Genomic DNA, 55,108 nt, shown 5'->3' on the forward strand with positions numbered 1-55,108 from the left:
GCCGCCTCGGCCCAACCGGTGCGATCATCGCCGACGGAGCCGACCTCGCACCAGGCCCCCTCGCAGCCGAGGTTGCGCAGCACGGTTCCCGGCATCACGGTGAAAACCGTCTGCGCCCCGGCCTCCGGCGCCGCCCGGACGGCGACGGCGCTGGCGCCGAAGGTTCCGAAATAAGGCGGCGTGCCCGAGGGGATCTCGCGCCGCCCGGCGTGCGGCTCGGGGATCTCGGGCATCGTCCCAGCCACCGTCGACGCGGCGCGCGCTCCCGAGTCGGCAGGGATCAGGTCGGTCGGGATCTCCTCCACGGCGTGGAAGGCGACCGAGCCGTGCAGTTCGATCACGTCCGTCTCGCCGGGGACGAGGAACTGCGCCGCTACCCAGCCACGGTGGCCGCGCGCGTCAGCGACATCGCACCAGCGCCGGCCCTCGGCCACCGTGCAGCCGCCGGCATTGCGCACCGTCGCGCCGAAGGGCAGCTGCGCGATGACCGGCGCGGCGGCCGAGGGCGCGCCGTGCATGTTGAGCAGGCCGCCGCGGTTGGCGAGCCGCACGACGAAGGCGGGCGCGGCGCCATCCACCGGGTCCGCCGAGGGCACGGCTGCATGCGCGGGCAGCACGGGGCGATCGGGCGCAGGCGGCGCGGCCTCGATCAGGAACGCGCCCGCGACCCAGCCGCGCAGGCCGCGCGTGTCGCTCACGTCGCACCAGCGGCGTCCCTCGGCCATCCGGCAACCGCCGGCGTTGCGCAGCGTCTTGCCGTGGGCGAGCCGGCCGATCACCGGCGCGCCCGCCGATGGGCCGGAATGCACGTTCAGCCGGCTGGTCCGGTCGGCGAGGCGCACCTGCCAGAAATCCGGCCCGCCCTGCAGCCCGTCGGCATAGTCACGTTCGACCGTCTCCGTCATCGTCTGCGCGGCGGGGATCTCGATGCGCAGGCGGTACTCGGCCGTCTCGTCGCGCCGGGCGGCGGAGCGCATCATGTAGACCGAGATCGTGTAGTCGCCCGAGGTGGGCAGCGTCGCGTCGAAGCGGTTGATGTCGGGCACCATCGGATGCACGCCGCCGAATTGCGAGACCGCCAGCGCCTCTTCTCCCGGCCCCTTGCCGGGTTCGTAGACGTTGAAATAGGTGGCGGTGTGACCGGTCTCGAGCGTCACCATCATGCGTTGCCCGGCCTCGGCGCCGACAAGGTAGTCGACGGCCTCGTAGCCGGTGATACTCCCCTCGATCGTGGTGCCGGTCGTCCCGGCGGGAAAGGCCACCCGCTCGGTGCGGCTCTCTCGTGCCGCGGGCGGTGTGGCGAGCACCGCGACGAGCGCGGCGGCCAGGGCGAGTGTGGCGGGTCGTGTCATGGCTGTGTCTCCATCGGTGCGGCGCGAGGCGCGCGCGAGAGGGTCGTGGATCCGCGCCCCTCGGGTCATGCGAGGGGCGCGGGCCGGGGCAGGCTGTCCGCTGGCCGCGCGTGGCGAGGGACGAAAGCGCGGCGGTTCAGCCGGCCAGCCTGTGCCCGTCCTGGAAGAGATAGACGCGGCCCTGCGCGCTCATCTCGCAGACCGCGTGCCGGTGGCCGGCGGCCACCTCGACGTAGAAGTCGTCGCGCGCCACCTGCGTCGAGTTCACCACGTGGATGTTGCGCGGATTGGTGCCCCAGCGGGCCGAAGCCTCGCCCACGCAGCCGCGCAGCGCGAGGGTCGGCGCATTCGGGCCCTCGCTTTGCTCCCGGGTGCGCGCCAGGCGGTTCTCGCGTTCCTTCATGCCGGCGGAAAAGCCGTCGCCATAGGCGATCGTCGAGCCACGATAGGCGTCGTTGTGCAGCCCGGCCCGGTATCCGCGTTCGAACTCGGCGGTCTCGTCGGCGGTCTGCGGTGCGCGGCCTTCCTGATGGTGCTTCTCGTGATGCGCGAGCGCGGCGATGCCTAGGATGGCGAGCGCGCCGGCGACGGCCTCGCGCTGCTGCTTGTCGAGGGCTGCGGCGGGGCTTGCGGCGAGGGCGAGCGCCACTGCGGCGGCGGTCGCGGCGCGGAACGGTCTGGGCTTGTTCATCGGTCGATCCTGTCGAACTTTCGGGGAGGTGGCAGGCCGGTTCCGAAGACCCGACCTGCCTGGGGAAGAACCGCCCGCCGCCCTGGGGATTTGACGGCCGGCGGCCGTGGCCGGGGAATGCGCGCCCCGGTCACCTCGCGGCCTGCGCTCAGCTCAGTGGTACTCCTGCGGCACGAGCGCGGGGTTGATCCGGGCCAGCTCCTTCGCCACCAGGTCGGCGAAGCCCCAGATGAGGCCGGCGTACATCTGCTCGTCGGTGGGCGAGATCACGGTGTAGCCGTCGGGCGCGACCACGTCCTTGCCGAAGGCGCCGACCATCACCGGATAGCTGTACATCACTTCGCTGTCGCCGGGCGCCGAGATCGCCACGACGCCGGAGATGCCGTCGAACGCGTTGGTGATCGGCCAGAGCGGCACGGCGTCGGCCAGCAGCTCGCGCACCGCGACACGGAGGATCAGCCCCTCGCCCGCGTCGACCATGTGCACGCGCTGACCGATGGCGCGGGTCAGGTCCGCGGCGATCGTCTCCATGTAGGGTTCGGAGCCCTCGTCGAGCGGACGGCCGAAATCTGCCTCCACGTCGATGCGCGAGACCTCGTCCATGGCGAGCGCAGGGGTGGCCAGGAAACCTGCCGCGGCGAGGGCGAGCGCGGCACGCCGCGCAAGGATTAGAAGGGTCATCTGTCTGTCTCCATCAGTGGTGAACACCAGTCGCGGCCGTCGTTCACGCGAAGCCTTCGCTGCCCAGGAACATGACCGAGGGGTTGCGCCCGTCGCCGCCGACGAGGCAGCGCCAGGGCGCGCCGTTCTCGCCCACGCGCATGTAGACGGCGTGGTTGGCCTCCGAGGACTCGGAGCCCACGACGCGCACGCCGCCCGTGGTCTGCGAGGCCAGCAGGTTGCGGCAGGAATCGACCGCCGCCTGGCTCGCGCTGAAGCTGCCCTCGATGAAGGGCGGGCCGCCCGGTGCGGCAGGCATCTGGCTGGCCGTCGGGCTGCCTGTCGTCTCCATGCAGGCCGACAGCCCCGCCAACAGCCCGATACCGACCATGGTCTTCGCTATGTTCTTCATGTCGTCCCTTTCCGGTGTCTGGGTTTTGGAAGCGCAGGCCGTTCAGTCGATCCCGAAGATCACGTTGAAGGATTGCCGGCCGTTGGCGGTGTTGTAGACCTCGACGATGTGATCGCCGGACTGCCAGAGCTGGCCGCGGTACTCGCGGTCGGCGCTCGTCTCGTCCAGGAGGACGGACCCGTCGGGGTTGTAGATGACGTAGGTCATGCCGGGGCCGTTGGCGGCGAGCCGGAAATAGAGGAACTGGCCGCTCCGCGCGCCCAGCAGGTAGCGGTGGGAGGCCTGCGGATCGAGGCTGTCGGTGAACTCGGTCCCGCTCGAGCCTCGCGGGAACTGGACCCGCTCGACGGTGTGGCTGGCGGATCCGCCCTGCGTCACGGGGGTCGCGCGCGGCGAACGCACGGGGCCGCTGGCCTCCGTCAGGAACTCCGCCGCCGCCCAGCCCGAGGCGTCGCCGTCCGAGATGTGGCACCAGCTGCGGCCTTCCGCCTGGCGGCAGCCGAGGTTCTCGACGACGGTGCCCGACGGCAACTTGCCCACGATCGTCGCCCCGGTGGAGGGCGCGGAGCGCACGTTGAGACGGCCCGATACGCTGACCGCGAAGTGATCAGGGCCGTCGGCGCCAGCGGTCGTCTCCGCCTGCGCCGGCGCGCTGCCCTGCGAGACGATCGTGCAGAACCCGCCCGCACTGCCCGGCGGGTTGTAGCCGACGAGCAGGCCGCTGCCGTCTTCCTCGCTGCTGATGGGGAAGGTGATGCCGCCCGCGGTGGCCTCGAAATACTGCGGATTGTACATCCGCACCTCTGCCTGCGCGCCGTTGACACGGACGATGCCGGCCGCGTCCCACGTCACGGTGATCCCCGTCGGGCACTCGGCCGTGAAGGGCGGGATCTCGGCCTGCGTCGCGCCTGCCGCGAACAGAAAGCCAAGGGCCAGCGCCGCGCCTGATCTGAAGGTCATGTCGTCTCGCTCCGTCTTGGGTTAATGAAATCCGTCCGGGCGGCCTAATCGCCTGCCGTCTCGCGGATGCGCGCGAGCACGGCCGCGCAATCGTCCGGGTTCATGGCCATCGCGCCGTCCGCCGCGCCGTCCTCCGGGGCGAGGTCGCTGATCTCCGCGACGGCCGCCTCGAAGAGCCGGGACACCTCGTCGTCGGTCACGAAGCCCTCGGCGCGCGCGGCCTCGACCGTGCCGCAGAGCCCGGCCGACAGGCCCGTCTCGACGCCTATGCCGGCCCCGCCGCCGAGGCCAAGAACACCGCCGCCCAGCCCTCCGATGATCAGCCCGACGACGAGGAAGATGACCGATAACAGAACCTTGCTCATGCCGTGTCTCCTTTGCGCGAAGGTCTAGCTTCCGGCCGTGGCGCCGTAGGGCCAGACGAGGTTGAGGATGCCGATCGCCACGAAGATCGCGCCGAACTTGACCAGCGCGGACCGCCTGCGGCTCACGCCATGCGTCACGCCGGAGCGGTCCACCGCGTAGAGCACGGCGAGGACCACCACGCCCGTCGCGATCATGTGCGGGATGTCGAAGGTCATATCGCGGCGCCCTTCATGGCTCTTCGTACGCAGGCCAAGGCATGGGGATCGGCGGGTCTTGGCGCGCTCATGCCCGCCTCACCGCGCCGAGCGCCAGCAACACCACGACTGCGCCCGTAAGGGCGGCGCCAAGAGCGACGAGCGTGCTGGCGCTGCCGATCCCCAGCGCGTGCAGGACGAGCCGCGCCAGCACGGCGCCGCCGATGCCGGCCAATACGTTGGTCCAGAAGCCCGAGCCGTGGCCCTTGACGATCAGGCTGGCGACCCAGCCCATGACCGCGCCCACCAGAACGGCGATCACGATGCCGGCGAGGAGCCCTGTGCCCGTGCCGATGGCGTCTTCCATGCGACTTCCCCCATTTGCCGCCGGGCGCACCTTCCCCGCGTGTCCGGCGCTGCGATCCCGCCGACGCGGCGGGCGTCCATGCGCCCTTGCCCCGACTCTGCAATCCGAGGTTCGCCGTATGGCGGCGCGCGCGCTATCCGCTCCGCGAAGGTGCTGTCCGAAACGCGCAGGCGAAGGGAAAAAAGTCTGCCCCCGCATGACTACAGGCCGCGCCGCCGCCGCGGCGCGACGCGGGCGACAGCGCACGCCGCGGCGCAGGCCCGTCAGCGGTTCTTCAGTGTTTCGGAGGGGTATTCGCCGAACTGGCGCTTGTAGGCGGCGGAGAAGCGGCTGTGGTGATTAACGCCGCAGTCGCCGTAGGCCTCGGTCACCGTGTCGGGGCCCGCGCGATCCGCCAGCGACCGGCGCACCGCATGAAGGCGCATGAGATTCAGGGCCGCTTGCGGGCTGTGTCCGCGCTCGGCCGCGAATGCCGCCTGCAGCGTTCGCAGCGACACGCCGCAGCGCAACGCCAGATCCGTCGGTGACGCGATCTCGGCGAGGTCTGCCTGTATCGCGTCTTCCGCCTGCTGCACGAGTTGCGCGGCGCGACGCACCGGCTCGCCGCGTCCGCCGAGCACCGCGGTCTCGGCAGCCTGCGCCACGGCCTCGACCAAAAGATTGATCCAGCCTTCCGATACGGAAGGACGTGAAAGCAAGCGACTGCCGCCTTCGATCTCGGCGTAGAGCAGCCTGACCAGTCCCAGAAGCGTGGCGTGCGCTGCGGTGTCTCCCCGCAGGTGGACGGGGCCGATGCCTCGCCACGCCTGTGCAACTGTCTCCTTGGGAAGGGGGATGCAGAGGCCGCGGAAGGCCTGCTTGTTCGCGGCCTCGGCCCGTGATCGCCGCGAACCCGGCGGCATGATCAGCCCATCGCCTGCGCGCGCCCTGATGATGATGCGGCCGTGCCGGACTCTGGACCGCCCGCCCATCTGCAGCATGAGCGACGGCCACTCCTGTGCGGGAACAGCGACATCGTGTCCCGAGGACACGGTCTCGGTAACGGTCGTCGGACCCAGACGCGCCACGCGACAGGCTGCTCTTATCTGCTGCGCGGGGTGGAAGTCCACGCGCGCGCCGTCAGAAACGATCGGCTTAAGGCTGCCGGCCCCGACGATTTCAGCGACCTGGCCAAAGGCTGTCGCCACGGGTCGGATAACCGGACCGCCGAGGTCGCCCGGGCACGCGCGGCGTGGTGGTTCGCGGCCTTCGGACGCGCGCCCGGCGACTGCGCGCATGTCTTGCATTCGGATGGTCCCCTTTGTCCCGGGCGTCGCGCTTCCCTACGCGGTCGCTCCGGGGTCGTCTCGATTGTCCCGGACATCGCAGGCGGGTCCGGATGTATGGATAGACCATGCCAGCACCCCGACGGCGGCTCTATCCGCCAGACGAAACGACTATCCAGAATGAGAAATCCGCGTACAAATTCCCGTGAGCGAGCCGGGTTTCCGCGGCTCAGCCGCGGCGCGCCGCCAGTGTGCGGGACGGGCTCTCGCCGAAGGATGCCCTGTAGGCTTGCGCGAACCGGCTTGGGTGGCCGAGGCCCGCGCGGAAGCAGGCCTCCGTCACCGTCGCCGGACCCTCCGGCGCGAGCAGCAGACGCCGCGCTTCCTGCAGGCGCAAGGCCGTCAGGATCGACTTCGGAGTGGCGTCACGCACCTGTCGAAACGCCATGTCGAGCGTGCGGACCGTGACACCGCAGGCCCGGGCTACATCGGCGACGGTGGCCTCGTCCAGGTGGGCGCGCATATACTCCTCGGCCTGCCGGACCCGCATCTCGGCGCGCGACGCTTCTTCGCGGCGTGGACGCTCGTCCTCGGCGAGCAGCGCCGCGAAGCTGTCGTAAAGCGACTCGATCCAGGCATCGCGCGACTTCTCCCGGTCGAGCAAAGGGCTTTCGGCCTCCACCTCGTCGTAGAGCCAGCGGTAGAGCGAGATCGTGTGCTGCTCCAGCGTCGATCCGGTCGGCGTTGCCCCGCGCGGCCTGAAGGCCGGCGGGAGGCCCCGGTCAGCGCAGATGGGCAGGATGACAGGCGACCCGAGGTAGATGCCCGACCGGTCCGGTTCGACCCGCGTCATCCGCCGTCCGGCGGGCAGCAGCAGCGCGCCGCCCGGCCCGGCCTCCAGTCGCCGTTCGCCCGTGTCCACCTGCGCCCTGCCGCGCAGCGGCATCAGCAGGGTGACGCCACCGGGTTCGAACAGTTCGACGTCGTGGCCGGTGGTCGTGACGCGGCCCACCTTCACGGCTCCGAGAAACCCCTCCTCGATACGGAGCGACGCATCGGCACGGTCATGAAGGGTGATCCGGCTGCCGCCGGAAAAAAGGCTTCGATGCCGTCTTGGGCCCTTTCGGGTGATGGCGCGCTCGTGCGCGAACCGAACCATCAACGAAATCCACACTGACACTCTGGCACAATCCATAGGACGCATCCTGTAGCGTGAATGCAACGAAAAATCGTCGTAGAGGGGCGGACCCCGCACGGCAGATGATCAAGGATCGCGCGCCGGGAATCATCGGGTGCCCTCCGTCACCGCGATCCTGACTGGCATCGCATCTCCGGACTGCGCGGGCTTCTCCGGGAAGCCGGCGACTTCCAGCGCTGCGCCGTGGGCCTGCGCCAGAGCGCCGGCGCCTACGGCCAGATCGGCGCCCGGCGAGCACAGGCTTCTGCGCCATCCCCATGCCGGCCACGGTGCAGCGCAGAATCGAGGACCGGCGGGGCAGGGCGCCCGAGAGCGACCTCGGCCGCGTCTTCTCCAATTCGAACGGCAAGCCGCAGAACTGTGCCGGCATCTGCAACCGGGTCTTCCGGCCGATGGCGGTCGATCTCTGCATCCCCGACGACGACGGCGACCAGAGCTTCGGCATCGACGCCCTGCGCCAAGCCGCCGCCTCGCTCTTCATCGAGCAGGGCTGGACCCCCAAGCGGATCGAGCTCCTCCTCGGCCACGCCTCGATCAAGTTGAACATGGACATCTACGGCCACTTCTTCGACAACGCGGAAGAAGCCGTCGCGATCTTCGGGAAGCTGCAGACGACCCTCTGGGGATCGTCAGGGGGAATGCTCAGCGCGGGTCGAAGGCGAACACGCCGAGCTCCGTGGTCAGGGTATAGGATCCCGGCAGAGCTGTGCCGCCGTCGAGCTGAAAGACCAGCGCGCAAGACGTCAGGTCGGTGCTTTCCGCGCGCCAGCCATCGCAGAGCGCATCGCCCACCACGGCGGAGCGTCCCTCCCGCGCGAGGATCGTGGGCCCGAAACGCGAGGGCTGGAACAGGTCGCCCTCCGGGGTTCGCGTCTGGCGCCATGCGGCGAAAGGCTCGACGGCGCCGCGCCCGGCGATCTCGCGCCCGAAGACGAGCGCCTGCACCTCGTCGCCGTCGAGGCGCCGGGGGGCGTCCAGATGATAGTATCCGAGGTCGGCCCGCGCGATGCCCGCGGCGACGAGCCCCTGTGCCAGGCGATCGACCACCCGAGCCTCCCGGAAGGGAAAGGCCGCCACGGTCTCCGCCAGCCCCGGGCGCGTCCAGGTCATGGCGCGCGGGTCCGCGATCAGCGCGCCGGCGATCTGCCAAAGGCGGCGCGGACGGTCCTCGAGCGCGGCGACGTAGCGGAGGAGGGTCGCCCGCGCCTCCTCGTCCGCGCCTGCAAGTCCTTGCACCGCGGCCAGAAGCGCCAGGTCTCGTGCCGGCGGCACCTCGGCGGCGGCCACCGCCGCCGCGAGTGCCTCGCGCGCCGCAAGCAGGTCTCCGCCGGCGAAATGCGCGAGCCCGCGCGCGGCCAGCGCCGCGGAGGGTCGGCCCGGGTTGAGCGCCAGCGCAGTGCGCGCCGCCTCGAGCGCCGCCTCGGCCTCTCCGGCGAAAGCGAGCGCCTCGGCAAGAACGCGGTGCGTCTCGGCTTCACCTGGCGCGGCACGCACCGCCGCGCGCGCGAGATCCACGGCAGCTTCGACATCGAACCGTCGCAACGCGAGGCGCGCCTCCAGGGCCGCCACTGCGGGCAGATCGCCGGGCAAGGCCGCGAGCCGCAGCTTCATCGCCTCGTAGGCTTGCAGCCAATTGAGTTGCAGTGCCTCGGCGTAGGCCTGCGACACGAACGCCGCGGCGAAGTAGAGTTCCGCCTGTCCTGCGCGCGCTGCGGCGAAGTGCGGGTCGGCGCGCAGGGCGGCCTCGAACCTTGCGAGCGCCCGCGCCGCGCCCGCCGCGCCGCCGCTCTTCTGGGCGGCCAGCCCGAGGAGCCAGGCGTCGTAGGCCGCCGCCACCAGCGTCGGAGGATCATGGGCGTGCTTCGGCGCGTCGAACTGTGCGCCCAGGTTTCGGGCAACCTCTTCGATCAAGCGGTCGCGGAAACCGGTCAGCGCCCGCGGCGAGACGCGCTGACGCAGCGCCATCACCTCGGTGTCGTCGCGGAGTTCCAGAAGCCGCATGTCGAGCACGACAGCCTCCGCTGCCGTCTCCACGCGCGTCAGCAGCAGATGCGAGGCTCCGGCCGCGCGGGCCGACGGCACGTCCCATCGCGGTCTGCTGCGCGCCGTTTCGCTCGACAGTATCCGCACCCCGGGAACCCGCGTGAGCGCCGCTGACAGATCCTCGACGAAACCGCCCGCGCGCAAGAGATCCGACGCCTCGCCCGCTTCGGCGACGGGCGGAGCGAGCAGCAGAATCGGCTCCTCGGCCGCTGGTCCGATGCCCGGGCCGCGCCATAGAAAGACCGCAGCCGGGATCAGCACGAGAGCCAGGGCGACGGCGCCTCTGCGAACGAGCCGGGGCCCTGGGAAGCGGTTTTCCTTGTCCCGCTGGGCCGCTGCGACACCGCGAGGCGACACGCGCTCGGCCTTCACTGACCTTTGTGTGGCCTCCGGCCACCCCTCCGGCCGGCGCGATCGGATGCCTTGCGCCAAGGCCCGGGTTTCCGGCGCGGGCTCGGCGGCGAGCTCGTCGCGCAGACGGATTCGCAGGGCTTCGTAGAGTTCCAGCGCGCGCGCCGGTCGGCCCGCGCGCAGGTGGTGCTGCATCAGCGCGCGCAGCGCGATTTCATCGTAGGGGTCGATCCCGAGGAGCCGGGCTGCCAACGCGCCCGCGGCGTCGGGATCGCGCCCAAGCAGCGCGTGCCCCGCCCGCACCGCGAGATCGGCGAGGCGCATCCGCTCGCTCCTCGCCCAGTCCTCGAACGCGTCCGACGGCACGACGAGGCCGTCGAGGAAGGGTCCGCCGTGGAGATCGAACGCCGCCGTCAGCGAAGCGGCGTCGCTTCGCACCGCCAGTCGCTCGAGATCCAATGCGTCCACCCAGACCGCGGCAGGGTCCAGGCGCACCCTTTCCGACTCGGAGGCCAGGGCGGCGCAGCCGCCCGCATCGAGCGCGCGCCGCAGGGTGTAGAGCGCCTGATTGAGCGAGTTCGCCGCCTGCCGCTGGGCGCTTCGCGGCCAGAGCAGGGCGGCCAGCGCCTCGCGCTCGATGGGAGCGCCGTCCGCCATGGCCAGCCGGACGGCGAGGGCGCGCACCTTGCGGGGGCCGAGGTCGGCAGCCTCGCCCCCGATCCGCGCCTCGAAGCCCCCGAGGCATCGCAGGTCGAGCCGGCTCATGCCCCAATGGTTCACGTTCCGCACCGCTGGCGCAAGGAGTTTCGGATCGGTGCGCCCCGACAAAAGTTCGTATTATCAATTCATTGTAAGATTTGAGAGGTGCTTGAGACACGGCTGAGCGCGGCTTGAGCGCGCCAGGGGAGCCTTTCGGAGGAGATCCACCGAATCCCCCGCCGGAGGCTGCCATGACCCTGTTCCGCGTTCTGTTTTGCGCCACGTTCGTCGCCGTGTGTCCGCCCGCGGGTGCCGACGGCCCGACGACGCCGGTCGAGGGGGCGCGCTCGCCACATGAGCCGCGGGCGATCGCTGCCCTCCTGCCGACGCTCGATGCCTGGATCACGGCTTACAGCGACTATCCCGAGGCGCAAAGGCCGCTTGCCGCCATCCGCCTCGTCGAGCCGGGCTACGCGCTCGACCACCACGGGCAGACCACCCTGCTGGGCGGGACGATCCGGGGCGTATACGACGCGGAGACGGCGACGATCTACCTGCTGCGCCCCTGGTTCGCCGACAGGCCCGAGGACCAGAGCGTGCTGCTGCACGAGCTCATCCACCACCGCCAGGTGGAGGCGAAGCACTGGTATTGCGGGCAGGCGATGGAATGGGATGCCTACAAGCTGCAGGAAGCGTTCCTGGAAGCCCACGGGATCGATCCGGGCTTTCACTGGGCGTCCATTCTCCTGGAGTCGAGCTGTGCCGTGCGCGACCATCACCCGGACTGAGGCGTCACGACCCCATCTCGCGCCGCCAGGCCGCGAAGCGGGCGCGCATCTCCTCGCCGTTCTCCGCCCACCAGTCGGCGTCGAGCACGATGCTCCGCCCGAGCCGCGCCCGGGTCGAGGGCAGGTGCGGCAGCACCTCGCGCCCGTTGTGAAACCACGGTTCGTTCCGCGCGATCAGGTCGAGGGCCGAACGCCGCATCGGGCCGTAGGTGATCCAGCGCGCCTGCGCGGCCTGCTGGCGGGTTTCGGCGACATGCGCGACGAAGGCGAGCGCCGCCTCGCGGTTCGGCGCGCCCTGCGGGACGACGAACCATTCCTCTTCCAGCACCTGTCCGTCCCAGATCGTGCGAAAGCCTTCTGCGCCGTTCAACCGCGCCGCGCCGATCCGGCCATTGTAGACCGTGGTCATCGCGACCGCGCCCTCGCGCATCAGGTCCAGCGGCTCCTCGCCGGCCGACCAGAAGGCGAGGTCGGGGCCCAGCTCGGAGAGCTGCGCAAAGGCACGCTCGACGCCCGCGTCGGTGGACAGCACGTCATAGACCTCGCCGGGCGCGACGCCGTCGGCCACCAGCGCCATCTCGAGATTGGCCTGGGGGAAGGCCCCTATGGCACGTCGCCCGGGAAAGGCGTCGCGGTCGAAGAAGTCGGCGATCGTCTCCGGGCGTGCCTGCGGAAAGGCCGCGACGCGCCAGGCCGTCACCCAGGACCAGACGATGTTGGGCGCGACGCAATCGTTCGGGCGCGCGACGACGAGATCATCGAGCGCGCCGCTCTCGGCGAAGATCGACGCGGGCAGGCGTTCGAACAGGCCTGCGCGGCATCCCGCGCGCGCATCGGCGGCCAGCACGTCGAGCACGTCCCATTGCACAGTCTCCGCCTCGACCTGCGCCCGCACGGCGTCGAGCCCGCCGCCATACTCCTCCCAGCGTATCTTCAGGCCGGTCTCTGCCTCGAAAGACTGACCGTAGGCGTTGCGCTGGCTTTCGGCATAACTGCCGCCCCAGCTCGTGACGGTGAGATCCTGCGCGATGACCGGGGGCGCAGTCAGGGCGCCCACCGCCACGAAGAACATCGTCCGCACTGTCCGAGATCCGCTTCGCATCCGCTTACTCCGGCCTTGACGGCCAGACTACACGGGAACGACTGGCACACAAAACACGGCGTATCGCGGCCGCCGCGCGTGTCGAGGGGCGCAGTGCCGAATGGCCACGCCATCACCGACGGAGACGGCGATCCCGCGTTTGGCTTCCACGCGCCGCACCACGGGCTCGGATCACCTCGTCGGCATCGAGCGTGTCGCCGTTCGACCACTGCACGCCGGGACGGATGTTGTGCAGATGGGTGCTCGCCTCGTCGCTCACGTCCCAGCTTTCCAGCAGCCAGGGCTCGAAGGTGAAATCGCGGTTCCAGCGCACGAGGTGCTCGTTGCGCTGGCACCGCAATGGTGGGGATGTGCACCCAGTCGATCTGCCGTGGCTCCTCGAAGGCCTTCACCGCCATCGAGAGGCGCAGCAGGCCGCCGGGTTGGGGCGTGCTCTCTGGGCCGCGGCCGGCGCGGGCAGCCCGCGCAGCGCGAGCGCGCGCGCCGCGCTCACGCCGAGGCCCGCCATGGTCGCTGGGTATTCGCGCCGCGTGACGCGGCCGGCGCGGAACCTATCTGCGGTCGGCGCGGCCATCGGGTGCAAGCCCCGCCCGGTCAGCATGTAACGGGTCTTTGCATTCTCCTCCCTGCGATTGCGTTTCATGCGGCGTCCGAGCCGTCGCGCCGCGGCAGCGCGGCCGGACCGGCGCGGACGTCTGCGGGGGCGAAGAGGTCGAAATCGTGGCGCAGGCGCCTCTCGGCACCGGGGTCGGCGTCCGGCCCGGTGAGGCGACACGTCTCGCCAGTCACCGGGCTCCGGTCAAGGACGGCCCGCCGGGCGAGCGTCCCGGGCGGGGCAACGCCGGCCAGACGCGCGAAGCGGAGCGCCATGACATGCGCCTGGTGCCCGCCGCCCGGCGCGCCGGTTGCCGAGAGCGGCTTGACCGCGGCGCGGAGCGCCGCGTCGGAAGGCATCGGCGCGGCGCCGCCCCAGGCGTAGGCCACGAAGCGCGCCTGTTGCTCCAGCGCGACCATGTAGGGCCCGAACTGCGGCCAGAAGCCGAGAAAGGCGAGGCCGGGCAGGTCCGGATGCAGCGTGAACTCGGCGAGTTCCATGTCGGCGGGCGAGAGCCGGACAGTCCGCGCGATCTCGTCCGACAGGAACGGCAGCGACAGACGGAAGCCCGTGGCCATCAGGATGCCGTCGGCCTCGATCGCCGTGCCGTCGGCGAAGGTGACGCGCCGCCCCTCGACCCGCGCGATCCAGGAATGCACGGTGATGCGATCCTCGGCCACGAGATCGAGGTAGTAGGGGCAGCCCGTCACGCCCGCCTTCTCCACGTCCGGGTCGGCGGGCGGGCAGCCGTAGGCCGCCGGGTTCCCGCCGATCTCCTTGATGAAGCGGTCGCGCTCGGCGGCCAGCCGGTCGGGCGGCGCCGTCTCCGCCGCGCGGGCCGCGCCGAGCGTGAGGCCCAGATACTCGATCGGCACGCCGGCCACGACCTTGGGGATCACATAGCGCTGCCGGCGCTGGGCGACGTGGACGCGCGCCGCGCCCGCCATCGCGAGGTCCGAGGCGATCTCGACCGCCGAGGTCGCGCCGCCGGCGATCACCACGCGCTTGCCGCGCCAGGCCTCCGGGCCGTCGTAGTCGAAGCTGTGGCGCACCCCGAGCGCGCCGGAGAAATCTCCGAGCCCCGGCACCTCCGGCGCCCAGGGCCGGTTGAAGCGCCCCGTGGCGACGACCGCGCGCGGGAAGCTCTCGGCGTGCTCGCCCGCCCCGTCGTTCCAGGTCACCCGCCAGCCCGCGCCATCGCGGCAAAGGCCGGTCACCTCGGCGCCGAAGCGCGCGTCGTCCAGCAGCCCGAAGCGCTCGGCCAAGGCGCGCAGCATCGCCAGCACCTCGCCGTTGCGCGGAAAGAGGGCCGTGCCCTCGGGATAGGTGCCGTCCGACAGCTTCGTGACCATGCGCGCCGTGTTGGTCCGCATCTCCGGCCAGATGCCGCTGCGGGGGTTCTGCCGGTTCCACTGACCGCCCGGCGCGTCATGCGCCTCGAACAGCACGGGCGCGAAGCCCTGACCCTTCAGATACCGCGCCGCCGCGATGCCCGCGGGACCGGCGCCGATGACTGCAACCGTTTCGCTCATGCCTCTTCTCCCACCGCCGCGCCGCGCCCGGAGGCGGCGCGCCTGGGCCGGGCCTCGGCCCCGAAGCTCATGAGCGGCGGGCCGAGCGCGGCCTCGTCGATGCGCAGGCCGAGTCCGGGGCGATCGTCCACGACGATCCGCCCGCCCTCCACGCGCGCGCTGCCCTCGCCGAGCGAGGCGTCGAAGTAGTCGCCGTAGTGGCTCGCGTTCAGAAGATGCCGCGGCGCGGTCGAAATGGCCAGATGCGCGACGGCCGAACTCGTGATCTCGCTGCCGAGGACGCATTCGATGTGCATCACCATGCCAAGCCGCTCGCAGAGTCCGGCACCAGCCGCGCGCCCGTGAGCCCGCCGAAATTCGGCAGCTTGATGCCGACGATGTCGGCGGTCTGATCCTCCTGCGCCTTGAGCAGCGAACGCAGGTCGTCGATCGACTCGTCGAGCTTCATCGGCAGGTTGGTGTGCAGCCGCACCGAGGGGTTGGTCTCGTAGCGCGCACAGGGCTCCTCGAGGATGAAGTCGCGCTCGCCGCTGCCGCGCAGGATCGGCATCGCCTCGTGGAAGGTCCATGCGCCGTGCGCGTCCACGCAGAGCAGCCGAGGAGAGTGCGGGGCGTTGCATCCGCTGTCGGGCGCGCCCGAGTGTTCCGTGGATGTCTTCGTCGCCACGGCGCAGAGCGAGTCCGGCGCGAGGCTCGAGCCGCTCCTCGATGCGATCAGGGGCGCGGCCGCGGCCATCGAGGCAGGCGCGGCGGAACGGCCCCCAGGCGTCGCTTCGCAGCGATGGAGCCTGCTCGATCACCGCGACGGAAATGCGCGGGCGGCCCCAGCCCACGTGACGCCATGAGGTACGAAGATGTCGCGGGGAACGACGCATGATCCGAGGTTTCATGCGGCGCAGGTCCGCGCCGCCCAAGTGGTTAGAAAAAGCCCGCGTCGGGTTGGATCCACAGTCCCGTAAGGGCGGACGGGTGCGCCGGAGGCGGCGCCGGGAGGTGCCAGGCCTCTCTAGATGGCGCCCCGATGGAGCCGCACCTTGAGGCCGCCGTGCGGCACCGGCGGGCCAGCGTCCAGCGAAAGTCCCGTCGCCTGCGCCAGGGCGGGAACGGAGGTCACTATGCCCACGCGCCAGCCGGCGAAACGGTCGCGCAGTACTGCGCCGAAGGCGCCGTAGAGCGCGTAGAGGGCCTTCCTGTCTCCCACGCGTCCGCCATAGGGCGGATTGGCGATCACGAGGCCAGGCGACCCCTCGGGCGGCGTCAGGTCGCTGACGGCGGCCCGGGCGAAGGCGCAGCTGTCCGCCACGCCGGCGCGCTCGGCGTTCTCGGCTGCCGTTCGCACCGCGCCCGCGTCCCTGTCGAAGCCCTTGAAGCGCAGCCTCGTCGTTCCGCGGCCGTGCGCCGCCTTCATCGCGTCCCAGGCGCGCGCGTCGAAGCTGGCGAGCTGCTCGAAGGCGAAGGACCGCGACCGACCGGGCGCGAGGCCCAGGGCCATCTCCGCCGCCTCGATCACGAAGGTGCCCGAGCCGCACATCGGGTCCACCACGGGCTCGGTGCCCCTGTAGCCGCAGGCGCGCAGAAAGAGCGCGGCCAGGGTCTCGCGCAGGGGGGCCTTGCCCACGGCCTGCTTGTGCCCGCGCTGGTGCAGCGGCGCGCCGGAGGTGTCCACGCTGAGGGTGCAGTAGTTGGCCTCGATCCGCGCCGTGAGCCGTACGCCGCCGTCTCCGACGGGTATGCCTGCCGCCTCGAGCGCGCCGGCGACGCGGGCCGCCGCGGCGCGGTCGTGGTAGATCTTCGAGCGGCGGCAGACCGCCTCCACCTTCACGGGTACGTCCGGCCGGAATAGCGCGCGCCAGTCCAGCTTGCGTGCCCGCTTGTCGAGCTGCGCGAGGTGGAAGACGGGAAAGCCCCCGATCCGCGCCAGCACCCGGCTCGCGCCGCGCAGCTCCAGATTCGCGCGCCAGACCTCGGCCCAGCCGCCGCGGAGGGCCACGCCGCCCGGCTGCACCTGGGGCAGGGGAAAGCCCGCCTCGCGCGCCTCGTCCGCCAGCAGCGGCTCGAGGCCGGGCAGGGTGGCGAGGAAGATCTCGAAGTCGCCTTGCATCGCCTGTCTCTAGTCGGAACCGGGCGCCGGCGCGAGAGCGACGGCGGCCCCTGCTTTGCGTTCCGACGCTGCGACCGGGGACGCTCATCGCGCCCTTTCGGGCGCTCTTCGCGAGGAGGTCCGTCAGGACCGACGAGCGCCCGCCTCTCTTCGCGCCTCACTCTCCAAGCGCGATGCCCTCGCGCCGCGGATCGGCGCCGCCGCGCAGGCCCTCCGCCCCGGCCGAGATCGCGTGCAGGCCGGAGTTCAGGTCGCGCAGGTTGACCTCGTAGCCCAGCGCCTCGAGCTCTCCGGCCAGGTCGTCCAGCCCCGCGCCTGCCTCCACGTCATAGGGGCCGAAGCGGTTCACCAGGTGGGGCAGGGCCACCGCCTGCTGCACGTCCATGCCCCAGTCGAGATGCGCGATCACGGTCTTCGCCACATAGCCGATGATCCGGCTGCCGCCGGGGCTGCCCACCACCAGCACCGGCGCGCCGTCGCGCAGCACGATGGTGGGCGCCATCGAGGACCGCGGCCGCTTGCCCGGCGCCACCGCATTGGCGATGGGCCGCCCCTCGGCATGGGTGCGGAAGGAGAAGTCGGTGAGCTCGTTGTTGAGCAGGAAGCCGCGCACCATCAGCCGCGCGCCGAAGGCGTTCTCGATGGTCGTGGTCATCGACAGCGCGTTGCCGTAGCGGTCGAGGATCGAGATGTGCGAGGTCGAGGGCCGCTCGGGCGACCAGCCCTCGCCCCAGTCGAGCGCGTGGTCGTAGTCCGGGTCGCCCGGCGCCACGCGGTCGTCGGGCAGGGCCGGCGGCGTGGCGAAGAGCTGCGCCCGCGCGCGCAGATAGTCGGGGTCCAGGAGTCCCTCGGCGGGGACGGGGACGAAATCGCTGTCGGCCATGTAGCGGCCGCGGTCCGCGAAGGCGAGGCGCGAGGCGTCGCCGATCAGCCGCCAGGCCTCGGCGCGCTCCGGCCCCATCGCGGCCAGGTCGAAGCTTTCCAGCATCCCCAGGATCTGGCCCACCGTCAGCCCGCCGGACGAGGGCGGCCCCATCCCGCAGACCTCGTGCCCGCGATAGGGGGCGCAGACGGCCGGGCGCTCGCGTACCTCGTAGAGCGCCAGATCCATCTCGGTCAGAAGGCCGGGATTGCCCGGTGCGGTCTGCACCGTCTCGACGATGTCGGCCGCGATGGGGCCGGTATAGATCGCCTCCGCGCCCCCGGCCTGCATCCGCCGCAGCGTGTCGGCGTAAGGTTGATTGCGCAGCACGTCACCTTCGGCGAGCGGCGTGCCGCCGGGCAGGAAATAGTCGCGCGTGGACTGAAAGCGCCCCAGCCGCTCGGCGTCGGCCGCAACCAGCGCCGCCATACGCGCCGAGACGGCGAAGCCGTCCTCGGCCAGCCGGATCGCGGGGTCGAGGAGCGGCGCCCAGGCCAGCCGCCCCCAGCGCCGGTGCGCGGCCTCCATCAGCGCGGGCGTGCCCGGCGTGCCGACCGACCGGCCGCCGACGACGGCCTCGAAAAAGCCCAGCGGATCGCCCGCCTCGTCGAGGAACAGGGTTGGCGCGGCGTTGAGCGGCGCGGTCTCGCGCCCGTCGAGCGTGGTGACCTCGCCGGTCGCGCCGTCGTGCCAGACGAGGAAGGCGCCGCCGCCAAGGCCCGAACTCTGTGGCTCGACGAGGCCCAGCACCGCCTGCACCGCCACCATCGCGTCCGCCGCGGTGCCGCCCATGCGCAGCACTTCGGCGCCCGCCGAGACGGCGAGCGGATTGGCCGCCGCCACCATCCAGTCGCTCGCCGCGACCGGGCGCCCCGCCTCCTTCGCCGCGAGCGCCGCGGAGATCTCTGGCGAGACGGCGGCGAAGCCCGTCTCCGTGGCGGCCTCCGGGGCGACGGCATCGGCCGCGTCCTGCGCGGGCGCGGCGGTGGCCCAGAGTGCGAGCAGCAGCGCCGAAAGCGTTCGTGTCATGACATCCTCCGCGATTTTCAACAGCAATCCTGGCAACCCCTCTCTCCGCTGTCGCCTGCTGCCCCGCCAGTCGGGGCGCGAGCGTCCGGGGCTCTCCCGCCCGGTGCGCCTCTGTGGCGGGTGCGTGCAGAGCACGCACCCTACGGCCCGGACGACAGGTGACGGGTCGGGTCGCCGGGTCAGAGCATCGCCGGCACCACCTGATCGGGCGGGCGGTGGCCGTCTGCGAAGGTCTTGACGTTGAGGATCACCTTCTCGCCCATCTCGATGCGTCCCTCGCGGGTGGCCGAGCCCATATGCGGCAGAAGGACCACGTTCTTCAGTTCGCGCAGGCGCGGGTTCACGCCGGTGCCGTGCTCGTAGACGTCGAGGCCCGCGCCCGCGATCTCGCCCGCGCGCAGCATCCGGGTGAGCGCGTTCTCGTCGATCACCTCGCCGCGCGAGGTGTTCACGATCACGGCCTCGGGCTTCATCAGCTTGAGCCGCCGCGCGTTCATCAAATGGAAGGTCGAGGGCGTGTGCGGGCAGTTGATCGACAGGATATCGACCCGCGCGACCATCTGGTCGAGGCTCTCCCAGTAGCGCGCGCCGAGCTCCTCCTCGATCTCGCGGCGCAGCTGGCGGCGGTTGTGGTAATGCACCTGGCAGCCGAAGGCGCGGGCGCGGCGCGCCACCGCCTGACCGATCCGGCCCATCCCGAGGATGCCCAGCCGTCGCCCCGCGAGCCGCCCGCCGAGAAAGGCGGTGGGCGCCCAGCCCTGCCATTCGCCCGACTGCATCGCCGCCAGCCCTTCGGGGATGCGGCGTGTGACGGCGAGGATCAGCGCCATCGCCATGTCGGCGGTGTCATCGGTCATCACGCCCGGCGTGTTCGACACGAGAATGCCGCGCTGGCGCGCCGTCTCGACGTCGATGTGATCGACGCCCGCGCCGTAGTTGGCGATCAGCCGCAGCCGCGGGCCGGCCTGGGCGATGAGCCCTGCGTCGATCCGGTCGGTGATCGTGGGCACCAGCACGTCGGCATCGCGCATCGCCTGCGCCAGTGCCTCGCGCGACATGGGCGTGTCGTCCTCGCGCAGCCGCACGTCGAAGAGTTCGCCCATCCGCGCCTCCACCGGCTCGGGCAGGCGTCGCGTCACGACCACAGTCGGGCGCTCCGATGCCATCTGATCCCTCCTCCTGCTTCCCTCTCCGGGGCGGTGGTGGCACAGTGCCCGGCAAGAGGCCGGGGCACAAGAACCCCGCCGCGCGAAAGGCGACCCGAGGCTGTCGAGACAGTGAACCCCATGCGCCGCATCCTTTGCCGGGCCGGTCTGGCGCTCGGTCTTCTGATCGCCCTTCCCGCCGCCGCGGAGGAGCGGGGGCCTGTTACCAACCTGCCGCTGCCGCGCTACGTCTCGCTCAAGGCGTCCGAGGCCAACGTGCGGCGCGGCCCCTCGCTCACCCATCGCATAGACTGGGTTTTCGTGCGCCGCGACATGCCGCTGCGCATCACCGCAGAGCATGGCCATTGGCGACGGGTGCAGGACCGCGAGGGCGCGGGCGGCTGGGTGCATTATTCGCTGCTCTCCGGCGTGCGCACGGTGCTTGTGGAGGAAGATCGCCTGCCGTTGCGCGCCCGCCCGGACGCCCGCGCGCCGGCCACCGCGCTGCTCGAGGCGGGGGTGATCGCGCGGCTGGGGGATTGTCGGGCGGACTGGTGCCGCCTGACGGCGGGTGGCTACCGCGGCTGGGCCCGCAAGGCCGGGCTCTGGGGCGTCGCCGCGGATGAGATCCGCGACTGACCCTGGTCCGGCCTGCGCGATTGACGCGCGGTCGTGTTCGCCGGCTTTCGCTTGCCTGTCACACAACGTTCACCCAACTGTCATGGAACGCCACTACCCCCGCCGCCGGGAGCGCGGATGCCGCGCGCCGTCCCGGAACCGGACACGCCCGCACGGCGACGCGCCGCGGGCACAGGGGAGACCAGACATGCAGACCAAGACGATTCTCGCGGCGGCCCTTCTGGGCAGCACCGCCATCACCCCCGCGCTCGCGCAGGAGCGGGCCGAGGTGAACTTCTGGCACGCGATGGGCGGCCAGCTGGGCGAGCGCACGGATGCCTTCGCCACCGAGTTCAACGCGACGCAGGACGCCTGCCAGGTCAACTCGATCTACAAGGGCAACTACACCGAGACGATGACGCAGGCGATCGCCGCCTTCCGCGCGGGCGAGCAGCCGCATATCGTGCAGGTCTTCGAGGTGGGCACCGCCACCATGATGTCGGCCGCCGACCGCGGCGCCGTCTACCCGGTCCACCAGCTGATGGAGGATCAGGGCATCGAATTCGACGAGGCCGACTACCTGCCTGGCGTGATCTCCTACTACTCGGACACCGAGGGCAACCTGCTCTCGCTGCCCTTCAACTCCTCGACCCCGGTGATGTGGGTCAACCTCGACCTCTTCGAGGAGAACGGCCTCGAGGTGCCGACCACCTGGGACGGCGTGGTCGAGGCGTCGCGCGCGCTGAAAGAGGCCGGCGTGCCCGCGCCCTTCGGCATGGGCTGGCAGAGCTGGACGATGATCGAGAACTTCTCGGCCTGGCACGACCTGCCGATCGGCACCATGCAGAACGGCTTCGCCGGCCTCGGCACCGAGCTCACGATCAACAACGAGCATGTCGTCGGGCATATCGAGCGGCTCGCCGAGATGGCCGAAGAGGGCCTCTTCTCCTACGGCGGCCGCCGCGGCGACTCGCGCCCGCAGTTCGTCAACGGCGAGGCGGCGATGTGGATCAACTCGTCGGCCTACTACGGCGGCTTCGTGGCCGACATCCAGGACTTCGAGTTCACGCAGGTGCAGATGCCGCTCGACACCTCCGTCGCTGACGAGCCGCAGAACTCGATCATCGGCGGCGCGACGCTCTGGGTTCTGCGGGGCCACGAGGACGACGCCGAATACGCCTGCACCGCGCAGTTCCTCGACTTCCTGTCGGGCACCGAGCAGCAGGCCGACTGGGCGCAGGCCACCGGCTACGTGCCGATCACCCTGGCCGCGGCCGAGCTGATGGAAGAGCGCGGCTTCTTCGAGGAGAACCCGGGCACCGACGTGGCGATCACCCAGCTCACGCTGAACGAACCCACCGAGAACAGCCGCGGGCTGCGCTTCGGCAGCTTCGTGCAGATCCGCGACGTGATCAACGAGGAGCTGGAAGCGGTCTGGTCGGGCGACAAGACCGCGCAGGAGGCACTCGACGCCGCCGTCGAGCGCGGCAACGACCTGCTGCGCCGCTTCGAGCAGTCGAACAGCTGAGCCGCTGACCTGTCACGGCCCGGCCCCCGCCGCGGGGGCCGGGCGCCCCTTTGCCCGGAGACTGCATGAAGCGCGTCGTCTTCCGCTCGAAATGGCTGCCCTATGTCCTGCTCGCGCCGCAGATCGCGATCACGCTGATCTTCTTCTTCTGGCCCGCGCTGCGCGCGATCGAGAGCTCCTTCTTCATCGAGGACGCCTTCGGCTTCGCGCGTGAATTCGTGGCCTTCGAGAACTACGCGCGGCTCTTCAACGACGCGGGCTATCTCAAGAGCTTCCGCACCACGCTGGTCTTCGGGCTGGGCGTCACCGCGCTTGCCATGTCCATCGCGCTGGTGCTGGCTGTCGCCGCCAACCGGGTGCTGCAGGCCGCGCTGACCTACCGCACCTTCATCATCTGGCCCTATGCCGTGGCGCCCGCGCTGGCCGGCGTGATCTGGTTCTTCCTGATGAATCCCACGCTGGGGATCGTCGCCTACTGGCTCGACCTCGCGGGCTACGAGTGGAACCACTACCAGAACGGCGATCAGGCGCTGCTGATGGTGACCATCGCCGCCGCCTGGAAGCAGATCAGCTACAACTTCCTGTTCTTCCTCGCAGGCCTCCAGTCGATCCCCAAGTCGATGCTGGAGGCCGCGGCGATCGACCGCGCAGGCCCCTGGCGCAGGTTCTGGACGATCACCTTTCCGCTGCTCTCGCCCACCACCTTCTTCCTGCTGGTGATCAATCTTGTCTACGCCTTCTTCGACACCTTCAGCCTGATCCACGCCACCACCCAGGGCGGACCGGCCGACGCAACCTCGATCCTCGTGCTGCGGGTCTATCAGACCGGCTTCGTGGGGCAGGACTATGGTTCCTCGGCCGCGCAGTCGGTGATCCTGATGGGCCTCGTGATCGCGCTGACGGTGGTGCAGTTCCGCTATGTCGAACGCCGGGTGAACTACTGATGGTCGAGAACCGCCCCGTATCCACCTTTCTCACCCATGCCGTGCTGATCGCGGGCGTGGTCTTCCTGTGCTTCCCGGTCTGGATGGCGCTGGTGGCCTCCACCCACGGGCCCGAAGCGCTGTCGAAGGCGCCCATTCCGCTGTGGTTCGGCGACCAGGGCTTTCAGAACTACCGCGACCTGCTGACCGGCGGGCTGCCCGAGGCGGGCGGCGTGCCCGTGGGGCTGATGATGCTCAACAGCCTGATCATGGCGCTGGGCATCACCATAGGGAAAATCGCGATCTCGCTGATCGCGGCCTACGCGATCGTCTATTTCCGCTTCCCGTTCCGCATGGGCTTTTTCTGGATGATCTTCATCACGCTCATGCTGCCGGTGGAGGTGCGCATCCTGCCCACCTTCGACGTGATCACGCGGCTCGACATGCTCAACAGCTATCACGGGCTGATCGTGCCGCTCATCGCCTCGGCGACGGCGACCTTCCTCTTCCGGCAGTTCTTCCTGACGATCCCGGACGAGCTGGTGGAGGCCGCGCGCATCGACGGGGCGGGGCCGATGAAGTTCTTCCGCGACATCCTGCTGCCCTTGTCGCGCACCAACATCGCGGCGCTCTTCATCATCCTCTTCATCTACGGCTGGAACCAGTATCTCTGGCCGCTGATCGTGACCACCGAAGAACGGCTCTACACGGTGGTCATGGGCATCCAGCGCATGGCCAACTCGGGCGAGCAGCTGCCCGTGTGGCACTACATCATGGGCACCGCGATCCTTGCGCTGATCCCGCCCGTGCTCGTCGTGCTGGCGATGCAGAAGCTCTTCGTGAAGGGCCTTGTCGAAAGCGAGAAGTGAGAAATGGCGACAGTTGACCTCAAGGGCCTCGGCAAGACCTATCAGGGCGGTGTGCGCGCCGTCGAAGGGGTGGACCTGACCATCGCGGACGGCGAATTCATCGTGCTGGTGGGGCCCTCTGGCTGCGGCAAGTCCACCATCCTGCGCATGATCGCGGGGCTGGAGGCGGTCAGCGAGGGCGAGGTGCGGATCGGCGGCACGGCGGTCAACCGGCTGGAGCCCGGCGAGCGCGATATCGCCATGGTCTTCCAGAACTACGCGCTCTACCCGCACATGTCGGTGCGCGCCAACATGTCCTACGGGCTGAAGAACCAGAAGACGCCGAAGGACGAGATCGCGCGCCGCATCGCAGAGGCCGCGCGCATCCTGCAACTGGGCGACTACCTCGACCGCAAGCCCCGGCAACTCTCGGGGGGGCAGCGGCAACGCGTGGCCATGGGCCGCGCCATCGTGCGCGATCCCAAGGCCTTTCTCTTCGACGAGCCGCTCTCGAACCTCGACGCCAAGCTGCGCGCCGAGCTTCGGGCCGAGATCAAGGCGCTGCACCGGCGCCTGCGCTCGACCTTCATCTACGTCACCCACGACCAGGTGGAGGCAATGTCGCTCGCCGACCGGATCGTGCTGATGAACCGCGGCCGGATCGAGCAGATCGGCACGCCCATGGAGCTTTACGACCGGCCCGCCAGCCGCTTCGTCGCCGAATTCATCGGCACGCCGCCGATGAACCTGCTGCCCGCCGAGAGCCCCGCCGCCCGCGCGCTTGCGCAGGGCGCGCGCCTGCCGCAGGGCGCCGCCTGGCTCGGCGTGCGGCCCGAGGCGCTGACGCTGGCGCGCGCGGGGCTGCGCGGACAGGTGGGGCTGATCGAGGCGCTGGGCGCCGACATGCTGGTGCATCTGGTGGCCGAGGGCCACGATGCGCCGCTGATCCTGCGCCTGCACGGCACCGCGCGCCTGGCAGAGGGGCAGGAGATCACCGTCGCGCCGGAAGAGGGCACGCTGCGCGCCTTCGACGGCGCGGGGCAGGCCCTGCATCCCACCGCCGAACCGGTGGCCGCAGGCGGCTGAGGCTGGACGGGCAGGGGGCGCGCGCGGCACACTGTCGCGCGGAGGAGGATCGCCCATGCCCGACACCGCCACCGCCGACGCCGCCGAGGCGCCCGTCGTCGACATCGACACCCAGGCCTTCTGGCGCGATCCCTACCCGGACCTCGCGCGGATGCGCGCCACCGCGCCGGTGGTGCGCGTGCCGCAACTGGGCGCGCTGCTGATCACCCGGCGCGACGACATCTTCGAACAGGAGAAGCGGGTCGAGACCTTCTCGTCCTTCCAGCCCGAGGGGCTGATGACGAAGCTCATGGGCGAGAACATGATGCGCAAGGACGGCGCGGCGCACCGGGCCGAGCGCAAGGCCACGTTCCCCGCGCTGAGCCCCCGCACCGTGCGCGACACCTGGCGCGCGCAGTTCGAGGCGGCGGCCGCCTGCATCCTCGACGACCTCGCGCCCAGGGGCGCGGCGGACCTGGTGGCCGACTACGCGCGCCCGGTCTCGGGCGAGGCGCTCAAGGCGATCACCGGCCTCACCAACATGACATGGACCGAGATGGATCGCGTGAGCCAGGGCATGATCGACGGCTGCGCCAATTACGCGGGCGACCCGCAGGTGGAGGCCAACTGCCACGACTGCACCGCCTCAATCGACCGGCACATCGACGCGATGATCCCGGTGCTGGAAGCGGCCCCAGACACGTCGCTGCTCTCGGTTCAATTGCAGGCGGGGCTCTCGGACGCGCAGACCCGTGCCAACGTCAAGCTCGCGATCTCCGGCGGCCAGAACGAGCCGCGCGATGCCATCGCCGGCGCCGCCTGGGCTCTGATGACCCACCCCGGGCAGCTCGAGATGATCCGGCGCGGCGCCGCGACCTGGGAACAGGGTTTCGAGGAATACGCGCGCTGGATCTCGCCCATCGGCATGTCGCCGCGCCGCGTGGCGCGCGAGGACGCCGTGGGCGGCATCCGCGTGGAGGCGGAGGCGCGCGCCTTCCTGATGTTCGGCTCCGGCAACCGGGACGAGCGGGTCTGGACCGACCCCGACCGCTACGACATCACCCGATACACCACGCGCTCGCTCGCCTTCGGCGCGGGGCCGCATTTCTGCGCGGGTGCTGCGGCCGCCCGCACGCTGATCGCCGAGGTGGCGCTGCCCATGCTCTTCGAGCGGCTGCCGGGCCTTCGGCTCGCCGGCGAGGTGCCCTTCGGCGGCTGGGCCTTCCGCGGGCCGCTGAAGATGCCGGTCGCCTGGTGAGCGGGCGCGGCGGGCGATTTTTCGAACGATGAATCGCCTGGGGCGTCGCGGAACCGAAGAAGAGTTTTCGTTCGAAAATTCTTAGGTCCGGCGCGCCGCTCACGTGACCACAGTGCCGTCGACATAGGTCGCCGCGACGGCATCCCGCCCGCCCATGATCTGCAGGACGAAGAGCTCCTCGGCCAGCGTCTCGGCGCGGTCCATCCGCAGGCGCATGGCGGGTGTCGCAAAGGGGTCCAGAACCACGAGGTCGGCCTCGGTGCCCTCGTCGAGCGTCCCGATCCTATCCGTCAGACCCAGCGCCTCGGCGTTGCCGCGCGTGGCCCAGTGGAAGGCCTCGAAGGGGTGCAGACGTTCGCCGCGCAGCGCCAGCGCCTTGTAGCCCTCGGCCAGCGTGTCGAGCATCGACCAGCTGGTGCCGCCGCCGATGTCGGTGGCGACCGCGGTGACGACGCCCGCGCGCTCCAGCCCCGCGCGGTCGAAAAGCCCCGAGCCGAGGAACAGGTTGGACGTGGGGCAGAAGACCGCGCGGCTGCCCGTCTCGGCGATCCGCGCGATCTCGCGGGTCTCCAGGTGCAGGCAGTGGCCCAGCAGCATTTCCGGCCCCAGCAACCCAGCGCGCTCGTAGGTGTCCAGATAGTCGCGCGCGTCGGGAAAGAGCCGTTTCACGGCGGCGATCTCGGCGTGGTTTTCCGAGATATGCGTCTGCCGGTGACAGTCCGGGTGCTCGGAAGCGAGCGCGCCGGCCGCCGCCAGCTGCGCGGCCGTAGAGGTCACCGAGAAGCGCGGCGAAATGGCGTAGCCCAGCCGCCCCCGCCCGTGCCAGCGACCGATCAGCGCCTCGGAGTCGTCGTAGGACGCCTGCGCCGTGTCGCGCACGCCTTCGGGGCAGTTGCGATCCATCATCACCTTGCCCGCGATCAGGCGCATCCGCCGCCGCTCCGCCGCAGAGAAGAGCGCCTCGGCCGAGCAGGCGTGCGACGAGCAATAGACCGCGGCCGTGGTCGTGCCATGCTCGAGCAGCCGGTCAAGGAAGGGATCGGCCATTGCCCGCGCATGCGCGGGGTCGGCGTAGGCGGCTTCGGCCGGGAAGGTGTAGTTTTCCAGCCAGTCCAGCAGTTCCGCGCCCCAGGAGGCCACCACCTGTAGCTGGGGAAAGTGGATGTGCGGGTCGATGAAGCCCGGCAGGATCAGATGCGGCCGGTGGTCCGTCACGGGGGCCTCGGGCGCCTTGGCCTGCACCTCGGCGAAGTCCCCGCGCGCCGCGATCCGCCCGTCCTGCAGCAGCAGCGCACCATCCTCGGTGTAGTCGAAGGCGCCCGTGTCTTCCGGCCCCGCAGGCTTGCGCCGGAAGCTGAGCAGCCGCCCGCGCAGCAGCCGCTCAGCCATCGCGGTAGCGGAAGACGCCGCTGCCGGTGGCCAGCAGCACGCCGTCCTCGTCCCGCACCTCGCCTTCGGCGAAAAAGGTGCGCCGCCCGCCGCCCGTCAGCCGCGCCTCGGCGATCAGGCGCCGCCCCTCGGAGCGGCCCTGGAAGTTCACCGTCAGCGAAAGGGTCAGCGCCATCTGCCGACGGTCCGGGTCGCCCGTCCAGCAGCCGGCATAGCCCATCGCGGTGTCGAGCAGCGTGGCATGCACGCCGCCGTGCAGATTGCCGTGCCGATTGCCCAGATGCGCCACGACCGGCTGCTCGAATCGCGCGAATCCCGCGCGCCACTCGGTCAACTCGAAGCCGAGGTGGGACTGGAACGGATAGGGATCCTCGACGAAACGCGCGTCCATCGCTCAGGCCCTCAGAAACCGGTTGAGCCAGACCGCCACCGCCGCGGGGCGCGCGCTCCCCTCGATCTCCACCGTCACCTCCCAGTCCATCCCAAGCCGTTCCTCCGTCTCGCGCTCGGCCCGGAGCAGCGTGAACCGCCCGCGCAGCCGCGCGCCTGTCAGCACAGGTGCGACGAAACGCACCCGGTCGAAGCCGTAGTTCACGCCCATCCAGGGCCCCATGTCCGGGACAAGCTCGTAGAGCATCGCGGGCAGGAGCGACAGGGTCAGCAGACCATGCGCCACGGTGCCGCCGAAGGGACCGGAGGCAGCACGGCCGGGGTCCACATGCGCCCAGGCGTGATCGCCCGTGGCCGCGGCGAAGGCGTCGATGCGGCTCTGGTCCACGACCTGCCACGAGGATACCCCGATCTCCTCGCCCGTCCGCGCGAGCAGCGCCTCCAGCGGATCAGCCGGCATCGGGCAGCACGTAGTCGCGGAAGCGGTCGCGCAGCGTGAGCTTCGAGACCTTGCCCGTGGCCGTCAGCGGCAACGCCTCCATGTACTCCACCGCGTCCGGCAACTGCCAGCGCGCGAAATGCTCCATGAGCAGCGCGTCCAGCTCTTCCTTCGGCGGGCGCTCGCCCTCTTCCGGCACGACGATCAGCAACGGCCGCTCGTCCCACTTCGGGTGCGGTATCGCGATCACGGCGCAGGCGGCCACGCCCGGATGGCTCATCACCACGTTCTCGAGGTCGAGCGAGCTGATCCACTCGCCGCCCGACTTGATCAGATCCTTCGCCCGGTCCTGGATCGTCAGGAAACCCTCGGCGTCGATGGTGGCGATGTCGCCGGTGCCGAACCAGCCCTCGGCGTCCATCGCCGCCTCGGTCGCCTCCCGGTTCGCGTAATAGCCCGAGATGATCGAGTTGCCGCGCACGTAGAGCTCGCCGCGCGAGGCACCGTCGTGCGGCTGGCGCCGGCCCTCCTCGTCGACGATCTTGAGCTCGACGCCGAAGATGCGGCGGCCCTGCTTCTGCTTGACGTCCATCTGCCGCTCGAAGGGCAGGGACGTCATCGCCGCGGGCAAATGCCCCTGCGTGCCCACAGGGCTCATCTCTGTCATGCCCCAGGCGTGGCAGACGGTGACGCCGCTCTTCTCGAAGCTCTCGATCATCGCGCGCGGCGCGGCCGAGCCGCCGACCACGACATGTCCGAAGCCGTCGGGGTTGCGCCCCCTCTTGCGGATCTCGCCCTGCAGTCCCAGCCAGACGGTGGGCACTCCCCAGGCGGAATAGACACCCTCCGCCTCCATCAGGTCGAAGAGCGCCGCACCGTCGAGCGCGGGGCCGGGAAAGATCAGGCTCGCGCCGGTCAGCGGCGCGGCATAGGGCAGCCCCCAGGCGTTGACGTGGAAAAGCGGCACCACCGGCAGGATGCGCCGCCCCTCCTGCAGCGCCTCGCCCAGCGCCACGGCGACCGAGAAGGCGTGCAGCACCGTGGAACGGTGGGAATAGAGCGCGCCCTTCGGATTGCCCGTGGTGCCCGAGGTGTAGCAGAGCGCGGCGGCCGCATTCTCGTCGAGCTCGGGCCAGTCGTAGTCCTCGGGCTGCCCCTCCAGCAGGTCCTCGTAGCAGATCAGGTCGAGCGCGCTTTCCGGCATGTGCGCGCGGTCGGTCATCACGACATAGCGCAGGCCTTCCGGCAATTCGCCCGCGATCTTCTCGATCAGCGGCACGAAGGTCAGGTCGAGAAACAGCAGCCGGTCCTCGGCATGATGCGCGATATAGGCCAGCTGCTCGGCCGGCAGGCGCGGGTTGATCGTGTGACAGACCGCGCCCATGCCGGAGACGGCGTAATAGAGCTCGAAATGCCGGTAGCCGTTCCAGGCAAGCGTCGCCACCCGGTCCGCGTCGCCCACGCCCAGCGCCTTCAGCCCGTGCGCCAACTGCGCGGCGCGGGCGTAGGCCTGCGGGTAGGTGTAACGGTGCAGGTCGCCCTCCACCCGTCGCGAGACGATCTCGCCCGTGCGATGGCTTTCGGCGGCGAACTTCAGGATGTCGATGATGGCCAGCGGCCGGTGCATCATCATGCCGTGCATGGCGGCGCTCCTCCCTCGGCCCCGCTCCCTCGGGGACTGTTGTCGTTTCGGGGGGACTGTGCCTAGGCTCGCGCAGGTTTGCCAAGAGCCGAATTGCAAGGGGAACGCCCGATGACATCCATGCGCCGCATCGTGCTGGCCAGCCGCCCGGAGGCGGAGCCGGGGCCGGAGAATTTCCGGCTGGAAGAGGCCCCGCTGCCCGAACCGGCCGAGGGAGAGGCGCTGGTGCGGGTGCGCTGGCTCTCGCTCGACCCCTACATGCGCGGGCGGATGAGCGCGGGGCCCTCCTATGCCGCCCCCGTGGGGATCGGCGAGACGATGACCGGGCAGGGCGTGGGCGAGGTGATCGCCTCGCGCGCCGAGGGGCTTGCCGCGGGCGACACGGTGCTGGGCAGCTTCGGCTGGGCAGACCACGGCTGCGCACCCGCGCGGGAGCTGCGCAAGCTCGACGCCCGCCTGCCGCCCGCCACCGCGCTGGGCGTCCTCGGCATGCCCGGCTTCACCGGCTGGGTGGGCCTGACGGAGCACGGCCGCCCGCAGCCCGGCGAGACGCTGGTCGTGGCCGCCGCCACGGGCCCAGTGGGCAGCATGGTGGGCCAGCTCGCGAAGGCGCTGGGCCTGCGCGCCGTGGGCATCGCCGGCGGCGAAGAAAAATGCCGCCTCGCCACCGAGACCTTCGGCTTCGACGCCTGCCTCGACCACCGCGCGCACGCGGAGGCCCGCAGCCTGCGCCGCGCGCTGGCCGAGGCCGCGCCCGATGGCATCGACATCTATTTCGAGAACGTGGGCGGCAAGGTGCTGGAGGCCGTCATCCCGCTGATGAACGACTTCGGCCGCATCCCGCTCTGCGGCACGATCGCCTGGTACTCCGGCGACGAAGGCGGCCCCGACCGCCTGCCGACGCTCTGGCGGTCCGTCCTCGTCAAGCGCCTCTCCGTGCGCGGCTTCATCGTCACCGACCACTGGGACCGGATCGGCGATTTTCTGGCCGAGGTGGCCCCGAAGGTCGCATCGGGCGAGATCCGCTACCTCGAAGATGTCACCGAGGGGCTGGAAAACGCGCCCGACGCCTTCCTGAAGATGCTCGGGGGCGGAAACACCGGCAAGACGCTGGTCAAACTGCCTTGACTTTCTCCAGCCTCTTCTTCTTGGGGATAAATATCCTCGGGGGGTGAGGCGGCGAAAGCCGCCGAGGGGGGCAGACAGCCCCCCTTGCCGCCCTCTCAGCCCCGCCCCACCAGCGGCATCTTCGTCGCCATCACCGTCATCTGCAGCACGTTCGCCTCCGGCGGCAGGGAGGCCATGTGCAGTACCGCGCGCGCGGCGTCCTCCACGTCCATCGTCTCGAGCGGCGGCGCCTCGGGGTCCGCCTCGGCCTGCCTGCGGGCGAGGTCGTCCAGGAGCTCCGTGCGCGCGTTGCCGATGTCGATCTGGCCGCAGGCGATGCCGAAGGGGCGTCCGTCCAGCGCGATCTGCTTCGTCAGCCCCGTGACCGCGTGCTTGGTCGCGGTATAGGCGGCCGCGCCCGGCCGCGGCGCCTGCGCCGAGACAGAGCCGTTCATCACGATGCGCCCGCCCTGCGGCTCCTGCCGGCGCATCCGGCCGAAGGCCGCCCGCGCGCAGAGGAACATGCCCGTCAGGTTCACCTCGACGACCTCGCGCCACATCTCGACCGAGAGTTCGTCGGGCGGCCCCGCGGTGCCGAAGATCCCGGCGTTGTTGAACAGAAGGTCGAGCCGCCCCGCGGTCTCGCCGAATCTCTCGAAGACTGCGTCCACCTCGCGCTCCGACGTCACGTCCGCCGGCAGCACCAGCGCTGCCGGATGGCCCGCCGCGACCTCCGACAGTCGCGCCTCGCGCCGCGCGACGAGGCCCACGCGCCAGCCCTCTGCCAACAGCCCGCGCGCAACGGCTGCGCCGATGCCCGAACTCGCGCCCGTCACGATCGCCGTCCGCATCTCTCAGCCTCCCTGTCTCTCGCGACCGGCGCCCGTGCGCCGGCGCTCATGCCTCGCCTTCGAGTCGCAGCCTCGCGGGCCGCGCGGCGAGATCCGCGACGCCCAGCGGCTCCGACGGCCGCGCGAGCCGGTTGCGCACCACCCAGATCAGCCGCCCCTCGGCCCGCGTGATCGCGACGTAGGCGAGGCGTTTCCACAGCGGCTGGCCGGCCTCGGTGCGCCCGGCGCGCGCCGCGGCGAAAAGGTCGGGTGCGAAGACCTGCACCGTCTCCCACTGCGACCCTTGCGCCTTGTGGATCGTCACCGCCGCCCCGTGCAGGAAGGTCGCGCCCATGCCCGCGGCGTAAGGGATGAAGGGTTCTTCCTCGCCCGGCTTCTCGATCCGAACGATCGAGGCGGCCGAGACCTGCGGATCCTCGGCGCCCACCACGTGCATGCGCGAGAAGCCGGGCTTCTTGCCGGGCCCCAGCCAGATCACCTGCGCGCCCTTGATGAGCCCCCGCGCCTCGAGGTCCAGCCGCTTCTGCCGGTGCTTGAGCGGCAGCTCGATGCCGTCGCAGATCAGCGGCTCGCCCGGCAGCAGCGCGTCCCCGGGGGCCTCGTGCACGCGGCGGAAGGCGTCGATCAGCCGGATGCGCGTTGCGTTGCGCCAGACCAGCACCGGGCTGCGCGCCATCAGGTCCACCTCCACCCGCTCGCCCCAGACGACGCGCTCGTCGCGTGCCGCGGCCTGCCGCACCAGTGCCTCGAAGCCCTCGAAGTCGAGCGCGGGATCGGCCAGCGCGTGGGCGAGATCGAGGATCGGGTTGTCTGCCGCCTGTCGGTGGACGCGGCGCAGGTGCAGCTTGCGCTCGTCCGGCAGCGAGTCGAAGACCATGCCGCCCGGCGCGTTCACCGGCGCGAGCTGCGCGGGGTCGCCGAAGAGGATCAGCGCCGGGAAGATCTCCTGAAGATCCTCGAGCTGCTTCGCGTCGAGCATCGAGGCCTCGTCCACCAGCCCGATGTCGAGCGGCTCCTCGCGCCGCTTCCATCCGGTGATGAAGTCCGAGCCGCGGAGCCCCGCCGCCATCAGCGCGCCGGGGATCGAGGCATGGCGCGCGTAGAAGGCCGCGGCCCGGTCCAGCGCGGCTTCGCTCAGCCCCCCCACCTCGGGCCGTTCCCCGTTGCCCGCGAGCCAGTCGGCGATCTTTTCGTAGTGCGGGTCGTAGACGGGCGTGTAAAGGATCCGGTGGATGGTGGTCGCCGGCACGCCGCGGTTGCGCAGGACGCTCGCCGCCTTGTTGGTGGGCGCAAGGACGGCCAGCGTGCGGCGATCGCGCCGCCGCCGTCCCTCCCAGTCGCCCGAAACGGTCTCGACGCCGGCGTTGCCCAGCGCGCGGCAGATCTCGGCCAGCAGTAGCGTCTTGCCCGAACCGGCCTTGCCCGTCACGGCCAGCAGGCGGGACGTCCCCTCGCGGGGCGGCGCGAGGGTTTCGGTCTCGAGATCGACGCCCGCCTCCGCCAGAAAGGCCGCGATGCGGTCGTGCGCGGCGGCCTGATCCTCGGAAAGGGCGAGCGCGGGGTGGGACATGGGCGGGGCTATAGCGGCGCGCGGCGCGCGAGGCCAGCGGCTCAGCGCGGCACGGCGACCGCCGGGCGGGTGCCGCCCACCAGCCGCTCGTGCTGCTGCAGCGCGAAGCGGTCGGTCATGCCGGCGATGTAGTCGGCGACGATCCGGGCGAGCGCGGTGTCGCCCTCCGCGGCCGCCACGTCGGACTGCCAGCGCTCGGGCAGGAGGCGCGGGTCGTCCATGTAGAGCGGGAAGAGGTCGTTGACGACACCCGTGACCGCCGCGCGCATCTCGACCACGCGAGGGGCGCGGTACATCCGCTCGAACAGGAACCGCCGGATCGTCTGGATGTCGCGCCAGACGGAATCGGAGAAGCGCACCATCATGTGCCCGGCGTGACGGATGTCCTCCACCCGGCGCGGTTCGAGTTCGGCGAGCCGCGCGCGGGTCTCGGCCACCACGTCCTCCACCAGGATCCCGAAGAAACGGCGGAGCGCCTCGTGTCTGCGACGGTGGCTGTCGAGGCCGGGCCAGAGCCTGTCGACCTCGGCCACGCAACCGTCGATCAGCGGCAATTCGGCGATGCCGTCGAGGGTAAAGAGCTCCGCCCGCAGCCCGTCGTGGAGGTCGTGGTGGTTGTAGGCGATATCGTCGGACAGAGCGGCGACCTGCGCCTCGAGCCCCGAATGCGTGCCGAGTTCCAGGTCGTGCTCGGCGTCGTAATCCGCGAGCGCGTAGGGCAGCGGTGGCCGCCCCGGTCCGACCACCGGGCCGTTGTGCTTGGCGATCCCTTCCAGCGCCTCCCAGGTCAGGTTCAGACCGTCGAAGCTGGCGTAGTGCCGCTCGAGCCGGGTGACGATGCGGACGGCCTGCGCGTTGTGGTCGAAGCCGCCGTAGGGCGCCATCAGCGCGTCGAGCGCGTCTTCGCCCGTGTGGCCGAAGGGCGTGTGGCCGAGATCGTGCGCCAGCGCCACCGCCTCGGCGAGGTCGAAGTCGAGCCCCAGCGCGCGTGCGATGGTGCGCGCGACCTGCGCGACCTCGAGCGTGTGCGTCAGCCTTGTGCGGAAATAGTCGCCCTCGTGCTCCACGAAGACCTGCGTCTTGTGCTTGAGCCGGCGGAAAGCGGAGGAATGGATGATCCGGTCGCGGTCGCGCTGGAAGGCCGAGCGCAACGCGCTCTCGGCCTCGGGCGTGCGCCGCCCGCGGCTCTTCTCCGGATCCGATGCGTAAGGCGCGCGCATGTGACCTCGTCTCCTGCTTGCGCGAAAGCGTCGTCAGCGCCGCTATACAGGGATTTCGCGCGCGGTGCAGGGGGTGCGCCGGCTTGTGCCGCGGGACTGTGGCGCCTATTTTCTGCACGCAGGGATCACAGACGGACAAGGACGGACCAGAATGCAGCTTCCTCCGAAGGTGACCGAGCGCGCCTTCGCGCGCCTCGCGGAAATCGGTGCCGCCGATCAGGGCCAGGCGCTGCGCGTCGCGGTCGAGGGCGGCGGCTGTTCCGGGTTTCAGTACGACATCCGCCTCGATGCGCCGGCCGACGACGACATCGTTCTGGAAGGCCAGGGCCAGAAGGTCATCATCGACTCGGTCTCGCTGCCCTTTCTCGAAAACGCCGTGATCGACTTCACCGAAGAGCTCATCGGCGCGCGCTTCACCATCGAGAACCCGAACGCTTCCAGCTCCTGCGGCTGCGGCACGTCCTTCTCCATCTGAGCGCGCGGCCCGCATCGCCTGGCGTCAGCGACGCTCCTTCGCAGGTTTTTCGAGATCGGCCGCGCGCGGCCGTCCCCGCTTCGTGCGTGCCGCAGGGTCGGCTTGCAGGTTGCGCCAGAGCGCGATCGCGGCTGCGATCAGCAGGATCGACATCGGCAGGCCGAGGCTGATCGCCGCATTGCGGATCGCCGTCAGCCCGCCCAGCAGCAGAAGCGTCGCCGCGACGGCGCCCTCCGAGACGGCCCAGAACACGCGCTGGGCCTTGGGCGGGTGCGGGTCGCCGCCCGATGTGACCATGTCGTCCACCAGCGACCCCGAGTCCGACGAGGTGACGAAGAAGAGCAGGATCACCACCGTCGCCACGATGGTCGAGATCTGCGCGAAGGGCAGCGTCGCCAGCATCGCCTGAAGCGAGGCCGCCTCGTTCTCGCGCACCGCCGAGAGCAGGTTCGCTCCCTCCTCGGCGCGCTGGGCCGAGAGGCCCGTGCCCCCGAAGATCGCGAACCACAGGAAGGTCAGCAGCGTGGGCACCAGCAGAACGCCCAGGATGAACTCCTTGATCGTGCGCCCGTAGGAGATCCGCGCGACGAAGATGCCAACGAAGGGCGACCAGCTGATCCACCAGCCCCAGTAGAAGAGCGTCCAGGTCGTCTGCCACTGGCTGTCCGCGCCGGGATCGAGATAGAGGCTCATCTGCGGCAGGTTCTGCAGATAGCGGCCAAGGGCGCTGACGAAAAGCTCGACGACGTAGAGCGTCGGGCCCACCGCCAGCACGAAGACCATGAGGCCCAGCACCAGCCAGAGATTGACGCGGCTGAGCATCTGCACGCCGCTCTTCACGCCGCTCACGACCGAGATGGTGGCGATCAGCGTGATCGCCGCGATGAGCGCGATCTGGACGAGCGTCGTTTCGGGCCAGCCGAAGAAACTCGCGAGCGAGGCGTTGATCTGCATCGCGCCCAGCCCCAGCGAGGTCGCGACGCCCAGAAGCGTGCCGACGGTGCAGACGATGTCCGTCAGGTCGCCGATCGGCCCGTGAATGCGCTCGCCGATCAGCGGCTCGAGCACCGAGCGGGGCGCGAGCGGCAGGCCGCGGTTGAAATGCGCGTAGGCGACGGCCAGCGCCAGCACGATGTAGATGCCCCAGGCATGCAGGCCCCAGTGAAAGAAGGAGATCCGCATCGCCTCCGTGACGGCGGGCAGGCCTTCGGGCTCGGCGTCGAGCGGGCTGGCATAGTGGTAGAGCGGCTCGGCCACGCCGAAATACACCAGTCCGATCCCCATGCCGGCGGCGAAGAGCATCCCGAACCAGCCGAAGCGCGAGAACTCGGGTGTCGCCTCCGGTCCGCCGAGGCGCACGTTGCGCGCCGGCGAGGCGAGGATCGCGAAGGTCAGCACGAGAATCCCTGTCACGACCAGCACGTAGTACCAGCCGAAGAAGCGGGTGATGTTCTCCTGCAGCGTCTGGAAGAAGTCGGCTGTCGCATCGGTGAAGCCGCCCCCCGCGATCACGAAGGCGATCACCAGCGCCGCCGAGCCGATGAAGACGGCCGGGTTCATTTGTGAGGTGAGGCGCGCGGAGACGCCGCCGCGCTGGGCCATGGGATGTCCTTTCCAGAGCTCGTGCCACGCTCTCGGCGCTGCAGACGCGCAAACGCCGGGCCGCCGGGGCCGGTTCCGCGCCCCGGTGCCCGTCGCGGGCTGTTGCAGATGGGTTTCGGCGCGCATCCGCTGTGCCGCCGTGCCGGCCAGGCGCGTTGCGGCGGGCGCTTTTGCGCGCATATCGTCCGCCCATGCTGCCGTTTGCCGTTCCGCGCGCCGAGATCGCACCGCGGCGACTGGAGGTTGCTGAATGACCGGGGGGATGGGTCGCCTGTCGGTTCTCTTCGTCGTGCCGAGGTTCCACCCGAACCTTTTCGTGGCGACCCGCGCGCTCGTCGAGGCGGGACATCGGGTCACGGTGATGGCCGACGCGACGGGGCCGAGCGAGGACCACAGCGTGGTTCAGCCGGTGGTCCTCGGCCGTGCACCGGGCGCGGCGGCGGTCGCGCGGTCGGTGGAGACGGCCCGGCCCGACCTGGTCTTTCTGCGCAACACCTCGAAGCTGAAGGAAGAGGCGGCGCGCGCGGCACGCAGGTCGGGGGCGGCGCTGTGGTATTACGACCTCCGCCCGCTCACCGAGCAGGCGCGATGGACCAAGCGCCTGCGCCGCCGCCTGGCCGGCCTGCCGCTGCGGCGCGTCACCCCGGTGCCGGGGCTCGACGCGGAGGCGCCGGCCGACCCGCTCGCCCGCTACCTGCCCTGGCCCGTTGCGCGCGATCCGGCCGTTCCGCTCGCCCGCGGCGACGGGCCGGTGACCGTGATCTGCGTCGGCAAGCTCTCGCAGCCACGCAAGAACCTTCATCTCGCGATCGAGGCGCTGCGCGACCCCGGGCGCGCGGGCCGCGCGCGCCTGCAACTCGTGGGGACCACCGACCGGCGCGCGAGCGGGCACGATGCGCGCTATCTCGCGCACCTCGAGGCAGCCGCGCAGGCCGAGAGCTGGATCGAGTTGCATCGCGACGTGCCCCTGGCCGCGATGCCCGCGCTCTACGCCGCCGCCGACATCTGCGTCATGCCGTCGATCGACGAGCCCCTGGGCTACGCCCCGGTCGAGGCGATGGCCTATGGCGCAGTGCCGGTGATCTCCACGGCTGCCGGATCGGCGGGTTACCTAACGGAAGGGCGTGACGGCGTGCGGGTGGACATCGACGCGCCCGGCGCGCTCGACACAGCCCTGCACCAGCTCGTCAACGACGCGCCCTATCGGGCGCGCCTCGCCGCCGGCGCGCGGGCCACGGCCGAAAGCGAGCTGTCGCCTGCACGGTTTCTCGAGCGGATCGAAGCGCTCGCGGCGGAGGGCTGAGGGCTCCGGCGCCCCCCGCCCGCGCCGGACGGCCTCGTCCCGGCCGCGTGCGGGTCCGGGTTGCGCCGCCGCGTGCCTGCGGGGCTCACTCCCACCAGCGATCGATCGCGGCGATGTCGGCGTCCGACCATCCGAAATGATGGGCGAGCTCGTGCACGAGCACGTGGCGCACCAGGTCTTCCAGGGTGACGTTCCCCCGGTCCGCCCATTCGTCGAGGATCGGCCGCCGGAAGAGCCAGATGGTGTCCGGCCCCTGCGGCTGATCCAGCACGGATTTCTCCGTCATCGGGATGCCGTCGTAGAGCCCGGTGAGCTCGAAGGGGTTCTCGATCCCCATCTCGTCCAGCATCCAGTCGGGCGCGAAATCCTCGACCCGCAGCGCCACTTCGCGCGCGGCCGGCCGGAAGGCCTCGGGCAGCTCGTCCAGCGCGCGCCGCGCGAGGCGTTCGATCTCGGACTGTGACGGGGCACGGGCCATGGCCGGAGCCTTGCCCGATGCGCCGGCATTGGCAAGCCGCGGGTGCACCGCCGCACAGGATCCTTGCGCCCCTGCGCGTGGTTCATCTCCGGAAACACGACTAGCTCGCGATCGGATAGCAACCCGCAAAAGGAGCCCGAGATGGCGACCCCGAAAATCTCCGTGATCTTCTATTCGACCTACGGAACCAACCAACAGGTGGCCGAGGCGGCCGCCGAGGCCGCCCGCGCGGCCGGCGCGGAGGTGCGCCTGCGCCGCGCAGCCGAGACCGCCCCGAGCGAGGTGGTCGAGGGTCAGGACGCCTGGAAGGCGCAACTGGAGAAGATGGCCGATATCCCCGAGGCGCGCGCGGAGGACATGGACTGGGCCGACGGCTACTTCTTCGCGGCGCCCACGCGCTACGGTGTGGTGGCGAGCCAGCTGCGCGCCTTCATCGACACTCTGGGTCCGCTCTGGATGGAGGGCAAGCTGGCGAACAAGACCTTCACCGCCACGACCAGCGCGCAGAACCCCCATGGCGGGCAGGAGACGACGCTGATGTCGCTCTATACCACCGCGATGCACTGGGGGGCGGTGATCGTGGCGCCAGGCTATACCGACCAGAGCATCTTCGCCGCGGGCGGCAACCCCTACGGCACGTCCGTGAAGGCGGGCGAATTCGACGAACACGCCCGCGCCGCCGTGCAGCACCAGGCGACGCGGCTGGTCGAAATGACGGCGAAGCTGACCGGCTGAAGGCGACCTCGCCCCACTGACGCGAGATTTTTCGTACGAAGAATCTCGCGTCCTCCGCCCGGATTTGCATGTCCGGCCGCACCGCGTGACGAAGATTCTTCGTACGAAAAATCTTCGTCCGACGTGCGAAGGGGGTCAGCCTTCCATCGCCTCGAGCTCCTCGATGAAGCCCTCGATCATCGACAGGCCCTTGTCCCAGAACGCGGGGTCGGAGGCATCGAGGCCGAAGGGCGCCAGAAGCTCGGTGTGGTGCTTCGAGCCTCCCGCGCGCAGCATGTCGAAATACCTGTCCTGGAAGCCCTCGGGCGCCTCCTCGTAGGCGGCGTAGAGCGCATTCACCAGCCCGTCGCCGAAGGCGTATGCGTAGACGTAGAAGGGCGCGTGGACGAAATGCGGGATATAGGCCCAGAAAGTCTCGTAGCCTTCCATGAACTCGAAGGCGGGCCCCAGGCTTTCGGCCTGCACGCTCATCCACAGCGCGTTGATGTCGTCGGGGGTGAGCTCGCCGCCGCGCCGCGCCTCGTGCAGCTTGCACTCGAAGTCGTAGAAGGCGATCTGCCGGACGACCGTGTTGATCATGTCCTCGACCTTACCGGCCAGCAACACGCGGCGCTCGTTGTCGTCCGTGGCATTCGCCAGCATCCTGCGGAAGGTCAGCATCTCGCCGAAGACGCTCGCCGTCTCCGCCAGCGTCAGCGGCGTGCGCGACAGCATCTCGCCCTGACCCGCCGCGAGGCGCTGGTGCACGCCGTGGCCCAGTTCATGGGCCAGCGTCATCACGTCGCGCGGCTTGCCGAGGTAGTTTAGCAGCACGTAGGGGTGCGCGTCGGTCACCGTGGGATGCGCGAAGGCGCCCGGCGCCTTGCCGGGCTTCACGCCCGCGTCGATCCAGCCCTTGTCGAAGAAGGGCTCCGCAAGTTCGGCCAGCTTCGGCGAGAAGCCCTCATAGGCGCGCAGCACCGTCTCGCGCGCCTCGTCCCAGGCCACGGTGCGCGTCTCTTCCATCGGCAGCGGCGCGTTGCGGTCCCAGACCTGCAGCTTGTCGAGACCCAGCCAGCGGCGCTTGAGCTCGTAGTAGCGGTGGCTGAGCCGCGGGTAGGCGCGCACCACCGCGTCGCGCAGCGCCTCGACCACCTCGGGCTCGACGTCGTTGGCCAGATGGCGGGAGGTCTGCGGCGTGGGCATCTTGCGCCAGCGGTCGACGACCTCCTTCTCCTTGGCCTGCGTGTTGTGCACGCGGGCGAAGAGGCGAAGGTTCTCGCCGAAGACGCGGGCCAGCGCGCGCGCCGCGGCCTCCCGCTTGTCCCGGTCCTGTTCGGTGAGCAGCGTGAGCGTGGATTCCAGGCCCAGCTCCTCGCCGTTTACCTCGAAGGTGAGCCCCGCAATAGTCTCGTCGAAGAGCCGCTCCCATGCGTCGCCGACGGCGCCCATGTCGTGCAGGAACTTCTCCAGCTCGTCCGAGAGCTGATAGGGCTTCATCTTGCGGATGCGGTCGAAGACCGGCTTGTAGCGTGCAAGATCGGCGTTCTGCCCGAAGAGGCCGTCCAGGTGATCGTCGGGCAGGCGGTTGATCTCGAGCGTGAAGAAGACCAGCGGTGTGGTGTATTCGGTAATCTTTTCCTGGCAGTCGGAGAGGAACTTGGCGCGGCCCGCGTCGGTGGTGTTCTGGTAGTAGCGCAGGCCCGCATAGGACATCAGCCGCCCCGCCACGGTCTCGATCCTCTCGTCGCGCCGGACGCAGCGCAGCAGCCCCTCGGCGTCGAGATCCGCCAGCTTGCCCTCGTAGTCCGCGGCGAAGGCGGCGCATTCCGCCTGCAGCCAGTCGAGGTCGCGCTGGATCTCCGGCGCCTCGGGGCTCGCGTAGAGATCGGTCAGATCCCATTCGGGCAGATCGCCCAGCGGCGCGGCGCCCTGCTCGGTGGCGGCGTCGAGGGCGGGGCGGGGGGTGTCCGTCATGGGGGCTCTCCTGTCGTCTCGGGTCGCATTCACATAAGGGCCGGGACGCCGCAGGCGCAAGGCGCTCAGCCGTAGGCCGCCAGCATCGCCTTCAGCTCGTCCAGCGTGCCCGCCTCCTCGGGTGGCTTGTCCTCACGCCAGCGGGCCATCCGCGGGAAGCGCAGCGCAACGCCCGACTTGTGGCGCGGGCTTTCGTGGATGCCTTCGAAGGCGATCTCGAAAACGAGCCTTGGCGCCACCTGCCGGACCGGGCCGAAGCGTTGCAGGGTGTTCTTGCGCACCCAGGCGGTGATGCGGCGGAATTCGGCGTCGGTGAGACCGCTGTAGGCCTTGGTGAAGGGGACAAGCTCTGCGCCATTCCAGACCGCGAAGGTGAAGTCGGTGAAGAGGTTCGCGCGGCGGCCGTGGCCGGCCTGCGCGTAGATCATCACCGCGTCGATCAACAGCGGGTCGAGTTTCCATTTCCACCAGTCGCCGCGCTTGCGGCCCGTGTGATAGGGGCTGGCGGCGTGCTTGAGCATCACGCCCTCGGCGGCGTGATCGCGGGCGCTGGCGCGCGTGGCCGCGAGCGACTCCCAGTCGTCGAAGGCGATGAGCGGCGGCAGGACCACGGGCGCGTCCTTCGGCAGCTCTGCGGTCAACCGCTCCAGCCGCGCGCGGCGCTCGGCGAAAGGATGGGCGCGGATGTCCCGGCCTTCGTCCTCCAGCAGGTCGTAGGCGGCGAGCGCCACGGGTGCGTCCCGGAGCAGCTTCGCAGGCACCGTCTTGCGCCCGATCCGCTTCTGCAGATCGTTGAAGGGCAGGGGCCCGTCGCGCCAGGCCAGGATCTCGCCGTCGATCACCGTGCCCGGCGGAAGGAAGTCGCACGCGCGGGCCAGCTCGGGGAAGCGGTCGGTCATCAGCTCCTCGCCGCGCGACCAGACGAAATGCTGACCCTCGCGCAGGATGAGCTGGCCGCGGATGCCGTCCCATTTCCATTCCGCGCGCCAGTTTGCCGGGTCGCCAAGGCTCTCCGGCCCCTCGTCGAGCTGGTAGGCGAGGCAGAACGGGTAGGGGCGCGAGAGATCGGCCGCCGCGTCCTCGGCCTCGATCAGCGCGTGCCAGGTCGTCGTCGCCGGATCCCACGCGCCCATCAGGCGATGCGCCATCTCGGCTTCGTCGCGCCCCGTGGCACGGGCGAGCGCACGGGTCATCAGCTTCTGGCTCACGCCGATGCGCCAGCCGCCGGTGAGCAGCTTGTTGAAGATGAAGCGTTCTTGCGCGTCGAGCGCCTCCCAGGCCGCGACGACCTCTGCCTTGCGGCGCTCCGGGGCCATCTCGGCGAGCGAGCGCAGGAGCGCGATCCACTCCGCGAGGCTGCGGTTCGAGCCGCGCGAGGGCGGCGGCAGGATGAGCGCGATCGTCTCCGCAAGATCGCCCACGTTCGGATAGCTTTCTTCCACCAGCCAGAGCGGCAGGCCCGCGCGCTCTGCCGCCCATTCGCGCAGCTGGGTGGTGGTGATCGCCCGGCGCGGCCGGCGCCCGGAGAAGAGCGCGACGGTCCACAGACGGTCGTCGTCCGAGGCCCGCGCGAAATAGTCGGCGAGAGCGTCGGTCTTGGCCGAGGTGCGCGTGGTCTGATCGACCCGCGCGACAAGGGCGGCGAAGTCTTTCATGCCGATGGGCTGCCTTGATCTTCAGGTGCTTTCCCGCTTGTCCACAGGTTTGTCCCGCAGCTCGGAAGGAGCCTCAAGGTAACGGTGCAAATCATTGATTTGCTTTTCACATCAGCCCGCATCTCCGTCATCCTCCGTTTCCCCGCCGAACTCGGTGGGCACGATGGCGGCATCCCAGCCCTCGGAGACCAGCCAGCGGCTGAAGATTTCCGTGTAGCCATGCGTGACGTAAATCTTTTCCGCGCCGGTTGCCCGGATCGCCTCGATCAGGCCGGGCCAGTCGGCATGATCCGAGATCACGAAACCCCGGTCCGCCGCGCGCCGCCGCCGCACGCCCCTGAGCCGCATCCAGCCGCTGGCGAGTCCGGTCGAGGTGGCGCCGAAGCGCCGCGCCCAGGTGCTGCCCAGGGCTGAGGGCGGCGCCAGAACGAGCGCGCGCGGATGCGCCTTCGGCTCCGTCTCCGGCGTCACCCGGATCGTCTCGGGAAGCGCGAGCCCCTGTGCGCGCAGGACGGCGGTCGTCTCCTCCACGGCGCCGTGGGTCAGAACCGGGCCGATCGAGGTGTCGAGCAGCGCGAGCAGGCGCTGCGCCTTGCCCAGCGCATAGGCCCCCAGCATCGGCGTGCGTCCCTCGGCCACGCTCGCCGCCCACCAGTCGTTGATCTCGGCCGCGACCTCTTCCTGCGGCGCCCATTCGAATACCGGCAGGCCAAAGGTGCATTCGCTCACGAAGGCGTGGCAGCGCACCGGCGCGAAGGGCTCGCTGAGCCCGTCGGCGGCGAGCTTGTAGTCGCCCGAGACCACCCAGACCTCGCCCGCGACCTCGACCCTGATCTGGGCGGAGCCCGGGACGTGGCCGGCGGGATGGAAGCTGACCGTCGCCGCGCCGATCCGCCGCGCCTCGCCGAAACGCGCGGTCTCGAGCCGGATATCGCCGAGACGATGCTTGAGGACCGGCGCGGCCGCCTCGGTGGCCAGATAGGCCGCGTGGCCCGGCCGGGCGTGATCCGCGTGGCCGTGCGTGATCAGCGCCCGCGGCACCGGGCGCCAGGGGTCGATGTGGAAATCGCCCGCCGGGCAGTAGATGCCGCGCTCGGTGAAGGTGAGGACCGGATCGCGTGCCATGCCGCGCACTATAGGCGCGGGAAGGGCGCGGGCCAGAAATCAGGCGGCCGCCGCGCCGTGAGACCGGAAATGCGCCAGCGTCCCGGCCGTCACGCGCTCGCGGATCTCGCGCCGCTCCATCAGGAGTTCGTGCTCGGCATCCTCCACGACCTCGAGCCGGCCGCCCGGCCAGCGCGCCATGCGGTCCTCGATCCGGCCCGGATGCACGATGCGCTCGCGCGTTCCCAGCCAGGTCAGGCAGGGCACCCGGGGCGCCGGCGCGCGGGCGAGCGCCCGGCACTCGACGAGCGCTTCGTTCAGCCAGGCGAGGCTCGGCCCGCCGAGCTGCAGCTCCGGCCGGCGGGCGAGCTGGTCCTGCATGAAGGCGTAGTTTTCGGGACAGGTGGTCAGCGTGTTGTCCTCGAAAGGCGCGGTCGCGGCATAGCATTCGATCGTGGTGCCGGGCGCGATGCGATGCCCCAGCCCCGCGCGCCGTCCGCTCCAGCTCACGACCCAGGCGGCCGGGCGAAGGTGTGCCGCGATCAGGATGCCCCACATCGGTGCGGTGAAGGCCGCGGAGGCCACGTCGAGCCCCTCGATCAGCGCGCGCAGCCCGATCGCGCCGCCCATCGAATGGCCGAGCAGGTGGTAGGGACGCGGAAAGCCCTGCGCCTCGGCCACGTCGAGCATGGCCGCGACATCCCTCTGGTAGTCCGCGAAGGCATGCACATGGCCGATCAGCGGCCCGGGCGCGAGCCGTTCGGTGAGGCCCTGCCCCCGCCAGTCGATCGAGAGCACCGCGAGCCCCTGGGCCAATACGTCGCGCGCGACGCGGCCGTATTTCTCGATGAACTCGGTGCGCCCGGGAAAGAGCAGCACCGTGCCCCGCGCGCCCGGCGCGGTCCAGCCTCCGACGCGCACGCGCACGCCGTCGGAGGCGCGAACCCACCAGGCGCCGCCGGCGGGGCCGTCGGCGATGTCGTCGAGATAGGGTGCCGGCTCGACTGCCATCGCGGCCTGAGTCAGGAAAGCGCTCCGGCGAGCTGCATGGCCTTGCCCATGTCGCCGTCCACCGCAAGCTTGCCGCTCATGAAGGCGGAGGTGGGGTTGAGATCGCCGTCCAGGATCTGCCGGAAGGTGTCTGCGTCGGCGGTGAGCGTCACCTCGGCCGGCTCGTCGCCGGCGCGGGCGCCCTCGGAGTCGAGCATCACGGAACCCTCGCCCTCGATGACGAACTTCACCGAGCCGTCGAAACCGCCCCCGACTTTCGCGTTGATGGCCGTCACGGCCTCGTCGATCACGCTCATGTGCTGTCCCCTTTCGATCGCGCGGCCGCAGCCCCTATGGAAATACGGCCGTCATCCACTACACTCCAGTCTGATATGAAACGCTCTCGCTCCAGAATCAAAGCTCACGTCGCGACATTGCCTGCGGCGCTCTGTCTTGCGCTGCCGGTGGCAGCGGAAGAGGCAGAGGTCACGGATCTGCTCGACTCGCTGCAATCCGCCGAAGGGGCGGAGGCCGAGCGCATCGCGGGACAGATTCGCACCCAATGGGCAAGGTCCGGCTCCGCCGCGATGGACCTTCTGCTGCGGCGCGGGCGCGAGGCGCTCGAGGCGGAGGACTACGATCTCGCCGTCGAGCATCTGACGGCGCTCACCGATCACGCGCCGGAGTTCGCCGAGGGCTGGGCGTCGCGCGCGCTGGTCTTCTACCGGCAGCGCGAATACCTCCTCGCGCTCGCCGATCTCGAGCGGGCGCTCGCGCTCAACCCGCAGCATTTCGGCGCGCTTCAGGGCGTCGGCGCCGTCATGCAGAAGCTGGAGCGGCCGAAGCTCGCCTGGCGCGCCTATGAGCAGGTGCTTGCGCTTTACCCCGAAAACACCCAAGTCCGCGAGGCGATGGAATCGCTCGAGACCGAGGTGCTCGGGCGCGATCTCTGACCGGCCGCCGCGCGCGGGCCGCGGCACACAGACCCGGGCGAGGGGGGCACATGGCGAGTGAGGGCAGGATCGTCGCGGTCCTGGGGCCCACCAACACCGGAAAGACCCATTACGCCATCGAAAGGATGCTGGGCTACCGGACGGGGGTCATCGGCCTGCCGCTGCGGTTGCTGGCGCGCGAGGTCTACGACCGGATCGTCGCGGCGCGGGGGCCGTCTGTCGTCGCGCTCGTCACGGGCGAAGAGCGGATCGTGCCGCCGCGCACGCAGTACTGGGTCTGCACCGTCGAGGCGATGCCCGAGGGCATGGGCGCCGATTTCGTCGCCGTGGACGAGATCCAGCTCTGCGCCGATCCCGAGCGCGGCCACGTCTTCACCGACCGGCTTCTGCGGATGCGCGGACAGCACGAGACGCTGTTCATGGGCGCGGACACGATGCGCGGGCCGATCCGGGCGCTGGTGCCGCGGGTCGAGTTCCTGAGCCGCGACCGGATGTCCGAGCTCGCCCACACCGGCCAGCGCAAGATCAGCCGGATGCGCCCGCGCTCCGCGATCGTCGCGTTTTCGGTCGAGAGCGTCTATGCCATCGCCGAGCTCATCCGCCGGCAGAAGGGCGGCGCGGCGGTGGTGATGGGGGCGCTGAGCCCCCGCACGCGCAACGCCCAGGTCGCGCTCTATCAGAACGGCGACGTGGATTATCTGGTCGCCACCGACGCGATCGGGATGGGGCTGAACCTGGACATCGACCACGTTGCCTTCGCCGGCTTGCGCAAGTTCGACGGGCGGCGCATGCGCCAGCTCGCGCCCAACGAGCTGGGACAGATCGCGGGCCGCGCCGGCCGCGGCATGTCCAACGGCAGCTTCGGCACGACCGGCGAGGCCCCGCCCATCGCCGACGAGGTGGCCGAGGCGATCACCAATCACCGTTTCACGCCGGTGAGCCGCGTGCAATGGCGCAATCCGCGGCTGGCCTTCGGCTCGCCCGAGGCGCTGATCGCCTCGCTGGAGGAATCGCCACCCGCGCCGCTGCTTTCCCGCGCCCGCGAGGCGGACGACCTGCGCGCGCTGCGGATGCTCGCGGCCGAGCCGGACGTCTGCGCGCGCGCCTCCGACGCGCGGGCGGTCCGGCTGCTGTGGGATGTCTGCCGCATTCCGGATTTTCGCGGAATCAGTCACGGCGAGCACGCGGAACTTCTCGAGTCGATCTTCATTCACCTGCATGACGGCGGTCGCGTCCCCGAGGACTGGATCGCGCGGCAGGTCTCCCGGATCGACCGCGTGGAGGGCGACATCGACACGCTCTCGCGCCGGCTCGCGTTCATCCGGACCTGGACCTACGTCGCGCAGCGTCCGGGCTGGGTCGAAGCTGAAAGCCATTGGCGCGAGGCCACGCGCGCGGTAGAAGACCGGCTGTCGGATGCGCTGCACGCGAAGCTCACGCAGCGGTTCGTGGATCGGCGCACATCCGTCCTCATGCGGCGGCTGAAGCAGAAGGAGGCCCTCTTGGCCGAAGTGAGCGACAACGGAGAGGTCCGCGTCGAGGGCGAGTTCGTGGGCCGGCTGGAGGGCTTTCGCTTCCGCCGCGACACGGCGGCGGCGGGACAGGAAGCGCGCACCATCGCCTCCGCCGCGCTGCAGGCGCTGGCGCCCCATTTCCACCTGCGGGCCGACCGCTTCTACAATGCTCCCGACACCGAGATCGACTTCACCGAGCAGGGCGGGCTCATGTGGGGCGAACAGGCGGTGGGCAAGCTCGTCGCCTCGGACGACCCGCTGCGCCCGCGGATCGAGGTCTTCGTGGACGAGGACGCCGGGCCGGAGGTCGCCGACAAGGTGCAGCGGCGGCTCATGCACTTCATGGACCGCAAGGTCGCCGCGCTCTTCGAGCCGCTTCTCGCGATGAAGCGGGACGAGAGCCTCTCGGGCCGGGCCAAGGGCTTCGCCTTCCGCCTCGTCGAGGGCTTCGGCATCCTGCCGCGCGGCGGCGAGGTGGCCGAGGAGGTGCGCGCGCTCGATCAGGACGCGCGCGGCGCGCTGCGCAAGCACGGCGTCCGCTTCGGCCAGTTCACCATCTTCCTGCCGGCGTTGCTCAAGCCCGCGCCCACGCGGCTGCGGCTGGTTCTGTGGAGTCTCGAAAACGGGCTCGACACCTTTCCCGAGGCGCCGCCGCCGGGGCTGGTGACGATCCCGGCGGACGGCTCGGCGCCCAGGGGCTACGCGGCGATGGCGGGCTATCGCGCGGCAGGCGCCCGTGCGGTCCGCATCGACATGCTCGAGCGGCTCGCGGACATGCTGCGCGCCGAGGACACGAAAGGCGGCTTCGAGGCCAAGGCCGACATGCTCTCCATCACGGGGCTGACGCTCGAGCAGTTCGCCGATCTGATGCAGGGGCTGGGCTATCGCGCGGTGCGCGGCGAGCGGCCCAAGGCGCGTCCGGCGCCGGCCGCGCCGGAAGAGGTCCAGCCCGTGACCGAGGCGGCGCCGGCCGCCGACGAGGTGCCGCCGGATGCCGCGCCGACGGCGGCGGATGCGGCGCCCGAGGTGGCGCCCTCCGCGCCGCAGCAGCCGGGCCAGCCTGTCGCGGAGGAGCCGCAGGCCGGCACGCCTGCCGAGGTCGTGTCCGATGCCTCCGCGCCGGCACAGGCGGAGCCTGCGCCCGACGCGGGGCAAGGCGAGATGAACGACCAGCCGCAAGAGCGCGCGCCCGGCGAGGCGGGTCCGGAGGCGCAGGTCGCGCCGACCCCGGATCCGGAGGAGACGGAGGTTTTCTACACCTTCACCTGGGCCGGGCGGGGCCGCGGGCAGGCGCGGGGCAGGCCGCGGCGGGAGCAGGGCGAGACTCGGCCGCGCGGCGACGCGCCGAAGGCCCGTGGCAAGGGCAAGCCCAAGGGCGGCAAGCCGCAGCGCGATGCGAAGCCCAAGACCTTCACCGCCGGACCCGACAGGAAGGCGAAGGACAGGATCGACCCCGACAATCCCTTCGCCGCGGCGCTGATGGGGCTGAAGGACAAGGAGTGACACCCGTCAATCTTGGAGAACTCGATATGGAAGAGGCCAGGGAAGGACTCACGGCAGATCAAGCGATAGATCTCGCTTTCGATTACTTCGAAAGGTTCGTCGATCGAGGGCAGAACCTCCAAAATGTTCTATTGGAAGAGTTGCAGCCACAAGCGGATGGGTGGATCGTATCGATTGGCTTCGACGGGTCGCGTCAGGAGATTTCCGAACCTGCCTACTCTGGCGCTGTTGCGGCATTATCCGGTTTCGGACAGAAGACGACGAAATATACTAGAGAAATCAGGCATTTCCACATCGACGGGTCCGGCGGGTTTCAGAAGATGACGTGACTGTGCGGCGGGTAATGCTCGATGCTGGCCCGTTGGTTTTACTCCTCGGCGGTACCCTGCGGCCTGACAAGGTGGGAACAGGACGGCGTTTTGGTAAGTATAACAAGCCGATGTACGACCGCTTGCTCGCTGAAGTTAATGGCGCTCTAGGGCATATCTCCCTTCCGAATATTCTGACTGAAGCATCCAATCATTTGGGCTCAGGCAAGCAAGAGTATGTCGACGGTGGCGCAGAGGCGTTGGCGGCCTACGCCAAGTCTCTTGAGGAGCTTTACCTCCCAAGCGAGCGCGTTGTGGAAGAGGCTGTATACTGTAAAGTCGGACTCACCGACGCTGCAATCTTTTCATGCCGTGCGCGACTCGTTCAAGATCGCGTGCGCGTGTATACCGAGGATTTCGAACTGTACCAAAGGCTTTGCAGTGCGAACGTTGACTGCGTCAACATCATGCATTGGAGGACTCCATCTCGGTAGCACGAGGTCCCACCCAGCGGCTCGACAAATGGCTGTGGCAGGCGCGCTTCTTCAAGACGCGCAGCCTCGCCGCACGCGAGGTGTCGGCCGGCAACTGCCGCGTCAACGGAACCCGCGTCACCAAGCCCGCCGCCGCTGTCGGCGAGGGCGACGTGCTCACCTTCGCGCAGGCCCGCCGGGTGCGGGTGATCCGGGTGACGGGACTGCCCGCGCGGCGCGGCCCGGCGGCCGAGGCGCAGGCGCATTACGTCGATCTCGCGCCGCCGGAGCCGCCTTCCGCCAAGGAAGGCGGCGCCCCTGTCGCGGAGCCGGGCGGCAGGCCCACGAAACGCGCCCGCCGGACGCTGGAACAGATGCGCGGGCGGGCGCTTGAATGATCCCGGTCGCTGGACTAGCTACGGGTCCGTCGAAGCAATCGCGGACCGCGCCATGACCTACGTCGTCACCGACAACTGCATCGCCTGCAAGTATACCGACTGCGTCGAAGTCTGCCCCGTGGATTGCTTCTACGAAGGCGAGACCATGCTGGTGATCCACCCCGACGAGTGCATCGACTGCGGCGTGTGCGAGCCGGAATGCCCCGCCGACGCGATCCGCCCCGACACCGAGCCCGACATGGAGAAGTGGGTGGAGTTCAACCGGAAGTACTCCGAGATGTGGCCGGTCATCATCACCAAGAAGGATCCCCTGCCCGAGGCGGACGACCGGGACGGCGAGAGCGGCAAGCTCGAGAAATACTTCACCGAGGCCCCCGGCGAGGGCGGCTGACCCCCGATTCGGTCGCCCGTGCCGCGCGTGGCGCGGAAGCGGGATCAGCTTCGCTGCGCAGGGCCATGAAAACGCGACGTTTCCACCGTTCGCACCTTGTGGCGGCTGGAAATTTCGGCTGCGATCTGTTATATATCCCTCACATGAATGTTGCGCGTCACGCCCGGGGCTCTGCTGCCGCCTGGGCGCTTTTGCCGGCATCTAGAGGGTTCGGGACCGGGTGTATGCGAGTATTCCCGCCCGATCTTTTTGTCGCCCGGGTTCCGGGCGGCGAGTGAGGAAGGACCGCATGAGCAAGACCAAGAAAACCGAATTCCGTCCGAACGAATACGTGGTGTACCCCGCGCATGGCGTGGGCCGGATCGTCTCGATCGAAGAGCAGGAGATCGCCGGCATCAAGCTGGAACTCTTCGTGATCTCCTTCGAGAAGGACAAGATGACGCTCCGGGTGCCCACGGCGAAGGCGACGGAGATCGGCATGCGCTCGCTCTCGACGCCGGACGTGGTGTCGAAGGCGATGTCGACGCTGAAGGGGAAGGCGAAGGTCAAGCGCGCGATGTGGTCGCGCCGCGCCCAAGAATACGAGCAGAAGATCAACTCGGGCGACCTGATCGCGATCGCCGAGGTGGTCCGCGACCTGCACCGCGCCGACGATCAGCGCGAGCAGAGCTATTCCGAGCGCCAGCTCTACGAGGCCGCGCTCGAGCGGCTGACCCGCGAGGTCGCGGCCGTCTCGGGCAGCGACGAGATCGCCGCCGCGAAGCAGGTGGACGAGATGCTGATTTCGCGCGCCGCCTGATCTGCGCGCCACGCATGATCGCTGCTGGGGCTGCATCCGCGAGATGCGGCCCCTTTTTCCTCGGGGCGGCTGCGTGCCGGACATGCCCGCTTGCTAGGCGACGTCCTGCCGCGTGCCCTCGAGGATCTCGGTGAGTTGCGTCTCCAGGTCGCGCTCGAGTTCGCGCGCGCGGGCGAGATAGGCCTCGTTCTCGGCGATGGGCCGCTCGGGATCCCAAAGCTGGGCCAGTTCCCGCACCGCCTTGCGGTCGTGCTGCTTAAAGGCCCGCTCTGCCTCGGCCGATTCGAAATCCGTGAGCCCGATGTTTTCCAGCACGTAGCGGCCGGCGCGCAGCGAGCTGTCGAACATCTCCCGCACGATGTCGTTGGCGCCTGCCCGGAACAGCCGGTAGACATGCGTGCGGTCCCGCGCGCGGGCGATGATGTGCAGGTCCGGCCGCTCCCGCCGCGCATAGGCCACCAGCCGCACCGCCGCGTCCGGGTCGTCGAGCGCGACCACCAGCACCCGCGCGTCCTTCAGCCCGGCCGCGTGCAGAAGCTCGGGACGCGTCGGGTCGCCGAAGAACCCCTTGAATCCGAACCGCCGCATCAGCTGGATCGTCTGCATGTTGTGGTCGAGCACGATCGTCCGGTAGCCGGTGGACTGCACGAGCCGGTTCACGATCTGGCCGAAGCGGCCGATGCCGGCGATGATCACGGGGCCGGTCTCGTCGATCTCGTCGGCCGGCGGCGCCTCGGCCGTCGTGCCGATGCGTTTGGCGAGCGCGTCATAGAGCAGGAAGAGCAGCGGCGTGACCAGCATCGAGAGCGCGACGACGAGCAGGATCGTCTGCGACAGTTCGGCCGAGACGACGTTGGTCTGCACCGAGAAGGAGGTGAGCACGAAGCCGAACTCGCCGGCCTGCGCGAGACCCAGGGTGAAGAGCCACTGATCGCGCCCCTTCAGGCCGAAGAGCTTGCCCAGGACGAAGAGCACGGCCCCTTTCAGCGCGATGAGGCCCAGCGTCAGGCCGAGGATGAGGACGGGCGCGCCGAAGAGCACGTCGAAATTGATTCCCGCCCCCACGGTGATGAAAAAGAGGCCCAGCAGCAGGCCCTTGAACGGCTCGATGTCGGATTCGAGCTCGTGCCTGAACTCCGAGGTCGCCAGGACGACGCCGGCCAGGAAGGCGCCCAGCGCGGGCGAGAGGCCCACAAGGTTCATAAGAAAGGCGATGCCCACCACGATCAGCAGCGCGAGCGCGGTGTACATCTCGCGCAGGCGTGCCGCGTGGATGAAGCGGAACACCGGGCGTGTCGCGTAGATCCCGGTCAGGATGATCGCCGCGACGGCGCCCAGCGTCACCAGCGTCGCGCCCCAGCCGGGCAGCCCCTCGACCAGAGACATCGACCCGCCATGCGCCCCCTCGGCGTGAGGCGCGGCGTCGTGTCCGGCCGCGGCCTGGACCGCGAGCAGCGGCAAGAGCGCCAGCATCGGGATCACGGCGATGTCCTGCGTGAGCAGCACCGAAAAGGCCGAGCGGCCCCCGCCGGTCTGGATCAGCCCCTTTTCGGAGAGGGTCTGCAACACGATCGCGGTCGAGGAGAGCGCGAAGATCATCCCCAGCGCGAGCCCCGTCTGCCAGGCGAAGCCCATCGCCATCGCCGCCGCGGTGACGAGCGCCATGGTCACCCCGATCTGCAACCCGCCGAGGCCCACGAGCTTGTGCCGCATGTTCCACAGCGCCCGCGGCTCCAGTTCCAGCCCGATCAGGAACAGCATCATCACCACGCCGAACTCGGCGAAATGCTGCAACTCCTCGGTGTCGGCGCCCACGAGGCCCAGCACCGGCCCGATGGCGATGCCGGCCGCGAGGTAGCCCAGCACCGAGCCGAAGCCCAGCCGCGCGGCGATCGGCACCGCGATCACCGCGGCGGCGAGGTAGATCGAGGCTTGCAGCAGGAAGTGCTCCATGCGGGATCCTTCGGTCAGCGGCGCATCGCGCCTGAGCGGCTCTTCCGCGATCCGCCCAGGGATCCCGGTCCCGGACAGGATGCGGCAGGCGCATGCGGAAGATCAACGTGTCAGGCGCAACGCGGTCCGTTCGATGGCCGCGCAAGACCCGTTTCGTCCAGGCGGCGGGCGTCCTCCCCGCGCTGTGCAGGACGGGGCCGGCGGGGCGGGCCCCCTGATCACCCCCCGGAACACGACGCCGGTCATCCCGATATCAGTGATCATCGCGCCCAATTGTGCACTAAATTGCATACGTGGGCGGTCAGCCTTGAGTCCGGGTGCCTGGTTGTGCAAGATAGCGCACAAAGTTCGACTCGGGAGGAAATGCGCATGTCCCAATCCGAATTCGCCGAGGTCGTGGGCGGGATCGCCGCCGACATTGCCGGAAAGCCGGTGGACGACAGCCTTCAGGCCTATCTGAACGAGACCTACCCGGCCGATGGCGAGACCTTCGCGCGCCTCAAGGCGCTCTGCGCGCAAGGCGAGGCCGAGGGCTGGCTGATGGCGCGCGAGGCGGGCGGCATCAAGTTCGGCCGCGCGATCAAGCCCGGTGCCGAGGCCGGCAGCTTCAGCGTCGACGTGGTGCGCATGAAGGACGTGAAGGGCCCGCACCACTTGCACCCCAACGGCGAGATCGGCGCGGTCATGTCGCTGGACGGCGCGCCGAAGTTCGACGGCTGGCCCGAGGGCTGGTACGTCTACGGCCCGGGCACGGACCACCATCCGACGGTCGAGGGCGGCGATGCGCATGTCCTCTACCTTCTGCCCGAGGGGGCGATCGAGTTCACCGGCAAGTGACGCCATCTGCACGGCAAGGGGAGGGCCGCGCGACATGAGCGAGAACGAGAACGCCGCGCTCTGGTTCGTCGAGCGCAACGTGGAGGAGGGGCGCAGCGACAAGCCCGCCTTCCGCGAAGCCTTCGGCACGGGGCGCGAGCTGACCTATGGCGCGCTGGCGGAGGCATCGGGCCGAGTCGCGGACGCGCTGGCGCGGGCCGGCCACCGGCGCGAGGAACGCGCGGCGGTTCTGGTGCTGGACCAGATCGAGTTTCCGCAGGTCTTCTTCGGCTGCATGAAGGCCGGCGTCATCCCCATTCCGCTCAACACGCTTCTCGCCGCGGATGTCTACAACGTCATCCTGCGCGACAGCCGCGCCTCGGTGCTCTTCGTCTCGGCCGAACTGGTCGAGGCGGTTCGCCCCGCGCTCTCCGGCAACCCCTACCTGCGGCATATCGTGGTGATCGGCGGCGAGGCGCCTGCCATCGAGAACGGCCCGGCGCAGATCGAGACCTGGGAGAGCTTCCTGAAGGGCGCCGCGCCCGCGCCCGCGGTCGAGGCCCACGCCGACGAGGTCGCCTTCTGGCTCTATTCCTCGGGCTCCACCGGCCAGCCCAAGGGCGTGCGCCATGTTCACGGCTCGATGCGCTACACCGCAGAGACCTACGGGCGCGAGGTGCTGGGGATCGAGGAGAACGACACCGTCTATTCGGTCGCCAAGTTCTTCTTCGCCTACGGGCTGGGCAACGCGGTCTCCTTCCCGATGTCGGTGGGCGCCACGACGCTCCTTTTCAACGGCCGGCCGACGCCCGAGGTCGCGGTGGGCATCATCGAGCGCGAAAGGCCCACGATCTTCTGCGGGGTGCCCACGCTCTATGCCGCGACCGTCGCGCATCTGGAGGGGCAGGGGGCCGCGCCCGAGGCCAACCTGCGGCGCTGCATCTCTGCCGGCGAGGCGCTGCCCGAGGAGATCGGCAAGCGCTGGCGCGCGCTCTTCGGGGTGGACATCCTCGACGGGGTGGGCTCGACCGAGATGCTGCACATCTTCCTGTCGAACGCGCCGGGCGACGTGGTCTACGGCA

Annotated in this window: 54 protein-coding genes and 1 pseudogene (2 of these 55 running past the window's edge); 20 read left to right on the forward strand and 35 right to left on the reverse strand. The window is 70.2% G+C overall.

What is annotated here, in order from left to right:
• The 12 genes from DRV85_RS14255 to DRV85_RS14305 form a co-directional block, all read right to left on the reverse strand.
• Positions 1-1,352, reverse strand: partial view of an SH3 domain-containing protein gene (locus DRV85_RS14255; RefSeq protein ID WP_158540165.1) — the 5' portion only. 334 nt of this gene lie to the left of the window's left edge; only the first 1,352 of its 1,686 coding nucleotides appear in the window; its start codon is at positions 1,350-1,352; its stop codon lies beyond the left edge, outside the window.
• Between the two features lie 136 nt (positions 1,353-1,488).
• A complete protein-coding gene (locus tag DRV85_RS14260; RefSeq protein ID WP_113290152.1) occupies positions 1,489-2,043 on the reverse strand; it encodes a hypothetical protein in 555 nt (184 codons plus the stop codon).
• 153 nt (positions 2,044-2,196) lie between these two features.
• The gene (locus DRV85_RS14265; RefSeq protein ID WP_113290153.1) at positions 2,197-2,724 is read right to left on the reverse strand and encodes a hypothetical protein; all 528 of its coding nucleotides are present in this window, start codon (positions 2,722-2,724) and stop codon (positions 2,197-2,199) included.
• Between the two features lie 43 nt (positions 2,725-2,767).
• The gene (locus DRV85_RS14270) at positions 2,768-3,115 is read right to left on the reverse strand and encodes a hypothetical protein (RefSeq protein WP_113290154.1); all 348 of its coding nucleotides are present in this window, start codon (positions 3,113-3,115) and stop codon (positions 2,768-2,770) included.
• A 42-nt stretch (positions 3,116-3,157) separates the two neighbouring features.
• Entirely contained in the window at positions 3,158-4,075 is a 918-nt protein-coding gene (locus DRV85_RS14275) for an SH3 domain-containing protein (protein ID WP_113290155.1), read from the reverse strand.
• Between the two features lie 44 nt (positions 4,076-4,119).
• On the reverse strand, positions 4,120-4,440 hold the full coding sequence (locus tag DRV85_RS14280) for a hypothetical protein (protein WP_113290156.1): 321 nt from the start codon (positions 4,438-4,440) through the stop codon (positions 4,120-4,122).
• Between the two features lie 24 nt (positions 4,441-4,464).
• On the reverse strand, positions 4,465-4,656 hold the full coding sequence (locus DRV85_RS14285; RefSeq protein WP_113290157.1) for a hypothetical protein: 192 nt from the start codon (positions 4,654-4,656) through the stop codon (positions 4,465-4,467).
• 67 nt (positions 4,657-4,723) lie between these two features.
• Entirely contained in the window at positions 4,724-5,002 is a 279-nt protein-coding gene (locus DRV85_RS14290) for a GlsB/YeaQ/YmgE family stress response membrane protein (RefSeq protein ID WP_113290158.1), read from the reverse strand.
• A gap of 263 nt (positions 5,003-5,265) precedes the next feature.
• A complete protein-coding gene (locus tag DRV85_RS14295) occupies positions 5,266-6,288 on the reverse strand; it encodes an AraC family transcriptional regulator (RefSeq protein WP_113290159.1) in 1,023 nt (340 codons plus the stop codon).
• Between the two features lie 208 nt (positions 6,289-6,496).
• Positions 6,497-7,426 carry a helix-turn-helix transcriptional regulator gene (locus tag DRV85_RS14300; protein WP_158540167.1) on the reverse strand — a complete coding sequence of 310 codons (930 nt, stop codon included), beginning with the start codon at positions 7,424-7,426 and terminating at the stop codon, positions 6,497-6,499.
• Positions 7,427-7,674: 248 nt separating this feature from the next.
• Positions 7,675-7,992 (reverse strand): hypothetical protein, encoded by a 318-nt coding sequence (locus tag DRV85_RS19550; RefSeq protein WP_147238856.1) that lies wholly within the window; start codon positions 7,990-7,992, stop codon positions 7,675-7,677.
• A gap of 115 nt (positions 7,993-8,107) precedes the next feature.
• Positions 8,108-10,624: a BTAD domain-containing putative transcriptional regulator gene (locus DRV85_RS14305; RefSeq protein ID WP_113290161.1), complete on the reverse strand. Its 2,517-nt coding sequence runs from the start codon at positions 10,622-10,624 to the stop codon at positions 8,108-8,110.
• A 227-nt stretch (positions 10,625-10,851) separates the two neighbouring features.
• Here DRV85_RS14305 and DRV85_RS14310 point away from each other — a divergent pair, with 227 nt between their 5' ends.
• Positions 10,852-11,346 (forward strand): DUF6647 family protein, encoded by a 495-nt coding sequence (locus tag DRV85_RS14310; RefSeq protein WP_147238857.1) that lies wholly within the window; start codon positions 10,852-10,854, stop codon positions 11,344-11,346.
• Between the two features lie 4 nt (positions 11,347-11,350).
• On the opposite strand, the gene DRV85_RS14315 is transcribed toward DRV85_RS14310, so the two are convergent.
• From DRV85_RS14315 to DRV85_RS14350, 8 genes and pseudogenes are all read right to left on the reverse strand, one after another.
• Positions 11,351-12,448: an extracellular solute-binding protein gene (locus DRV85_RS14315; RefSeq protein WP_113290163.1), complete on the reverse strand. Its 1,098-nt coding sequence runs from the start codon at positions 12,446-12,448 to the stop codon at positions 11,351-11,353.
• Between the two features lie 112 nt (positions 12,449-12,560).
• Positions 12,561-12,761 (reverse strand): ABC transporter substrate-binding protein, encoded by a 201-nt coding sequence (locus DRV85_RS19410; protein WP_199525948.1) that lies wholly within the window; start codon positions 12,759-12,761, stop codon positions 12,561-12,563.
• 75 nt (positions 12,762-12,836) lie between these two features.
• Positions 12,837-13,091 (reverse strand): hypothetical protein, encoded by a 255-nt coding sequence (locus DRV85_RS19415; protein ID WP_199525950.1) that lies wholly within the window; start codon positions 13,089-13,091, stop codon positions 12,837-12,839.
• Positions 13,088-14,575: a flavin-containing monooxygenase gene (locus DRV85_RS14325; protein WP_113290164.1), complete on the reverse strand. Its 1,488-nt coding sequence runs from the start codon at positions 14,573-14,575 to the stop codon at positions 13,088-13,090. Before DRV85_RS14325 ends, DRV85_RS19415 begins: the two co-directional genes overlap by 4 nt.
• Positions 14,572-15,311, reverse strand: a pseudogene (locus DRV85_RS19795) (enolase C-terminal domain-like protein). Before DRV85_RS19795 ends, DRV85_RS14325 begins: the two are co-directional and overlap by 4 nt.
• 270 nt (positions 15,312-15,581) lie before the next feature.
• Positions 15,582-16,676 (reverse strand): THUMP domain-containing class I SAM-dependent RNA methyltransferase, encoded by a 1,095-nt coding sequence (locus tag DRV85_RS14340; protein WP_113290167.1) that lies wholly within the window; start codon positions 16,674-16,676, stop codon positions 15,582-15,584.
• A gap of 157 nt (positions 16,677-16,833) precedes the next feature.
• A complete protein-coding gene (gene ggt / locus DRV85_RS14345) occupies positions 16,834-18,627 on the reverse strand; it encodes a gamma-glutamyltransferase (RefSeq protein ID WP_113290241.1) in 1,794 nt (597 codons plus the stop codon).
• Between the two features lie 179 nt (positions 18,628-18,806).
• Positions 18,807-19,793, reverse strand: a complete 987-nt coding sequence (locus DRV85_RS14350; protein WP_113290168.1) for a 2-hydroxyacid dehydrogenase — start codon at positions 19,791-19,793, stop codon at positions 18,807-18,809.
• A gap of 120 nt (positions 19,794-19,913) precedes the next feature.
• On the opposite strand from DRV85_RS14350, the gene DRV85_RS14355 reads away from it, so the two are divergent.
• The 6 genes from DRV85_RS14355 (at position 19,914) to DRV85_RS14380 (ending at position 26,012) form a co-directional block, all read left to right on the forward strand.
• On the forward strand, positions 19,914-20,411 hold the full coding sequence (locus DRV85_RS14355) for an SH3 domain-containing protein (RefSeq protein WP_113290169.1): 498 nt from the start codon (positions 19,914-19,916) through the stop codon (positions 20,409-20,411).
• Between the two features lie 187 nt (positions 20,412-20,598).
• The gene (gene ugpB, locus DRV85_RS14360) at positions 20,599-21,918 is read left to right on the forward strand and encodes a sn-glycerol-3-phosphate ABC transporter substrate-binding protein UgpB (RefSeq protein WP_113290170.1); all 1,320 of its coding nucleotides are present in this window, start codon (positions 20,599-20,601) and stop codon (positions 21,916-21,918) included.
• A gap of 65 nt (positions 21,919-21,983) precedes the next feature.
• On the forward strand, positions 21,984-22,862 hold the full coding sequence (ugpA, locus tag DRV85_RS14365) for a sn-glycerol-3-phosphate ABC transporter permease UgpA (RefSeq protein ID WP_113290171.1): 879 nt from the start codon (positions 21,984-21,986) through the stop codon (positions 22,860-22,862).
• Positions 22,862-23,710: a sn-glycerol-3-phosphate ABC transporter permease UgpE gene (gene ugpE, locus DRV85_RS14370; protein WP_113290172.1), complete on the forward strand. Its 849-nt coding sequence runs from the start codon at positions 22,862-22,864 to the stop codon at positions 23,708-23,710. Before ugpA ends, ugpE begins: the two co-directional genes overlap by 1 nt.
• 3 nt (positions 23,711-23,713) lie before the next feature.
• Positions 23,714-24,775 carry an ABC transporter ATP-binding protein gene (locus DRV85_RS14375; RefSeq protein WP_113290173.1) on the forward strand — a complete coding sequence of 354 codons (1,062 nt, stop codon included), beginning with the start codon at positions 23,714-23,716 and terminating at the stop codon, positions 24,773-24,775.
• A gap of 55 nt (positions 24,776-24,830) precedes the next feature.
• A complete protein-coding gene (locus tag DRV85_RS14380) occupies positions 24,831-26,012 on the forward strand; it encodes a cytochrome P450 (protein ID WP_113290174.1) in 1,182 nt (393 codons plus the stop codon).
• 99 nt (positions 26,013-26,111) lie between these two features.
• Here DRV85_RS14380 and guaD read toward each other — a convergent pair whose 3' ends face one another.
• From guaD to DRV85_RS14400, 4 genes are read right to left on the reverse strand one after another with little or no spacing between them, the layout of a single operon-like run.
• Positions 26,112-27,401, reverse strand: coding sequence for a guanine deaminase (gene guaD / locus DRV85_RS14385; RefSeq protein ID WP_113290175.1), 1,290 nt, complete (start codon positions 27,399-27,401; stop codon positions 26,112-26,114).
• Positions 27,394-27,792, reverse strand: coding sequence for a PaaI family thioesterase (locus DRV85_RS14390; protein ID WP_113290176.1), 399 nt, complete (start codon positions 27,790-27,792; stop codon positions 27,394-27,396). The genes guaD and DRV85_RS14390 overlap by 8 nt, the downstream gene beginning before the upstream one ends.
• A 3-nt stretch (positions 27,793-27,795) precedes the next feature.
• Positions 27,796-28,251, reverse strand: coding sequence for a MaoC family dehydratase (locus DRV85_RS14395; protein ID WP_113290177.1), 456 nt, complete (start codon positions 28,249-28,251; stop codon positions 27,796-27,798).
• The gene (locus DRV85_RS14400; protein WP_113290178.1) at positions 28,241-29,872 is read right to left on the reverse strand and encodes a long-chain-fatty-acid--CoA ligase; all 1,632 of its coding nucleotides are present in this window, start codon (positions 29,870-29,872) and stop codon (positions 28,241-28,243) included. The genes DRV85_RS14395 and DRV85_RS14400 overlap by 11 nt, the downstream gene beginning before the upstream one ends.
• Positions 29,873-29,983: 111 nt before the next feature.
• On the opposite strand from DRV85_RS14400, the gene DRV85_RS14405 reads away from it, so the two are divergent.
• A complete protein-coding gene (locus tag DRV85_RS14405; protein WP_113290179.1) occupies positions 29,984-31,000 on the forward strand; it encodes an NADP-dependent oxidoreductase in 1,017 nt (338 codons plus the stop codon).
• Positions 31,001-31,095: 95 nt separating this feature from the next.
• On the opposite strand, the gene DRV85_RS14410 is transcribed toward DRV85_RS14405, so the two are convergent.
• Genes DRV85_RS14410 through DRV85_RS14420 form a run of 3 tightly spaced genes read right to left on the reverse strand, consistent with a single transcriptional unit; the run spans position 31,096 to position 34,620 of the window.
• Complete coding sequence (locus DRV85_RS14410; RefSeq protein WP_113290180.1) at positions 31,096-31,830, reverse strand: SDR family oxidoreductase; 735 nt, start codon at positions 31,828-31,830, stop codon at positions 31,096-31,098.
• A gap of 46 nt (positions 31,831-31,876) precedes the next feature.
• Positions 31,877-33,400, reverse strand: a complete 1,524-nt coding sequence (locus tag DRV85_RS14415; RefSeq protein WP_113290181.1) for an ATP-dependent DNA helicase — start codon at positions 33,398-33,400, stop codon at positions 31,877-31,879.
• Positions 33,401-33,441: 41 nt separating this feature from the next.
• Complete coding sequence (locus DRV85_RS14420; RefSeq protein ID WP_113290182.1) at positions 33,442-34,620, reverse strand: deoxyguanosinetriphosphate triphosphohydrolase; 1,179 nt, start codon at positions 34,618-34,620, stop codon at positions 33,442-33,444.
• A 151-nt stretch (positions 34,621-34,771) separates the two neighbouring features.
• Here DRV85_RS14420 and DRV85_RS14425 point away from each other — a divergent pair, with 151 nt between their 5' ends.
• Entirely contained in the window at positions 34,772-35,095 is a 324-nt protein-coding gene (locus DRV85_RS14425) for a HesB/IscA family protein (protein WP_113290183.1), read from the forward strand.
• 24 nt (positions 35,096-35,119) lie between these two features.
• Here the strand turns inward: DRV85_RS14425 and DRV85_RS14430 are convergent, their stop codons facing one another.
• A complete protein-coding gene (locus DRV85_RS14430) occupies positions 35,120-36,697 on the reverse strand; it encodes a BCCT family transporter (RefSeq protein ID WP_113290184.1) in 1,578 nt (525 codons plus the stop codon).
• Between the two features lie 250 nt (positions 36,698-36,947).
• Here DRV85_RS14430 and DRV85_RS14435 point away from each other — a divergent pair, with 250 nt between their 5' ends.
• Positions 36,948-38,000, forward strand: a complete 1,053-nt coding sequence (locus DRV85_RS14435) for a glycosyltransferase family 4 protein (RefSeq protein WP_113290185.1) — start codon at positions 36,948-36,950, stop codon at positions 37,998-38,000.
• Positions 38,001-38,085: 85 nt separating this feature from the next.
• Here the strand turns inward: DRV85_RS14435 and DRV85_RS14440 are convergent, their stop codons facing one another.
• Complete coding sequence (locus tag DRV85_RS14440; RefSeq protein WP_113290186.1) at positions 38,086-38,478, reverse strand: metallopeptidase family protein; 393 nt, start codon at positions 38,476-38,478, stop codon at positions 38,086-38,088.
• A gap of 141 nt (positions 38,479-38,619) precedes the next feature.
• On the opposite strand from DRV85_RS14440, the gene wrbA reads away from it, so the two are divergent.
• Positions 38,620-39,213, forward strand: a complete 594-nt coding sequence (gene wrbA, locus DRV85_RS14445; RefSeq protein WP_113290187.1) for an NAD(P)H:quinone oxidoreductase — start codon at positions 38,620-38,622, stop codon at positions 39,211-39,213.
• Between the two features lie 135 nt (positions 39,214-39,348).
• Here wrbA and DRV85_RS14450 read toward each other — a convergent pair whose 3' ends face one another.
• From DRV85_RS14450 to DRV85_RS14470, 5 genes are all read right to left on the reverse strand, one after another.
• Positions 39,349-41,169 carry a M3 family oligoendopeptidase gene (locus tag DRV85_RS14450; protein ID WP_113290188.1) on the reverse strand — a complete coding sequence of 607 codons (1,821 nt, stop codon included), beginning with the start codon at positions 41,167-41,169 and terminating at the stop codon, positions 39,349-39,351.
• Positions 41,170-41,234: 65 nt separating this feature from the next.
• On the reverse strand, positions 41,235-42,824 hold the full coding sequence (locus DRV85_RS14455) for an ATP-dependent DNA ligase (protein WP_113290189.1): 1,590 nt from the start codon (positions 42,822-42,824) through the stop codon (positions 41,235-41,237).
• A gap of 111 nt (positions 42,825-42,935) precedes the next feature.
• Entirely contained in the window at positions 42,936-43,949 is a 1,014-nt protein-coding gene (locus tag DRV85_RS14460) for a ligase-associated DNA damage response exonuclease (RefSeq protein WP_113290190.1), read from the reverse strand.
• 39 nt (positions 43,950-43,988) lie between these two features.
• Positions 43,989-44,939, reverse strand: a complete 951-nt coding sequence (locus DRV85_RS14465; RefSeq protein ID WP_113290191.1) for an alpha/beta fold hydrolase — start codon at positions 44,937-44,939, stop codon at positions 43,989-43,991.
• 11 nt (positions 44,940-44,950) lie between these two features.
• A complete protein-coding gene (locus tag DRV85_RS14470) occupies positions 44,951-45,235 on the reverse strand; it encodes an SCP2 sterol-binding domain-containing protein (protein WP_113290192.1) in 285 nt (94 codons plus the stop codon).
• A gap of 147 nt (positions 45,236-45,382) precedes the next feature.
• Between DRV85_RS14470 and DRV85_RS14475 the strand changes: the two genes are divergently transcribed.
• The 7 genes from DRV85_RS14475 (at position 45,383) to DRV85_RS14495 (ending at position 51,257) form a co-directional block, all read left to right on the forward strand.
• Complete coding sequence (locus DRV85_RS14475; protein WP_113290242.1) at positions 45,383-45,871, forward strand: tetratricopeptide repeat protein; 489 nt, start codon at positions 45,383-45,385, stop codon at positions 45,869-45,871.
• Between the two features lie 50 nt (positions 45,872-45,921).
• Positions 45,922-48,888: a helicase-related protein gene (locus DRV85_RS14480; protein WP_113290193.1), complete on the forward strand. Its 2,967-nt coding sequence runs from the start codon at positions 45,922-45,924 to the stop codon at positions 48,886-48,888.
• Positions 48,885-49,217 (forward strand): hypothetical protein, encoded by a 333-nt coding sequence (locus tag DRV85_RS19035; protein WP_147238858.1) that lies wholly within the window; start codon positions 48,885-48,887, stop codon positions 49,215-49,217. Before DRV85_RS14480 ends, DRV85_RS19035 begins: the two co-directional genes overlap by 4 nt.
• Before the next feature lie 14 nt (positions 49,218-49,231).
• Positions 49,232-49,690 carry a PIN domain-containing protein gene (locus tag DRV85_RS19560; RefSeq protein WP_147238859.1) on the forward strand — a complete coding sequence of 153 codons (459 nt, stop codon included), beginning with the start codon at positions 49,232-49,234 and terminating at the stop codon, positions 49,688-49,690.
• A complete protein-coding gene (locus tag DRV85_RS14485; protein WP_233495529.1) occupies positions 49,669-50,067 on the forward strand; it encodes an RNA-binding S4 domain-containing protein in 399 nt (132 codons plus the stop codon). Before DRV85_RS19560 ends, DRV85_RS14485 begins: the two co-directional genes overlap by 22 nt.
• A 52-nt stretch (positions 50,068-50,119) precedes the next feature.
• A complete protein-coding gene (gene fdxA / locus DRV85_RS14490; protein ID WP_113290194.1) occupies positions 50,120-50,458 on the forward strand; it encodes a ferredoxin FdxA in 339 nt (112 codons plus the stop codon).
• A gap of 289 nt (positions 50,459-50,747) precedes the next feature.
• Complete coding sequence (locus DRV85_RS14495) at positions 50,748-51,257, forward strand: CarD family transcriptional regulator (RefSeq protein ID WP_113290195.1); 510 nt, start codon at positions 50,748-50,750, stop codon at positions 51,255-51,257.
• A gap of 93 nt (positions 51,258-51,350) precedes the next feature.
• Here the strand turns inward: DRV85_RS14495 and DRV85_RS14500 are convergent, their stop codons facing one another.
• Positions 51,351-53,210: a monovalent cation:proton antiporter-2 (CPA2) family protein gene (locus tag DRV85_RS14500; RefSeq protein ID WP_113290196.1), complete on the reverse strand. Its 1,860-nt coding sequence runs from the start codon at positions 53,208-53,210 to the stop codon at positions 51,351-51,353.
• 369 nt (positions 53,211-53,579) lie between these two features.
• Between DRV85_RS14500 and DRV85_RS14505 the strand changes: the two genes are divergently transcribed.
• Both DRV85_RS14505 and DRV85_RS14510 read left to right on the forward strand, forming a co-directional pair.
• Positions 53,580-54,047 carry a 4-hydroxylaminobenzoate lyase gene (locus DRV85_RS14505; RefSeq protein WP_113290197.1) on the forward strand — a complete coding sequence of 156 codons (468 nt, stop codon included), beginning with the start codon at positions 53,580-53,582 and terminating at the stop codon, positions 54,045-54,047.
• Between the two features lie 34 nt (positions 54,048-54,081).
• Positions 54,082-55,108, forward strand: partial view of a benzoate-CoA ligase family protein gene (locus tag DRV85_RS14510; RefSeq protein WP_113290198.1) — the 5' portion only. It continues 539 nt past the right edge of the window; 1,027 of the gene's 1,566 nt are visible here — the first part of the coding sequence; it begins with the start codon at positions 54,082-54,084; the stop codon falls past the right edge of the window.

Origin of the sequence: Rhodosalinus halophilus, assembly GCF_003298775.1 — a bacterium.
Classification (GTDB): domain Bacteria; phylum Pseudomonadota; class Alphaproteobacteria; order Rhodobacterales; family Rhodobacteraceae; genus Rhodosalinus; species Rhodosalinus halophilus.

What these genes read in the sequence shown, in the direction of transcription:
- DRV85_RS14375 (WP_113290173.1), top strand. Translation starts at nt 23,714, where the DNA reads ATGGCGACAGTTGACCTCAAGGGCCTCGGCAAGACCTATCAGGGCGGT.
- DRV85_RS14420 (WP_113290182.1), bottom strand. Translation starts at nt 34,620, where the DNA reads ATGCGCGCGCCTTACGCATCGGATCCGGAGAAGAGCCGCGGGCGGCGC.
- DRV85_RS14350 (WP_113290168.1), bottom strand. Translation starts at nt 19,793, where the DNA reads ATGGCATCGGAGCGCCCGACTGTGGTCGTGACGCGACGCCTGCCCGAG.
- DRV85_RS14280 (WP_113290156.1), bottom strand. Translation starts at nt 4,440, where the DNA reads ATGAGCAAGGTTCTGTTATCGGTCATCTTCCTCGTCGTCGGGCTGATC.
- guaD (WP_113290175.1), bottom strand. Translation starts at nt 27,401, where the DNA reads ATGGCTGAGCGGCTGCTGCGCGGGCGGCTGCTCAGCTTCCGGCGCAAG.
- DRV85_RS14495 (WP_113290195.1), top strand. Translation starts at nt 50,748, where the DNA reads ATGAGCAAGACCAAGAAAACCGAATTCCGTCCGAACGAATACGTGGTG.
- DRV85_RS14290 (WP_113290158.1), bottom strand. Translation starts at nt 5,002, where the DNA reads ATGGAAGACGCCATCGGCACGGGCACAGGGCTCCTCGCCGGCATCGTG.
- ugpB (WP_113290170.1), top strand. Translation starts at nt 20,599, where the DNA reads ATGCAGACCAAGACGATTCTCGCGGCGGCCCTTCTGGGCAGCACCGCC.
- DRV85_RS14355 (WP_113290169.1), top strand. Translation starts at nt 19,914, where the DNA reads ATGCGCCGCATCCTTTGCCGGGCCGGTCTGGCGCTCGGTCTTCTGATC.
- DRV85_RS14455 (WP_113290189.1), bottom strand. Translation starts at nt 42,824, where the DNA reads ATGAAAGACTTCGCCGCCCTTGTCGCGCGGGTCGATCAGACCACGCGC.
- DRV85_RS14505 (WP_113290197.1), top strand. Translation starts at nt 53,580, where the DNA reads ATGTCCCAATCCGAATTCGCCGAGGTCGTGGGCGGGATCGCCGCCGAC.
- DRV85_RS14305 (WP_113290161.1), bottom strand. Translation starts at nt 10,624, where the DNA reads ATGAGCCGGCTCGACCTGCGATGCCTCGGGGGCTTCGAGGCGCGGATC.
- ugpA (WP_113290171.1), top strand. Translation starts at nt 21,984, where the DNA reads ATGAAGCGCGTCGTCTTCCGCTCGAAATGGCTGCCCTATGTCCTGCTC.
- DRV85_RS14465 (WP_113290191.1), bottom strand. Translation starts at nt 44,939, where the DNA reads ATGGCAGTCGAGCCGGCACCCTATCTCGACGACATCGCCGACGGCCCC.
- DRV85_RS19415 (WP_199525950.1), bottom strand. Translation starts at nt 13,091, where the DNA reads ATGAAACGCAATCGCAGGGAGGAGAATGCAAAGACCCGTTACATGCTG.
- DRV85_RS14460 (WP_113290190.1), bottom strand. Translation starts at nt 43,949, where the DNA reads ATGGCACGCGATCCGGTCCTCACCTTCACCGAGCGCGGCATCTACTGC.
- wrbA (WP_113290187.1), top strand. Translation starts at nt 38,620, where the DNA reads ATGGCGACCCCGAAAATCTCCGTGATCTTCTATTCGACCTACGGAACC.
- DRV85_RS14340 (WP_113290167.1), bottom strand. Translation starts at nt 16,676, where the DNA reads ATGCAAGGCGACTTCGAGATCTTCCTCGCCACCCTGCCCGGCCTCGAG.
- DRV85_RS14265 (WP_113290153.1), bottom strand. Translation starts at nt 2,724, where the DNA reads ATGACCCTTCTAATCCTTGCGCGGCGTGCCGCGCTCGCCCTCGCCGCG.
- DRV85_RS14325 (WP_113290164.1), bottom strand. Translation starts at nt 14,575, where the DNA reads ATGAGCGAAACGGTTGCAGTCATCGGCGCCGGTCCCGCGGGCATCGCG.
- fdxA (WP_113290194.1), top strand. Translation starts at nt 50,120, where the DNA reads ATGACCTACGTCGTCACCGACAACTGCATCGCCTGCAAGTATACCGAC.
- DRV85_RS14390 (WP_113290176.1), bottom strand. Translation starts at nt 27,792, where the DNA reads ATGGACGCGCGTTTCGTCGAGGATCCCTATCCGTTCCAGTCCCACCTC.
- DRV85_RS14450 (WP_113290188.1), bottom strand. Translation starts at nt 41,169, where the DNA reads ATGACGGACACCCCCCGCCCCGCCCTCGACGCCGCCACCGAGCAGGGC.
- DRV85_RS14285 (WP_113290157.1), bottom strand. Translation starts at nt 4,656, where the DNA reads ATGACCTTCGACATCCCGCACATGATCGCGACGGGCGTGGTGGTCCTC.
- DRV85_RS14275 (WP_113290155.1), bottom strand. Translation starts at nt 4,075, where the DNA reads ATGACCTTCAGATCAGGCGCGGCGCTGGCCCTTGGCTTTCTGTTCGCG.
- DRV85_RS14415 (WP_113290181.1), bottom strand. Translation starts at nt 33,400, where the DNA reads ATGTCCCACCCCGCGCTCGCCCTTTCCGAGGATCAGGCCGCCGCGCAC.
- DRV85_RS19560 (WP_147238859.1), top strand. Translation starts at nt 49,232, where the DNA reads ATGCTCGATGCTGGCCCGTTGGTTTTACTCCTCGGCGGTACCCTGCGG.
- DRV85_RS14405 (WP_113290179.1), top strand. Translation starts at nt 29,984, where the DNA reads ATGACATCCATGCGCCGCATCGTGCTGGCCAGCCGCCCGGAGGCGGAG.
- ugpE (WP_113290172.1), top strand. Translation starts at nt 22,862, where the DNA reads ATGGTCGAGAACCGCCCCGTATCCACCTTTCTCACCCATGCCGTGCTG.
- DRV85_RS14260 (WP_113290152.1), bottom strand. Translation starts at nt 2,043, where the DNA reads ATGAACAAGCCCAGACCGTTCCGCGCCGCGACCGCCGCCGCAGTGGCG.
- DRV85_RS14270 (WP_113290154.1), bottom strand. Translation starts at nt 3,115, where the DNA reads ATGAAGAACATAGCGAAGACCATGGTCGGTATCGGGCTGTTGGCGGGG.
- DRV85_RS14395 (WP_113290177.1), bottom strand. Translation starts at nt 28,251, where the DNA reads ATGCCGGCTGATCCGCTGGAGGCGCTGCTCGCGCGGACGGGCGAGGAG.
- DRV85_RS14380 (WP_113290174.1), top strand. Translation starts at nt 24,831, where the DNA reads ATGCCCGACACCGCCACCGCCGACGCCGCCGAGGCGCCCGTCGTCGAC.
- DRV85_RS14500 (WP_113290196.1), bottom strand. Translation starts at nt 53,210, where the DNA reads ATGGAGCACTTCCTGCTGCAAGCCTCGATCTACCTCGCCGCCGCGGTG.
- DRV85_RS14410 (WP_113290180.1), bottom strand. Translation starts at nt 31,830, where the DNA reads ATGCGGACGGCGATCGTGACGGGCGCGAGTTCGGGCATCGGCGCAGCC.
- DRV85_RS14315 (WP_113290163.1), bottom strand. Translation starts at nt 12,448, where the DNA reads ATGCGAAGCGGATCTCGGACAGTGCGGACGATGTTCTTCGTGGCGGTG.
- DRV85_RS14400 (WP_113290178.1), bottom strand. Translation starts at nt 29,872, where the DNA reads ATGCACGGCATGATGATGCACCGGCCGCTGGCCATCATCGACATCCTG.
- DRV85_RS14480 (WP_113290193.1), top strand. Translation starts at nt 45,922, where the DNA reads ATGGCGAGTGAGGGCAGGATCGTCGCGGTCCTGGGGCCCACCAACACC.
- DRV85_RS14435 (WP_113290185.1), top strand. Translation starts at nt 36,948, where the DNA reads ATGACCGGGGGGATGGGTCGCCTGTCGGTTCTCTTCGTCGTGCCGAGG.
- DRV85_RS14295 (WP_113290159.1), bottom strand. Translation starts at nt 6,288, where the DNA reads ATGCAAGACATGCGCGCAGTCGCCGGGCGCGCGTCCGAAGGCCGCGAA.
- ggt (WP_113290241.1), bottom strand. Translation starts at nt 18,627, where the DNA reads ATGACACGAACGCTTTCGGCGCTGCTGCTCGCACTCTGGGCCACCGCC.
- DRV85_RS14300 (WP_158540167.1), bottom strand. Translation starts at nt 7,426, where the DNA reads ATGGTTCGGTTCGCGCACGAGCGCGCCATCACCCGAAAGGGCCCAAGA.
- DRV85_RS14425 (WP_113290183.1), top strand. Translation starts at nt 34,772, where the DNA reads ATGCAGCTTCCTCCGAAGGTGACCGAGCGCGCCTTCGCGCGCCTCGCG.
- DRV85_RS14440 (WP_113290186.1), bottom strand. Translation starts at nt 38,478, where the DNA reads ATGGCCCGTGCCCCGTCACAGTCCGAGATCGAACGCCTCGCGCGGCGC.
- DRV85_RS14470 (WP_113290192.1), bottom strand. Translation starts at nt 45,235, where the DNA reads ATGAGCGTGATCGACGAGGCCGTGACGGCCATCAACGCGAAAGTCGGG.
- DRV85_RS14430 (WP_113290184.1), bottom strand. Translation starts at nt 36,697, where the DNA reads ATGGCCCAGCGCGGCGGCGTCTCCGCGCGCCTCACCTCACAAATGAAC.